This window comes from Kribbella sp. NPDC054772 (genome assembly GCF_053611945.1).
This window is the reverse complement of record NZ_JBSHBJ010000002.1, coordinates 104805-162475: the sequence shown is the minus strand read 5'-3', so window position 1 is coordinate 162475 and position 57671 is coordinate 104805. Positions and strand designations below refer to the sequence as shown.

Genomic DNA, 57671 nt, shown 5'->3' with positions numbered 1-57671 from the left:
CTCGATCTGACTCAGCCACAGGGTGTGCGGACAGAAGAACGGGTAGTGCCCGCCCGACCGCGGCGCAGGCCGCGCTGGGCGCGGCCTGCCGGCGGACGGGATTAGGGATCACTACCCGTTCTTCGGTACACACCTACGTGTGTCAGGGGGTCGGGGCGGCACCGTTCTCCCGGCCGGCCCCGGGCTGCGGGACCAGCAGGAACTCGACACCGCCCTTGTCGTCGACCGCCGCGTCCAGGATCTTGTCGTCGAGGGCGTTCGCGGCGTTCTGCTCCAGGAAGACCCGGGCACCCGCCTCCTCGACGACCTGGTCACCCGGCTGCGGAGCCTCGGTCGTGGTCACCGCCAGTGCCGGATCCGCCGGGTTCTCCTGCGAGATCCGCACACCGGCTCCCTCCGGCGCGCCCTCGACCCCAGTGATGCTCTTGATCACCAGCGTCGCGTTCTCAGTCAGGGTCAGCACAGCCACTCCATCCGTCGGTTGTCACTTGAGCCCGTCCCGTGCCCTCCCCGAAAAATCACAAACCCCTCTAGGAGCCCCCACCAACCAATTTTCCGCACCGGTTCCGGTTGCTGGGCATCCACGGTCACGCGCCGTCGGTAAACCGGTGTGCGGAGTGGTGGGGGGATGGTGTGGGATCGGGGTATGGCGATTGAGATGGGTACTGCGGGGGTCGGGGAGCTCGGGGATGTTGTGGAGGTGTTGCGGGACTGGACGCGGGAAGGGGTGCCGCTGCAGTTGCATCCGGGGGATCTCGGGTGGTTCTGGCGGTTCGGGATCGAGAAGACGGCGGCCGCGACGCGGATCTGGCGGCGGGACGGGGAGATCGTCGCGATCGGGATGCTCGACGAGCCGGACTGGGTGCGGATGTCGATCGCGCCGGACGCGCAGCGCGACGAGGAGCTCGCGCAGCGGATCGTCGCCGACGTGTCCGACCCGGCGGCCGGTGTCCTGCTCGACGGCAAGGTGTTCGTCGAGACGCCGATGGGAGCGCTCGTCCAGGACCTGCTGTTCAAGGACGGCTGGAACGCGGACCAGCCGTGGATCCCGGTCTGCCGCGACCTCGCCGACCCGGTCCCGGACCCGGGAGTCCGGATCGACGTGATCGGGGCCGAGGAGGCGCACGAGCGGGTCGGCGTACAGCTGGCGTCGTTCGACGGGTCGACCTTCACCAACGAGCGCTGGTTCGCGATGGCGGGCGGTCTGCCGTACGACGACGCACAGTGCCTGGTCCTGCGGAACGACATCGGCGAGTCGGTCGCCGCGGCGACGGTCTGGTCGGCCGGCGCGGGCAAGCCCGGGTACATCGAGCCGATGGGCGTGCACCGGCTGCACCGCGGGCGTGGCTACGGTACGGCGATCGTGCTTGCCTGCGCGCGGGCGATGCGGGAGCTCGGCGCGTCCAGCATCTACACCGTCACGCCGGCGTTCAACGTCGGCGCGGTCGCGACGTACCAGGCCGCCGGCCTCGAGCCGCAGGACGAGATCCGCTCCCAGTACCGCGACGCCTGACCAGGACGCCGGGCCGCGAAAGATCAGACCGCGGCGTCGTCCGCGGCCCGGAGCACCCGGCGGATGTTGCCGCCGGCAAGCTTCGCGAGTTCCTCGTCGCTCCAGCCGCGGTCGGCCAGCGCCGTGAACAGCACCGGGTACGACGCCACGTCCGGCAGCTCCACCGGGAAGTCCGGGCAGCCGTCGTAGTCGCCACCCACACCGATGTGATCGACGCCGGCCACCTCGCGGACGTGCTCGACGTGCTCCACCACGTCCGCGAGCGTGACGGCCGGCTCGGGTACGCCGTACATCGCCTGCACCTGCTCGCGGTGCTCGCGGTGCTCCAGCCCGTGTTCCTTCGCGAGCGCATGCATTCCGTCGACCCAGTCGACGTACCGCTGGGAGACGAAGTACGGGACGAAGGTGACCATGCAGACGCCGTCGTTGCGGGCCAGCGTCTCGAGGACGTCGTCGGGCGCGTTCCGCGGTACGTCGCAGACCGCGCGCGCCGACGAGTGGCTGAAGATCACCGGTGCGCTCGTCACCCGCAGCGCGTGCCGCATGGTGTCCGCCGAGACGTGCGAGAGGTCGACGAGCATGCCGATCCGGTTCATCTCCCGGACGACGTCCTCGCCGAACTCGCTGAGCCCGCCGAGCACCGGCTCGTCGGTCGCCGAGTCGGCCCAGGACACGTTGTTGTTGTGCGTGAGCGTCATGTATCGGACGCCGAGGCTGCGCATCACCCGCAACACGCCGAGCGACTCACCGATCGAGTGGCCGCCCTCCATGCCCATCAGCGACGCGATCCGGCCGGCCTTGAGCGCCGCGTCCACATCGTCGGCCGAGTCCGCGAGCTGCAGTTCGGACGGGAACCGCTCGACGAACCGCCGGACGAAGTCGAGCTGCTCGAAGGTACGCCGTACCGCATGCTCGTCCTGCGGCACCCAAAGGGACCAGAACTGGGCACCGACGTGGCCGGCGCGCAGCCGCGGCAGGTCGGTGTTCAGCTGCGGCACCGGCCCGGCGAGATCGTGGGCGTCCAGGTCGTACCCACACAGCTCGTAGAACGCAATCGGCAGGTCGTTGTGCCCGTCCACAACCGGTTGCTCGGTCAGCACCGCCTCGACCCGCGCCTCACTCGTCGTCATCCCGCCATCCTGTCAGGCCTGTTGGTAGCTCGCCCGCGGGGTCGTGAACGTGTCAACAACCCGCCGCAGTACCTCGAGTACGCCGAGCCCGGGCAACTCGTCGTACCCGATCGCGGTCCCGGCCTGGACGATCAGGTGCTCCGCTACGGTCGGCCAGAAGCCGAAGCCCTCGCCGGTGGTCTCCTCGGTGTCGGGGTCGCGGGTGCTGAAAGCGGTCCGGATCGAGCCGGGCTCCGGGGTCAGGAACAAGCCGTCGGCGTCGGCGTCACGGACCAGCGCGCCGAGGTTGCCGGCGTCGACCGGACCCGGCCAGCTGTCGGCCCAGGCCGCCGCGTCCGCGGAGAGCGCGAACCGCCATTTGTGCCTCCGTTCGGCGAACTCCTGCTGAGCCAGGTCCCGGCGTCGCCGGTTCTCGGCGTAGTAGGCGTTCAGGTCCACTGCGACCTCCCGTGGTCGGGGCACTCGTCGTCATCGGAGACAATAGGCCGGTGAACATCGACGAGTTGACCTTCGACGCGGCCGGTCTGATCCCGGCAGTGGTGCAGCAGTACGACACGCGCGAGGTCCTGATGGTGGGCTGGATGAACGCCGAGGCGGTACGCCGTACCGCGGACACCGGGCGCAGTACCTTCTGGTCGCGCAGCCGGCAGGAGTACTGGGTCAAGGGCGAGACCAGCGGCCATCGTCAGCACGTCAAGCAGATCCTCGTCGACTGCGACGCGGACACCCTCCTGGTGCTCGTCGACCAGGAAGGGCCGGCCTGCCACACCGGCACCCGCAGCTGCTTCGAGCACGGTGAGATCGAGGTGGCGGCGTGACGGTTCCGGAGCTGGAGACCTTCCGCGAGTACGCCAAGGATCGCCGGGTCATCCCCGTCACCCGGCGGCTGATGGCCGACGCGGAGACGCCGATCGGTGTGTACGGCAAGCTCGCCGCCGAGCGCGAGGGCACGTTCCTGCTGGAGTCGGCCGAGAACGGCGGCGTCTGGTCGCGGTACTCGTTCATCGGCGTCCGCTCCGCCGCGACGCTGACCGAGCGCGACGGCGAGGCGATCTGGACCGGCAACCCGCCGGTCGGGCTGCCGCAGACCGGTGACCCGCTGCAGGCACTCCGCGAGACGCTCGAGATCCTGCACACGCCGCGCCTCCCGGACCTGCCTCCGCTGACCGGCGGCATGGTCGGCTTCCTCGGGTACGACGCCGTTCGCCGCCTGGAGCGGTTGCCGGACACAACCACCGACGACCTCGGCCTGCCCGAACTGACGTTCCTGTTCGCCACCGACCTGGCCGCGCTCGACCACGAGACCGGCGAGATCTGGCTGATCGCGAACGCGGTCAACTGGGACGACTCCGACGACCGCGTCGACGAGGCCTACGCGGACGCCGTACGCCGGCTCGACGCGATGGAGCGCGACCTCGCGCAACCCACCCCGTCGTACGTCGTGCAGGCGGACCGTCAGGCCGAGCCGGACCCGCATCGCCAGCGCTCCAGCGTGGAGTACCGGGAGGCGGTCGAGCACGCCAAGGAGGAGATCCGGGCCGGCGAGGCGTTCCAGATCGTCGTCTCGCAGCGGTTCGAGCTGCCGACCACCGCGTCGGCCCTGGACATCTACCGGGTACTGCGCCGCTCGAACCCGAGCCCGTACATGTACCTCGTCCGCCTGGACGGGTTCGACATCGTCGGCTCCAGCCCGGAAGCGCTGGTGAAGGTCACCGACAACAAGGTGATCCTGCACCCGATCGCCGGCACCCGCCGCCGCGGCGCGACGCCGGAGGAGGACCACGCGCTGGAGGAGGAGTTGCGCGCGGACGTGAAGGAGCGCGCCGAGCACCTGATGCTGGTCGACCTCGGCCGCAACGACGTCGGCAAGGTCTGCGCGCCGGGCACGGTCGAGGTCGTCGACTTCATGGACGTCCGCCGCTACAGCCACGTGATGCACCTGGAGTCCACGGTGACCGGCCGGCTGGCCGCCGGGCGGACCGCGTTCGACGCGCTCGCCGCGGCGTTCCCGGCCGGCACGTTGTCCGGGGCCCCGAAACCGCGCGCGATGGAGATCATCGACAAGCTCGAGGTCACCCGCCGCGGCGTGTACGGCGGTGTCGTCGGCTACCTCGACTTCGCGGGTGACGCCGACACCGCGATCGCGATCCGGACCGCGGTGCTGCGCGGCGGGACGGCGTACGTACAGGCGGGTGCGGGCATCGTCGCCGACTCCGACCCGGCGTCGGAGGACGCCGAGTGCCGGACCAAGGCGGCCGCGGTGCTGAACGCGATCGCCGTCGCGGGAACGTTCAAGGACGTCTGATGCTCAAACCGCAGCGGTTGGTCGACGTCCTCACCGTGCTGGCGCTCGCGCTGCTCGGGTTGTCGGCGTACCTGACCTGGGTCACGGTCGACCCGGGCAACGGCCGGCTGCCGGTGCACTTCAACGGCTACACGATCACCAAGGCCCCGGTGACGCTGGCGCTCGCGTCGGTGGTGGCCGTGGTCGTGATGAAACTCGCCGGTACGGCGCTGCGCCGCGTGCTGGGCGCCCTCGTACTGGTGATGGGTGTGGTCGCGGTCGTGGTCGCGCTGACGGTGCGGCCGAGCAGCGAGGAACTGAGCCGGTTGCGGCCGGAGATCAGTGATGTGCTCGCCGACCAGGTGACGCAGACCGGTGGACCGGCGCCGTGGTTCGCGCTGGGCGGCGGTATCGCCCTGGTCGCGGCGGGTCTGATCGCGATCCTGACGGCGCAACGCTGGCGCCGCGCGACCCAGCGTTACGAGCGTGATCCGGCTGCCTCACCAGCCGATCAGTGGAAGGCGATCGACGCCGGGGAGGACCCGACTCTCTGATCGCGGCGGGCTACCGCCACAATAGGACCGGGACGACGAGGAGGAGTGGCGCGTACTATGGACAATTCTGTGTCCTCTCTAGGGGCCAATCAAACAACAGCCCGGATCGAGGAGGAAGCACCTCACGATCTGCACGGCAACAGCCCGGCGGCTTGGACCGCGGTGGCGATCGTGCTGGTCGCGTTCACGCTCGGCGCCATCGCGATGGTGCTCGGCCCGAACTGGGTGCTGTTCTGGATCTCTGTCGGCATCGCGGTGCTGGGTGCGCTGGCCGGCAAGGTGCTGCAGTTGCTGGGCTTCGGGGTTCCGAGCGACGGCGACCACTGAGGGGCGGACGGACATGACTGTGCTTGACGACATCCTCGCCGGGGTCCGTGCGGACCTCGCGGAGCGCCAGGCGCGGGTCAGCCTGGACGACCTGAAGCTGGAGGCCCAGCGCAAGCCGGACGCCAAGGACCCGATGCCGGTGTTCCGCGGCGACGGGATCGCGGTGATCGCCGAGGTGAAGCGGTCCAGCCCGTCGAAGGGCGAGCTGGCCGAGATCACCGACCCGGCCGCGCTGGCCGGGGAGTACGAGCTGGGCGGTGCGGCGGCGATTTCGGTGCTGACCGAAGAGCGCCGGTTCAACGGCAGCCTGGACGACCTGCGCGCGGTCCGCGGCCGCGTCGACGTGCCGGTGCTGCGCAAGGACTTCATCGTCTCGTCGTACCAGCTCTGGGAGGCGCGCGCGGCCGGTGCCGACATGGTGCTGCTGATCGCCGCGGCGCTGGAGCAGGAGGCGCTGGTCTCGCTGATCGAGCGGGCCCAGTCGATCGGCCTGTGCCCGCTGGTCGAGGTGCACGACGAGGAGGAGACCCGGCGTGCGGTGGACGCCGGCGCTCAGCTGATCGGTGTGAACAACCGGAACCTGAAGACCCTCGAGGTCGACCGGGACACCTTCGCGCGGGTGGCGCCGACGATCCCGACCGAGCTGGTCCGGGTGGCGGAGTCGGGTGTCCGCGGGCCGCATGATGTAATCGAGTTCGCGCGCGCCGGGGCCGATGTCGTCCTCGTCGGTGAGACCCTGGTGACCGGCCGCGATCCTCGCGCCTCGGTCGCCGACCTCGTCGCCGCCGGATCGCATCCCGCCATCCAGCAGCGCCACTAGTAATCCTCGGCCGGTCCAAACGGCTCGGGGCAGAAACTCTCCCGTGCCGTCTGGGCCGGGTTTGGAAGGTTTTGTCGGATGACTACTGTGCTGCCCGACCAGTTCGGGCACTTCGGCCGTTTCGGCGGCAGGTTCATGCCGGAGGCGCTGATCGCGCCGCTCGACGAACTGACCCAGGCCTGGCGGGACGCCATGGCCGACGCCGAGTTCACCGACGAGTTCGAGCGGATGCTGCGCGAGTACATCGGCGCCCCGAGCCTGCTGTACGACGCGACCCGGCTGTCCGACGTGGCCGGCGCGCGGATCCTGCTGAAGCGCGAGGACCTGAACCACACCGGCGCGCACAAGATCCGGAACGCGATCGGCCAGGCGCTGCTCACCAAGCGGATGGGCAAGCCGCGGGTGATCGCCGAGACCGGCGCCGGCCAGCACGGCGTCGCGACCGCGACCGCCTGCGCGTACCTCGGCCTCGAGTGCGTCGTCTACATGGGCGAGGTCGACACCGAGCGCCAGGCGCTGAACGTGGCCCGGATGCGGCTGCTCGGCGCCGAGGTGATCTCGGTCAAGACCGGCAGCCGGACTCTGAAGGACGCGATCAACGAAGCGCTCCGCGACTGGGTCGCCAGCGTGGACAAGACGCACTACATCCTCGGTACGGCGGCCGGTTCGCACCCGTTCCCGGCGATGGTGCGCGACTTCGTCCGCGGGATCGGCGACGAGGCCCGCGAGCAGTCCCTCGAACTGCTCGGCACACTGCCGGACGCCGCGGTCGCGTCGGTCGGCGGCGGGTCGAACGCGATCGGTCTGTTCACCGCATTCATCCCCGACGAAGCCGTGTTGCTGTACGGCATCGAGCCGGGCGGCGACGGGTTCGAGACCGGCCGGCACGCCGCCACGATCACTGCCGGTCAGGTCGGCGTACTGCACGGTGCGCGGTCGTTCCTGTTGCAGGACGAGGACGGGCAGACGATCGAGTCGCACTCGATCTCGGCCGGGCTGGACTACCCGGGCGTCGGTCCGGAGCACGCGTGGCTGGCGGAGACCGGGCGAGCGTCGTACCGGCCGATCACCGACGCCGAGGCGATGGAAGCGTTCCGGCTGCTGTCGAGAACCGAGGGCATCATCCCCGCGATCGAGTCCGCGCACGCGGTCGCCGGCGCGCTCGACATCGCCAAGGAACTGGGGCCTGAGGCAACTATCCTGGTGAACCTGTCCGGTCGCGGGGACAAGGACATGGACACGGCCGCCAGCTGGTTCGGCCTGGGTGAGAAGGGGGCCGGCGATGAGTGAACTCGTTGCCCTGGGCAAGGCCGGCGCGGCGATCCGGAAGGCGACCGACGAGGGCCGCGGTGCCCTGGTCGGGTACCTGCCGGCCGGATACCCGACGTACGACGGTGGCGTGGACGGGATCAAGGCGCTCGTCGACGGCGGCGTCGACGTGATCGAGATCGGCCTGCCGTACAGCGACCCGGTGATGGACGGTGTCACCATCCAGCGCGCCACCGAGATCGCGCGGGCCGGCGGCCTGCGGACCCGCGACGTGCTCAGCACGGTCGAGAAGGTCGCGGCGTACTCCGACGTCCCGGTGCTCGTGATGACGTACTGGAACCCGGTCGAGCGGTACGGCGTGGACCGTTTCGCGGCGGACTTCGCCGGGGTCGGGGGAGCGGGGCTGATCACGCCCGACCTGATCCCGGACGAGGGCGCGGAGTGGATCGCGGCCGCGGACAAACACGACCTGGACAAGGTGTTCCTGGTCTCGCCGTCGTCGACCGACGAGCGGATCGCGATGACGACAGCGGCCTGCCGCGGGTTCGTCTACGCGACCGCTGTGATGGGTGTCACCGGCGCCCGGGACAAGCCGTCGGACCTCGCGGCGCCGCTGGTCGCCCGGGTGAAGGCGGCGACGGGCGTGCCGGTCGGCGTCGGCCTCGGCATCTCGAACGGTGACCAGGCGGCCGGCGTGGTGGCGTTCGCGGACGCGGCGATCGTTGGCGCGGCCCTCGTCAAGGCCCTTACCGACGGTGGCCCGGCCGGGGTTCGCACACTGACCGAGGACCTGGCCGCGGGCGTCCGCCGGGAACCTCGCGCCACCGTCGAGCGTTAGTACCGCCGTGAGTCGAACCAGGAACGCGGTGCTCCTGCTGACCGCGGTGGCTCTGCTCGCCCTCGCGGGCTGCAGTGGCAAGGACGAGAAACCCGACAACCCCGGCGGCGCGATCATCCGCAGCAGCCAGGACCCGAACGGGTTGCGCGGCGCGACGCTGGACCGGCCGTACTCGATGCCCGCGGCAACCCTGACGGACACGAACGGGAATCCGTTCAACCTGGTGACGTCGACGAAGAAGCCGGTCACGCTGGTGTTCTTCGGTTACACGAACTGCCCCGACGTGTGCCCGACGGTGATGGCCGACGTGGCGTCCGCGCTGACCAAGCTCGACAAGTCGGTGCAGGACCAGATCCAGATGCTGTTCATCACCACGGATCCGGCGCGTGACACCGGTCCGGTGATCCGCAAGTACCTGGACCGCTTCGACCCGGCGTTCACCGGGCTGACCGGATCGCTGACGTCGATCAAGGACGTCGCCAAGGCGGTCGGCGTACCGGTGGAAGGGATGCAGAAACTCCCCTCCGGTGGGTACGAGGTCGGTCACGGAGCGCAGGTGATCGGGTTCGGGAAGAACGACAAGGCGACCATCATCTGGTTGTCGAACGCTGCGATCGGTGATCTGTCCCACGACTTCGGGAAGTTGGTCGAGGCGAACCAGTGAAGCGTCGCTCCTGGTTCGGATGGGTCTCGCTCGGAGCGCGGCTGCTGCTCGGCGGTGTGATGCTGGTCGCCGGCGCGCTCAAGGTGACCGATCCGGAGACGGCCGCGCAGGCGGTCCGTGCGTACGAACTGCTCCCGTCGGCGCTGGTGCAGCCGGTCGGCTGGGGCCTGCCGTTCCTGGAGATCGCGATCGGGTTGCTGTTGATCGTCGGCTTCGGTGTCCGCGCCGCGGCCGCGGCCGCAGGTGTTTTCCTGATCGTGTTCATCGCCGCGGTCTCGTCCGCCTGGGCTCGCGGCCTGTCGATCGACTGCGGCTGCTTCGGCGGCGGCGGTCAGGTCGCGCGCGGCCAGACGCAGTACCTGCAGGAGATCGTCCGCGATCTCGGTCTGCTGGCGCTGGCCGGATGGCTGTGGTTGTTCCCGGCGAGCAAGTTCGCCGTCGTATCCGAAGCACAAGGAGTCGCCGCGTCGTGAGCAAGACCAATGCCCCCGGGAATCCGCTGCTGCAGCAGCCGAAGCGCCGGATCTCACCCGGGATCGTCGTGGTGATCGTCCTGGTCCTGGCGCTCGCCGCCGGGGTCGGCGTCCAGTACTACCGCGGTCACTCCAAGGTCGAGGTGAGCTCGCTCGGCCGCCCCGAGCCGGCGGTGATCACCGGCCCGGGTACGGACGGCAAGGGCGTCACGGTCGGCAAGGCCGGCGCCAAGGTGAACATCGACCTGTACCTCGACTTCCGCTGCCCGCACTGCGCGGAGTTCGAGGAGGCGAGCGGCGCCACCGTCGACAAGCTCGTCCAGGACGGTACGGCGACGCTGACGTACTGGCCGTTGCAGTTCGTGAACCCGGACGCCTCGCCGCGGCTGGCGAACGCGTTCGCCGCGGCCGCCGCGAACGGCAAGGCGCTGAGCTTCGCCGACGAGATGTACGGCGACTTCTCGAAGTCCTGGACCACCGACCAGCTGATCGAGCTCGGCAAGCAGCTCGGCGTCGGCGACCAGAAGTTCCAGCAGGCGTTGCAGGACAACACCTACGCGGGCTGGCTGGAGTCGGTGAGCAAGGCGTCCGACGACCGGGGTGTGACCGGGACGCCGACCGTCTACGTCAACGGCAAGCAGCTGGCCGCCGACCAACTGACCGCGGAGGGCCTGCAGAAGGCCGTCGACGCGGTCGCAAGCTGAGGCCCCATCGTGACCGTGCGTTCCTGGCCGTGTTCTGGCGGGTCGAGTAGCGTTCCCATTTGCCATGTCTAGTCTGATTCCCGCCGTGATGGTTCCGGCGTTCATCCCTAGTCCGAGCCAGGGCGTCTGGCACCTCTTCGGTCTGCCGATCCGCGCCTACGCGCTGTGCATCCTGGCCGGTATCTTCGCCGGGTACTGGCTCGGCCGCCGGCGCTGGGTGGCGCGCGGCGGCTCCGCGCCGGTGCTCGCCGACATCATGTTCTGGGCGATCCCGTTCGGACTGGTCGGTGCCCGGATCTACCACGTGGTGACCGACGCCGAGCTGTACTTCGGCGCGGGCAAGCACCCGATCGACGCGCTGAAGATCTGGCACGGCGGCCTCGGTATCTGGGGTGCGGTCGGCTTCGGTGCGCTCGGCGCCTGGATCGCCTGCCGGCGCGCCAAGGTGCCGTTCCTGGCGGTCGCGGACGCGATGGCGCCCGGGATCGCACTGGCGCAGATCTTCGGCCGGTTCGGGAACTACTTCAACCAGGAGCTGTTCGGCCGCCCGACCACGAAGCCGTGGGGCCTGGAGATCGCGCCGGGGCACCGCCCGGACGGGTACGCCGACTTCGCGACCTTCCAGCCGACGTTCCTCTACGAAGCGGTCTGGAACCTCGGTGTGGTCGCGCTGATCCTGATCGTCGACCGCCGGTTCAAACTCGGCCACGGACGGGCGTTCTTCCTGTACGTCGCGGCGTACACCGCCGGTCGTGCCTGGATCGAGAACCTGCGGATCGACACCGTGAACCACTTCTTCGGCCTGCGCCTGAACGTGTGGACCGCGATCATCCTCTTCGTGATCGCCGTCATCGCCTTCGCCATCAGCGCCTGGAAACGCCCCGGCCAGGAGGACATCTCCACCGGCGCCGCGGCCGGAACAACGCCGACCCCGGAGACGGCCGACGCCGCCGAGCCCAAAGAGTCCGCCGAGTCCGCAGAGCCGGAGCCGGCCGCGGATTCCGAGCAGGCGGACGACTCAGGCAAGGTAGATGCGGGTACTACCAACGGATCTGCGAAGACCGAACCGAATGACGGGGCACGTGACTGAGACGCCTGCTGTTTCGCCTGAGCATCACGGTGATCACACCCACCGTGATGTGAACGGCGGTTGGCTGCGGCCGGCGGTATTCGGCGCGATGGACGGGCTGGTCTCGAACTTCGCGCTGATCGCCGGCATGGACGGCGGCACCAGTTCGGGCTCGAAGTTCATCGTGCTGGCCGGCCTCGCGGGCCTGGCCGCCGGTGCGTTCTCGATGGCGGCGGGCGAGTACACCTCGGTCGCCTCGCAGCGGGAACTGGCGCACGCCGAGATCGAGGTGGAGCGCAAGGAGATCAAGCGGCACCCGGTCGACGAGGAGATCGAGCTCGCCGAGACCTACCGCGCGAAGGGCCTCGACCCGGACCTGGCCAGCAAGGTCGCCAAGCAGTTCCACGCCGACCCCGACCAGGCCCTCGAGGAGCACGTCCGCGAGGAGCTCGGCATCGACCCGGACGACCTACCGAACCCGGTGGTCGCGGCCGCGTCCTCGTTCGTCTGCTTCGCCGTCGGTGCCTTCATCCCGCTGGCGCCGTACCTCCTGGGCGCGAGTAACGTCCTGCCCTCGCTGATCCTGTCGCTGACGGCCCTGTTCGTCTGCGGCGCCGTCGTCTCCCGCGTCACCACCCGCTCCTGGTGGTACTCCGGCCTTCGCCAACTCCTCCTCGGCGCCGCAGCCGCCGGCCTGACCTACTTTGTCGGCACGTTGGTCGGCCCGGGGATCGGTTGACTCTGGGGGAACAGGCCGCTGTAGGCGTTGAGTGCGGGCTGGCCGCCGAGGTGGGCGTAGAGGACGGTTGAGTCCTTGGGGATGTCGCCGTTGCGGATCAGGTCGATCAGGCCGGCCATCGACTTTCCCTCGTACACGGGGTCGATGATCATGCCCTCGAGCTGACCCGTCAGGCGGATCGCGTCCAGCGTGGACTGCACGGGGATGCCGTACTCGTCGCCGGCCCAGCCCTCGAGGACGGTGATCTCGTCGGCACGCAGGTCCCGGCCGAGGCCGATCAGGTCGGCGGTGCCGCGGGCGATGCGTTCGACCTGGTCGCGGGTCTCCTGGAGCTTGGCGCTGGCGTCGATGCCGATCACCCGCCGCGGCCGGTCCTGCCCGGCGAAACCGGCGATCATCCCGGCGTGCGTCGACCCGGTCACCGAGCAGACGACGATGGTGTCGAAGAACACCCCGAGTTCACGCTCCTGCTGCTCGACCTCGTACGCCCAGTTCGCGAAACCGAGTCCGCCGAGCCGATGGTCCGAGGCGCCGGCCGGGATCGCGTACGGCGTACCGCCCCGGGCCTCGACGTCCGCGAGGGCCTGCTTCCAGCTGTCCTTGAACCCGATCCCGAACCCGGACGGGTCAAGCCGCACCTCGGCGCCCATGATCCGGCTGAGCAGGATGTTCCCGACCCGGTCGTTGAGCGCGTCCGGCCAGTTCACCCAGTTCTCCTGGACGAGGACGGCCTTCAGCCCGGCCTTGGCCGCCACCGCTGCCACCTGCCGCGTGTGGTTCGACTGGTACCCGCCGATCGACACCAGCGTGTCGGCTCCGCTCGCGAGCGCGTCCGGCAGCAGGTACTCCAGCTTCCGCGTCTTGTTCCCGCCGTACGCGAGCCCGGAGTTGCAGTCCTCCCGCTTCGCCCAGATCTTCGCGCCACCGAGATAGGCGCTCAGCCGCTCCAACGGATGCACCGGGCTAGGCCCGAACAACAACGGATACCGCGGAAAGTCGGTCAACCCCATGGCTACCATCCTCCAGATGCTCGCTCACCTGGGAACCAGGCTATGCGGCCTTCTACGGGGCGTGGTTGACGGCTTCTTCGACGAGCGGGGACAGGTCGGCCAGCCGTTGGACGTGATCGTCGGGGTCGGGTTGGGCGAGGGCCCACGCGGCGCGGGCGACGAGGGTGATGGCGGCGGTCAGGACGGCGCCGCGGCGTACCTGGGTTGCCGGCCAGGCGGACGAACTGCCGGCTTGATACGCGGCCACGAGCTCGTCGGCGGGTGACCGGCTGGACTGCAGGAGGTAGCCCAGATCGAAGCCCAGCGGGCCGATGCCGAACTGATCCCAGTCTGCCGCGATCACGTCGTCTCCCTCGCGCCGGAGCAGGTTGAGCGGGTGCGCGTCACCGTGGACGAGCTGCTGCGGGAGCCGATCGAGCTCCGCCAGTACCTCCTCCCGCCGGGTCCACAGCAGGCCGCATGACCGCCGTACGTCGGGTGTCAGCTCGTCCGCCGTAGCACAAGCCGCCCACCCACCATGTACGGCGTCGTCCGCGAGCCGATCGCGCAGGATCTGCCGCGAGAACCAACTGGCCGGCTCGACGTGATTGATCCCGAACCGACCGAGCGCAGCGGCTGCCTCCACGGGCGTCACCGGACTCGGCGCGACCGCTTCGAACCACAGCGTGATGCCGTCCGGATCGCTCTCCGCCTTGAGGAACCGCGGCGCGCGCAGACCGGTCGTCAACTCGAGGAGTCCGGAGCTCGCGAGGTCGGCCTGGCGGCGCCAGTACGCGTACCGGCTCGGCCGCTCGTCGCCGGGGATGAGCCGCTTGACGACCTGCCGGTCCGGCGTCCGCCACACCCCGCCGTGGGTGATCTCGGTACCGGCGGCCAGCAGCGTCCAGTCCCGCTCAGGTTCCCATCGCATCGCGCAGGTCTACCACCAGCCCGGCTCATCACCCCGCGATCTGCGCTGCCTCGTCCACCACGGCCGACAGCCGGGCCAGTCGAGCGAGATGTTCGCCACCGTCCGGCTGTGAGAGCGCCCACGCGGCCCGAGACACCCCCGTGTACGCCGCCACGAGTGCAGCGCCGCGTCGTACATCCCCTCCATGCGCCGCGACGAGATCGTCCAGCGGTACGTCGACCGCGAGGAGCAGGTAGGCGAGATCGAAGCCGACCGGACCGAGGCCGAACTGCTCCCAGTCGATCGCGACCACATCGTCCTCGTCGCGGCCGAGCAGATTCACCGGATGGGCGTCCCCGTGTGTCGGGACGCGGGGGAGCGCATCGAGTACTGCGAGTGCGCTGTCGCGGCGCTTCCACAGCTCCTCGATCGCCGGCGTCGCGAGCCCTGAGCGGGACAGCGACGACCACCCGCCGCGCCGCTCCACGGTCGCCAGGCGGTCCCGGAGTACGTCCCGTGCACCCCAGGCAGGCTCGGGCACGGAACACGCTGCGAACCGCCCCAGAGCCCCAGCCAGCGCCTCCGGAGACCAGTCGGCCGGAGCCACGTAGGCCGTCCGCAGCGTGATCCCTTCCACATCACGCTCGACCCCGAGGCACTCCGCCGTACGGAGCCCTGACGTCCCGGCCACGATGCCGGAAGACGCGACCAGCGCCTGACGCTCCCAGTACGCGTGATGGCGCTGGTCCTCGACGCCGGGGACGAGTCGCTTGACCACGTGGCCGTCCGGCGTTCGCCACACGCCGCCGGTGGCCTGGCCGGTGCCTGAGGTGAGCGCTTGCCAGTCGGGGGAGGGGTGCCAGGGCATGCCACCGGCCTATCAGCTTCAGGTGGGTCTCAGCAGGTGAATTTCAAGTGGCGTGGGTGGTTGCGGAGCCGGTCTGCTGGGAAGATAGGAGGCTAGTAGTGAGCGCTTGCTTACTGTGGGTCATCAAGGCGTTTCGCGGTGGACAGAAAGTCCAGCTGGCGGGCGTCATGAGGTAGTCTCGGGACTCCCGGCTTGGGCCAGTGTTGTCCCGCGGCCAGTTGTGTTGACCGTAGGACGACGGGAGCTCCTGAATGTTTGGTCGCCCCCCCATCGGGAAGCTGCAGAGGCCGAGCGAGGGTCTCTACGACGGATTGCACGAGCACGACGCGTGTGGTGTTGCTTTCGTCGCGACCCTGACCGGTGAACCCAGCCACGACATCGTGGCCAAGGCATTGACCGCCCTGCGGAACCTGGAACATCGCGGTGCCTCCGGCGCCGAACCGGATTCCGGCGACGGCGCGGGCATCCTGATCCAGGTGCCGGACGCCTTCTATCGCAAGGTGTGCGAGTTCGAGCTGCCGGCGGCGCACAGTTACGCGACCGGTATCGCGTTCCTGCCCGCCGATCCCGACGACGCCGCCAAGGCGGTCGCCCGGATCGAGGAGATCGCGGCCGAGGAAGAGCTGACGGTCGTCGGTTGGCGGGACATCCCGACCACGCCCGACCTGCTCGGTTCGACCGCGCGCTCGGTGATGCCGACGTTCAAGCAGCTCTTCGTGTCGGCCAAGGCCGGCCGGGTGCTCGGCCTCGCGCTGGAGCGGATGGCCTTCCGGCTGCGCAAGCGCGCCGAGAAGGAGACCGAGACCTACTTCCCGTCGCTGTCGGGCCGGACCATCACCTACAAGGGGATGCTCACCACCGACCAGCTGGACAAGTTCTTCCCCGAGCTGACCGACCCGGACCTCGCCTCGGCGATCGGTGTCGTGCACTCGCGGTTCTCGACAAACACGTTCCCGTCCTGGCCGCTGGCCCACCCGTACCGGTACATCGCCCACAACGGTGAGATCAACACCGTCCAGGGCAACCGGAACTGGATGCGCGCCCGCGAGGCCCTGCTGGCCAGCGACCTGATCCCGGGTGACCTCGAGCAGCTCTATCCGATCTGTACGCCGGGAGCCTCGGACTCGGCCTCCTTCGACGAGGTCCTCGAGCTCCTGCACCTCGGTGGCCGCTCGCTGCCGCACGCGATGCTGATGATGATCCCGGAGGCGTGGGAGAACGCCGCCACGATGGATCCGCAGCGGCGCGCGTTCTACGAGTTCCACTCGACGCTGATGGAGCCGTGGGACGGCCCGGCATCGGTGGTCTTCTCCGACGGCACCAAGGTCGGCGCGGTGCTGGACCGCAACGGTCTGCGCCCCTCGCGGTACTGGGTGACCGAGGACGGCCTCGTCGTACTGGCGTCCGAGGCCGGCGTCCTCGACATCGACCCCGCGACGGTGACCGAGAAGGGTCGCCTCGAGCCCGGCCGGATCTTCCTGGTCGACGTCGACGCGCACCGGATCATCACCGACGCCGAGGTGAAGAACGCGCTCGCCACCGAGCAGCCGTACGACGAGTGGCTGCACGCCGGCCTGATCCGGTTCGAGGACCTGCACGAGCGTGAGCACGTCGTCCACAGCCACGCGTCGGTGACGCGGCGCCAGCAGGTCTTCGGGTACACCGAGGAGGAGCTGCGCGTCATCCTCACCCCGATGGCGAAGTCCGGCGCCGAGCCGATCGGCTCGATGGGTACGGACACGCCGATCGCGGTGCTGAGCGAGCGGCCGCGGCTGCTGTTCGACTACTTCGCGCAGCTGTTCGCCCAGGTGACGAACCCGCCGCTGGACGCGATCCGCGAGGAGCTGGTGACCTCGCTGTCGTCCAGCCTCGGCCCGGAGTCGAACCTGCTCGGTCCGAGCCCGGCGTCCTGCCGGCAGGTGGTGCTCCCGTTCCCGGTGATCACCAACGACGAGCTGGCCAAGCTCCGGCACATCAACCTCGACGGCGACATGCCCGGCCTGGCCACCACGGTCCTGCGCGGCGTGTACGACGTGGAGGGCGGCGGCGAGTCGCTCAAGGCGCGGCTCGACGAGCTGTGCGCCGAGGCGAGCGCCGCGATCAACGACGGCGCCCGCATCCTGGTGCTGTCCGACCGGCACTCCAACGCCGACCACGCGCCGATCCCGTCGCTGCTGCTCACCGCCGCGGTGCACCACCACCTGGTCCGGGAGAAGACCCGTACCCAGGTCGGCCTGGTCGTCGAGGCCGGTGACGTCCGCGAGGTCCACCACGTCGCGCTCCTGATGGGGTACGGCGCCGCGGCGATCAACCCGTACCTGGCCCTGGAGTCCGTCGAGGACCTGTGCCGCCAGGGGACCTACCTGCCGGGCGTGGAGCCGGAGCAGGCGGTCCGCAACGTGGTGAAGTCGCTCGGCAAGGGCGTCCTCAAGGTGATGTCGAAGATGGGTGTGTCGACGGTCGCGTCGTACACGGGTGCCCAGATCTTCGAGGCGAACGGGCTGGCTCCCGAGCTGGTCGAGCGCTACTTCACCGGTACGTCGTCCAAGCTCGGCGGGGTCGGCCTGGACACGGTCGCCGAGGAGGTCCGTCGCCGGCACCTGCGGGCGTACCCGGCGGACGGCATCCTGCCGGCGCACCGCAAGCTCGAGATCGGTGGCGAGTACCAGTGGCGCCGCGAGGGCGAGCCGCACCTGTTCGACCCGGACACGGTGTTCCGCCTGCAGCACAGCACCCGGACCGGGCGCTACGACATCTTCAAGCAGTACACGTCGAAGGTCGACGAGCAGTCCGAGCGGCTGATGACGCTGCGCGGCCTGTTCGCCTTCAAGAAACCAGACAGTAAGTCGGATCGCGCGCCGATCTCCATCGACGAGGTCGAGCCGGTCAGTGCGATCGTCAAGCGGTTCTCCACCGGTGCGATGAGCTACGGCTCGATCAGCATGGAGGCGCACCAGACGCTGGCGATCGCGATGAACCAGCTCGGCGGCAAGTCGAACACCGGTGAGGGCGGCGAGGACGCCGACCGGCTGTACGACCCGGCCCGGCGGAGCTCGATCAAGCAGGTCGCGTCCGGTCGCTTCGGCGTCACCGCGGAGTACCTGACGAACTCCGACGACATCCAGATCAAGATGGCGCAGGGCGCGAAGCCCGGCGAGGGCGGGCAGCTGCCCGGCCCGAAGGTGTACCCGTGGGTGGCGAGCACCCGGCACTCGACGCCCGGCGTCGGCCTGATCTCGCCGCCGCCGCACCACGACATCTACTCGATCGAGGACCTGGCGCAGCTGATCCACGACCTGAAGAACGCGAACCCGCAGGCGCGGGTGCACGTGAAGCTGGTCTCCGAGGTCGGCGTCGGCACGATCGCCGCGGGTGTCTCCAAGGCGCACGCGGACGTCGTCCTGATCTCCGGTCACGACGGTGGTACGGGTGCGGCACCGCTGACCTCGCTGAAGCACGCGGGCGGTCCCTGGGAGCTCGGCCTGGCCGAGACCCAGCAGACCCTGCTGCTGAACGGGTTGCGGGACCGGATCGTCGTACAGACCGACGGTCAGCTGAAGACCGGGCGGGACGTCGTCATCGCGGCGCTGCTCGGCGCCGAGGAGTACGGCTTCGCCACCGCTCCGCTGGTGGTGTCGGGCTGCATCATGATGCGGGTCTGCCACCTGGACACCTGCCCGGTCGGCGTCGCCACCCAGAACCCGGTCCTGCGGTCGCGGTTCTCGGGCAAGCCGGAGTTCGTGGTGAACTTCTTCGAGTTCATCGCCGAGGAGGTTCGCGAGTACCTGGCGGAGCTCGGCTTCCGGACCTTGGACGAGGCCATCGGGCACGCCGAAGTACTGGACATCGAGCGCGCGGTCGACCACTGGAAGGCCGACGGGCTCGACCTGTCGCCGATCCTGCACGTGCCGGCGCTGCCCGAGGGCGCGTCCCGGCACCAGACCGTCGAGCAGAACCACGGCCTCGACAAGGCGCTCGACAACGAGCTGATCCGGATCTGTGCTCCGGCACTGGAGAACGGCGAGCCGGTACGGGCGCAGCTCGCGATCCGGAACGTCAACCGGACCGTCGGCACGATGCTCGGTCACGAGATCACCAAGCGGTACCGCGCGGCCGGCCTGGCCGACGGCACCATCGACCTGACCTTCACCGGGTCGGCCGGCAACTCGTTCGCCGCCTTCGTCCCGCGCGGGGTCACCCTGCGGCTCGAGGGTGACGCCAACGACTACGTCGGCAAGGGTCTGTCCGGTGGTCGCGTGGTCATCCGCCCGGACCGGCAGGCCCGGTTCGCCGCCGCCGACCAGATCATCGCCGGCAACGTGATCGCGTACGGCGCGACGTCCGGCGAACTGTTCATCAGCGGCGGTGCCGGCCAGCGGTTCTGCGTCCGGAACTCCGGCGCGACCGCGGTCGTCGAAGCGGTCGGCGACCACGCCTGCGAGTACATGACCGGTGGGCGCGTCGTCGTACTCGGCGCCGTCGGCCGGAACTTCGCGGCGGGCATGTCGGGCGGCGTGGCCCACGTGCTCGACCTGGACCGTTCGCTGGTGAACACGGAGCTGGTCGACCTGCTCCCGCTCACGGAGGACGAGTCCGACCTGTTGCAGGACCTGGTGCAGCGGCACCACGAGGAGACCGGCTCGGAGCGGGCGGCCAAGCTGCTCGTCGACTGGCCGGCCGCCGCGGCCCGGTTCACCACGGTGATGCCCCGCGACTACGCCCGGGTGCTGGCGGCCAAGGCGGCCGCCGAGCGCGACGGCCTGGACGAGGACGCCACCACGCGAGCGATGATGGAGGCCATCTGATGGCTGACCCCAAGGGATTCCTGACCACCGGGCGGGAGGTCGCCGACCGGCGGCCGGTCGCCGAGCGGGTACAGGACTGGAAAGAGGTCTACCCCGGCGGGCCCGGCAAGGCGCTGCTGCCGATCATCACGAAGCAGGCCGGCCGCTGTATGGACTGCGGCATCCCGTTCTGCCACAACGGCTGCCCGCTGGGCAACCTGATCCCGGAGTGGAACGACCTGGTCTGGCGGGACGACTGGTCGAGTGCGATCGAGCGGTTGCACGCGACCAACAACTTCCCGGAGTTCACCGGCCGGCTCTGCCCGGCGCCCTGTGAGACCGCGTGCGTGCTCGGGATCAACCAGGACCCGGTGACGATCAAGAACGTCGAGGTCGCGATCATCGACAAGGCCTGGGAGACCGGAGACGTCAAGCCGCAGCCGCCGGAATGGCTGACCGGTAAGACGATCGCGGTCGTCGGCTCCGGCCCGGCCGGCCTGGCCGCCGCGCAGCAGCTCACCCGCGCCGGTCACACGGTCGCGGTCTACGAGCGCGCCGATGCTCCGGGCGGCCTGCTGCGGTACGGCATCCCCGAGTTCAAGATGGAAAAGGAACAGGTCGACCGCCGGATCCAGCAGATGAAGGAAGAGGGCACGGTCTTCCGCTCCGGCGTCAACGTCGGCGTGGACGTCACCGGCACCCAACTCAAGCAGCGGTACGACGCGGTGGTGATCGCGACCGGGTCGACGGCGGCCCGCGACCTGCCGGTGCCGGGCCGTGAGTACGGCGGCATCCACCAGGCGATGGAGTACCTGCCGCAGTCCAACCGGGTGGCGCTCGGCCAGACCGTCGAGGACCAGATCGTTGCCACCGACAAGGACGTGGTGATCATCGGCGGCGGCGACACCGGCGCCGACTGCCTCGGTACGGCGCATCGCCAGGGTGCACGCTCGGTGACCCAGCTGGAGATCATGCCGCGGCCCGGCGACGACCGCCCGGGGCACCAGCCGTGGCCGACGTACCCGATGATCTACCGGGTCGCGTCCGCCCACGAGGAGGGCGGCGAGCGGGTGTACGCCGTCTCCACGGTGAACTTCGAGGCCGATGCCGACGGCAACGTCGCGGGGCTGAACCTGGTCGAGGTCGAGTTCAAGGACGGCAAGTTCAACCCCGTCGAGGGGTCCGAGCGGACCATCCCGGCGCAGCTGGTGCTGCTCGCGATGGGCTTCGTCGGCCCGGAGCGCGAGGGCTTCCTCGAGCAGCTCGGCGTCGAGCTCGACGAGCGCGGCAACGTGAAGCGCGACAAGCAGTACCAGACCACGGTCGACGGGGTGTTCGCCTGCGGCGACGCCGGTCGCGGTCAGTCGCTGATCGTCTGGGCGATCGCCGAGGGCCGGTCCTGCGCCGGCGGCGTCGACACCCACCTGACCGGTTCGTCGACCCTGCCCACTCCCATCCCCCCGACCGCCCGCCCGCTGGCGGTCTGACGACATCGACCTTGAGCACCCACCAACCGAAATTCCCGACCCGGGATGGTTGGTCGGTGCTCAAGGTGGTGTCGCTCGGTAGGTTGGAGCGGTGGATACGCGCCTGGTGACCAAGGCTCGGCTCCGTGCGATGGCACCGTGGGCCGGGCTCAGCCTGCTCTTCGTCCTGACCTCGGCCCTGGTCGGGCTGCTCGGATTCGTGAACGACTCCGAGCGGGTCACGATCGGCGCGCACGCGGCGACCGTGTCCCCGACGTTCGACGGGCACGCGACGCTCGACCTGGGCGCGGTGCTGCCGCGATTGCGGATTCCGGCGCAGACGCCGGCCGGTATCGGCGTCAACATCGACGTCCAGGAGACCGACGCGAGCAACCTCACGGAACTGCTCACCCGCGACACCCTGATCGCTTCCCAGCCCGACGGTGAGATCGCGCGGATCAAGCAGGTCATCCAGGAGATGGCGGTCGACAACGCGGTCGCCGGCGCCGGTACCGGACTCCTGGTCGTGGTGCTGGTCGCGACGCTCTGGACCGCCATCGGCGCCCGGCGCCGCCGCGAGCTCTGGCACCTGGTGCACCGGCACGAGCGGCGGTTCGAGCACCGGGCGATCGTGGTGCTGGTGGCGATGCTGATCACGATCGCCTCGATCTACGGACCCGGGCGGATGCGCCAGGCCGACGTACCACCGACGCAGTGGCAGCCGTTGTCCAAGTTGCTCCCCGAGCTGTCGTTCGACGATCGACTGAAGACGGTGGAGGTGGCGTCCGGGTTCTCCACCACCGGCGGCGTCGGCGTGATCCGGACGCTGGTCGAGACGTACCGCAAGTCGACCGAGCTGTACGGCCAGCTCAAGGACCGGGTGGCCGACGTCGCGCCGCAGATCCACGAGCCGGGCAAGGACGAGAAGGTCGCGCTGCTGGTCTCGGACCGGCACGACAACATCGGGATCGACGGCTTCGCGGCCGCCGTGGGGAAGGCCGGCGGCGCGAAGATCCTGATCGACGCCGGCGACGACACCTCGTCCGGCCAGAGCTGGGAAGCGTTCAGCATCAACTCGCTGAAGCAGCACTTCAAGGACTTCAAGGTGGTCTCGGTGGCCGGCAACCACGACGCCGGCGGGCACGTCGAGGAGTTCATGCGCAAGGCCGGGTTCACCGTGCTGGACAGCAAACCGGTCGAGGTCGAGGGGATCCGCTTCTTCGGCGACAGCGACCCGACGCGGACCGGGCTCGGCAGCGCGGACAGTCCGGGGGACGAGACGATCGAGCACCAGTCGAAGCGGCTCGCGGACATCGCCTGCGACCAGCCCGACAACAAACGGATCGCGACGATGGTGGTGCACGACCCGTCGTCGTACGCCGACACCGCCGAGCGCGGGTGCGCGAGCTTGCTGGTGTCCGGTCATCTGCACCGCCAGGTCGGGCCCGAGCACAAGGTGGTCGACGGGCGCGCGGTCACGACGTACACGAACGGGACGACCGGGGGAGCGGCGTACGCCTTCGCGCTGGGCTACACGTTGCGCAAACCCGGCGAGGTCACCCTGCTCACCTACCTGAAAGGCGAGCCGGTCGGCCTCCAGACGGTCACCGCGCAGCCCGGTGGCGAGGTCACCGTCGGGGCCTACACCCCCTTGTCTTCTTGACGATTCAGGCACTGCGGTCGCTTGCCATCTACTGTTAACCGTCCAGTAATGGGGGCGGACCAGCAGGCCCAGTGGTTTGCAGGAGTAGGGTTGTGTGACGTGCGTCGCGCAAAGATCGTTTGTACGCTCGGCCCGGCTACGGCCGCCCCGGAGCGCATCACGGAACTCGTCCAAGCAGGTATGGACGTCGCAAGGCTCAACCTGAGTCACGGCGCCCATGCCGAGCATGAGCGCATCTACCAGCGGATCCGTACCGCCGCGGCGGAGACCGGGAGCAATGTCGGCATCCTGGTCGACCTGCAGGGCCCGAAGATCCGGCTGGCGGAGTTCGCCGAAGGCAAGGCAACACTGACCTACGGCGAGCGCTTCACGATCACCACCCGGGAGGTGCCTGGTGACCAGACCATCTGCGGGACGACGTACGACGGCCTGCCGGGGGACGTGAACCCGGGTGACCAGCTGCTGATCGACGACGGCCGGATCGCGCTCGTCGCCGAAGAGGTCACCGAGACCGACGTGATCTGCCGCGTCACCGTCGGCGGCCCGGTCTCCAACCACAAGGGCATCAACCTGCCCGGTGTCGCGGTCAGCGTGCCGGCGATGTCGGAGAAGGACGCCGAGGACCTGCGCTGGGCGCTGCACCTGCCGGCCGACATGATCGCGCTGTCGTTCGTGCGCGACGCCGCCGACATCCAGCTGGTGCACAAGATCATGGACGAGGAGGGTCTGCGGATCCCCGTCGTCGCAAAGATCGAGAAGCCGCAGGCGGTCGCCAACCTCGACGAGATCATCGAGGCCTTCGACGGGTTCATGGTGGCCCGCGGCGACCTCGGCGTGGAGCTCCCGCTCGAGGAGGTCCCGCTGGTCCAGAAGCTGATCATCGACCAGGCCCGGCTGAACGCGAAGCCGGTGATCGTCGCCACCCAGATGCTCGAGTCGATGATCTCCGCGCCGCGGCCGACCCGCGCCGAGGCCTCAGACGTCGCGAACGCCGTCCTCGACGGTGCCGACGCGGTCATGCTGTCCGGTGAGACCAGCGTCGGCCGGTTCCCGATCGAGACCGTCAAGACGATGGCCCGGATCGTGGAGTCGACCGAGGAGCACGGCCTCAGCCGGGTCCAGTCGATCGAGTGGGAGCCGAAGACCAAGGGCGGCGTGATCGCCCGCGCGGCCGCCGACGTGGCCGAGCGGCTGGACGCGAAGTACCTGATCGCGTTCACCCAGTCTGGCGACACCGCGCTCCGGCTCGCCCGCTACCGCACCGAGGTCCCGCTGCTCGCGTTCACCCCGGTCCCGTCGGTCAGCTCCTGGCTGAGCGTGGTGTGGGGGATCGAGACGCACATCGTCCCGACCGTCGACCACACCGACGAGATGGTCCGCCAGGTCGACCAGCGCCTCCTCGAACTCGGCAAGCTCCAGAAGGGCGACCTGGTCGTCATCGTCGCCGGCTCCCCGCCGAGCATCCCCGGCTCCACCAACGCCCTCCGAGTCCACCGCATGGGCGACGCCATCGAAGGCATAGCCCCCGCCTACCGCAGCCCCAACCCGTAACCACAAACAACTGAACCCGAGGCGGACGGTCCGCGGACCGTCCGCCTCGCGCAGGTTCAGCCCTTGGGCCCGATGAAGGCGTCGAGCCTGCGGACTCCTTCGCGGCGGGCTACGGAGAGTGCGTTCGGCCGCGGCATCCGCCAGGGGATGCCGAGCAGATCGAGCGCCCACTGACACAGGCCCATGATGTCGGCGGACGCATTGGAGAACTGGTACCGCGGATACTCGTACCGCTTCGTCTGACCGCCGACCCTGCGCGTCGCCCAGTTGGCAACCCGGCAACCGTCCGAGTTGAACAGCCCACGCAGGAACATCCCGGGGCACTCGGCAACAATCGTTCGCTGCCAGTCCACCAAGGCGATGAGCCGCCGGTGCTTCGGCCCGGGTCCGTGCTGCGGAAAGAGACAAGGCCAGTGCTTCCAGTACGAAACGACCGAGGTGTAGCCGACCGCCTGGACCCGGTGCACCGGCCGACTCGAATGAACGGCGGTCATGACGCCGGCGGCCTCGTCGATCAGCCGCGGATACGCGTCGTCGCAGGCGATCCGAAGCGCGTAGACACCCCGCCTGTGTTCGGACAGACAGCCGTCGCCCAGATATAACCCGAGCAGATGCGAGTACGACGGGGCAGGCGGCGTCTCGTCAGCGCAGATCGGACAGTCGTTCGGACGCGGCGGGCACCGGTCGCCATCGCGCCAGTCACGCAGGGTGGATCGACTCACCCCGAGACGCTTGCTGATCGAGTTGAGACTCTCGCCCGCAGCGATCGCCGCGAGTGCGATCGCCCGCACGCGTTCGTCGTACATGAACGAAGTTTCGCGGGCGCCGCCGACACTTTCTGTGCCCTGGGTGGGATTCGAACCCACACTGGACGCTGTTTGAGAGCGCGGCCTCTGCCGTTGGGCTACCAGGGCATTCCGACGTCGAAGATCCTAGCCCATGGAGCTGCTCGACTCACAAAATGTCGGTGGGTGGCGACAGCCTGGTCCTGTGGGCCACTTCAGATCGAAGGAGACGGTTCACTCCGCGTTGCGGATGTCGGATGACGGGGTTCCCGATCGGGTGAATGCCGAGATCCACGGCGTGGCTCTCCAGACGATCCGTACCTGGCGACGGCGGTATCAGGTTGAGGGCCGCGTCCGCGGCGACAGCGGGATGCCATGTCCGCGGTGCGACGGGGCGGAGCTGGATGAGGCGGCGTACGCCCTGCTGCTCGGCTGGTATCTCGGGGACGGATCGATCGCTCGGGCGCGGCGGGATGTCTTCACGCTGCAGATCGCCAACGACGCACGGTACACGCAGCTCAACCAGGAGATCGCCGCGACCATCAAGCGTGTCAAGGCGAACGCGAGCCCCTGCCTGCGGAAGGGCCGTGGAGTAATCCTGGTCGAGGCGCGGTGGAAGCACTGGCCGTGTGTGTTTCCGCAGCACGGGCCTGGGCGGAAGCATCTGCGGAAGATCGAGTTGGCGGACTGGCAGCTGGCGATCGTTGCCAAGTTCCCCCAACAGCTGCTGCGTGGGCTCTTCCACTCGGACGGGTGCCGGTTCGTGAACTGGGCCAGCAAGCCGGGCCGGGAGAAGCGGTACTACTACGTGCGGTACCAGTTCTCGAATGAGTCGGATGACATCCGCAGGATCCTCACGGACGCGCTGGACCTGCTCGGGATCGCCTGGAAGCAGCCGCGGCGGAATGTGATCGCAGTCAGTCGCAAGGAAGCTGTCGGCGCGCTGGAATCGTTCGTGGGACCGAAGAGCTGATCCGATGTCGATAAGGTGTCGGTGTGACTGCTAAGCGTGTGGTGATCGCTGAGGACGAGGCGTTGATCCGGATGGATCTGGCCGAGATGCTCGCGGAAGAGGGGTATGACGTCGTCGGGCAGGCCGGCGACGGCGAGGAAGCGATTCGGCTGGCGATCGAGCAGCGGCCGGACCTGGTGATCCTCGACGTGAAGATGCCGAAGCTGGACGGGCTGAGTGCCGCCGAGAAGATCGCGGGGGAGCGGATCGCGCCGGTGCTGATGCTGACCGCGTTCTCGCAGCGGGAGCTGGTCGAGCGGGCCCGGGACGCCGGCGCCATGGCGTACCTGGTGAAACCGTTCTCCAAGGCCGACCTGCTGCCCGCGATCGAGATCGCCGCGTCCCGGTACGTCGAGCTCGCGGAGCTGGAGCGTGAGGTCGCGGACCTGGCGGACCGGCTGGAGACCCGCAAGCTGGTCGACCGGGCGAAGTCGATCCTGCAGACGAAGTTCGGGCTGTCCGAACCGGACTCGTTCCGGTGGATCCAGAAAACCGCCATGGATAAAAGAGTTTCGATGCGCCAGGTCGCGCAGTTGGTGGTTGACGAGGCGGGCAGTAGCGACTGAATCACTCTCTGCTCACCACGGCTGAGCGGGCGTACAGCAACCAAGTGAACCCATGCTGCTTACCGCTGTAACGACCTCACAACACACGTTCCGTGACATCGCTTGAAGGACTGCCCGAGGTCTAACCTGCGGGTGCTCGCGGCAAACGCGAGAGTCCGGGGATTTGCCGGACTATCCAGACATGGGAGGAACAGTGCACCAGCGTTCCGTAGTACGGGTCGGCGCGTCGCTGATCGTTGCGTCGTTGGCCCTGACTGCCTGCGGTTCACGCAGTGGCAACGACTCCGGGGGGAGCTCCGGAGGGTCGACGAAGACTGCCAAGATCGGCGTCATCGCACCGCTGTCCGGAGACTTGTCGGCCCTGGGTCTGGGTATCCAGCACTCCGTCGAGCTGGCCGTGAAGCAGGCCAACGACTCCAACGCGATCCCGGGCTGGAAGCTCGAGGTCGTGCCGAAGGACGACGAGGGGAAGCCGGACCCCGGTAAGAATGGCGCCACCGCGCTGGCCGGCGACAAGGACGTCATCGGCGTCGTCGGCACGCTGAACACCAGCGTCAGCCAGCAGGTCCAGCCGGTGCTCGCCTCGGCGAAGATCGTCCAGGTCTCGCCGGCCAACACCGGCCCGGGCCTGACCCAGGGCGCCAACTGGCAGACCGACCCGAAGCGGCCGTACCCGACGTACTTCCGCACCTGCACCACCGACGCGGTGCAGGGTCCGTTCGCGGCCCGGTACCTCTACGAGACGGCGAAGATCACCAAGGTCGCCACGATCCACGACAAGAAGGCCTACGGTCAGGGCCTGGTCGGCACCTTCACCGAGGAGTTCAAGAAGCTGGGTGGTCAGGTCGTCGCGGCCCAGACCATCAACCCGGACGACTCGAACTACCAGGCCGTGATCTCGTCGATCAAGCCGTCCGGCCCGCAGGCGGTCTACTACGGCGGTGAGTACCCGCAGGCCGGTCCGCTCTCGCAGCAGATGAAGGCCGCCGGTCTGAACGTCCCGCTGATGGGCGGCGACGGCATCTACGACCCGAAGTACATCACCCTGGCCGGTAAGACCAGCGACAACGACCTGGCCACCTCGGTCGGTGCGCCGGTCGACACTCTGGAGTCGGCGAAGAAGTTCGTCTCCGACTACAACGCGGCGGGCTACAAGGACCCGTACGCGGCGTACGGCGGCTACTCGTTCGACGCGGCCAACGCGATCATCAACGCGCTGAAGGTCTCGCTGAAGGACGCGAAGGACGTCGAGTCGGCGCGCCAGGCGACGGTCGATGCCATGAGCAAGGTTTCGTTCGACGGCGTGACCGGCAAGGTCGCCTTCGACCAGTACGGCGACACCACCTCGAAGGTGCTCACCGTCTACAAGGTTGCCGGCGGCAAGTGGGCCACCGTCGAGACCAAGGCGTTCGAGACCAAGTAAGCAAAGTCGACCTCATGTCTCGGGGGTGGGAGCGATCCTCCCACCCCCGTGGCGTGTCATAACTGAGGCAGATGGGAGGTCGACGTGGACCAGTTCTTCCAGCAGCTCGTCAACGGGCTGACCTTGGGCTCGCTGTATGCCCTGATCGCGGTGGGTTACACCGTCGTCTACGGCATCGTGCAGCTCATCAACTTCGCCCACGGCGAGGTCTTCATGATCGGTGCGTTCGGCGCACTGACGACGTACCTGTTGTTCTTCGACGGCAAGACCAACCTGTGGATCCTGCCGATCATGATCATCGGCGCGATCATCGCCTCGGTCGGCACGGCCGTGGCGATGGAACGTGTCGCGTACCGTCCCCTGCGGAACGCGCCACGACTCGCGCCGCTGATCACTGCGATCGGCATCTCGGTCTTCCTGCAGGAGTTCGTCCGGCTGTTCTACGAACGGCCGGGCTGGACGCTGTTCGCCTTCGCCGGTATGGCGATCGGCCTTGGCTACTGGGTCGGCGCGACGGTGTCCAAAGCACCCCTGGATCACCCGGTGACCAAGTGGTACGACCGAGCCCCGCTGCTCGGCGCCGTGCTCGGCGCGGTCGGTCTCTGGGTGGTGGTGCGGCTGGTCAACAACGACGTCAGCGTCGTGCTGGCAGTCGGCGTGCTGATCGTCGGCGCAGCTGTCGGTACGGGGATCGGCTGGCTGGCTGGTCTGGCGGTACGGCGGCAGGCGCGCACCGAGATCAACATCCGGGCGATCGTGGCGGCGGCGGCCACCGCGTCAGCCGGGGCGGTGCTGGGCTGGATCCTGTTCGAGAAGCTGATCAGCAGCATCACCTGGCCGAGTGCGAAGCAGCGCATCCCGTTCCCGCAGATCGATGTGGTGACCGGCACCGCCTTCGACGTCGGCGGGGTGACGATCCAGCGGTCGGCGATCTTCACCATGGCAGCGCTGGCGATCTGCTCCGCCCTGCTGTGGTACTTCATCAACCGGACCCGTCTCGGCCGCGGCATGCAGGCCGTCTCGCAGGACCCGGACACGGCCCGGCTGATGGGTATCAACGTGGACCGGATCATCGTGGTCGCGTTCGCGCTCGGTGCGGTGCTGGCGGCGATCGCCGGCGTCTCGCAGGGCCTGCAGAACAACAACATCGAGTTCCGGATGGGCTTCCTGGCCGGTCTGAAGGCGTTCACCGCGGCGGTGCTCGGTGGCATCGGCAACGTCTTCGGCGCTGTCGTCGGCGGCCTCGTCCTCGGCGTCATCGAGGCGATGGCCACGCAGTACATCCCAGGTCAGTTCGGCGGCAGTACCTGGAAGGACGTCTGGGCCTTCGTGATCCTGATTCTGGTACTGGTGTTCAGGCCCCAGGGCCTGCTCGGCGCGCGGGTGGTGGACCGGGCATGAAGGATCTGAAGACACCTCCGGCGGAGCCGGAAACCGCGGCTGAACCGCACGCCAACCCGATCGCCTGGCCGCTGGGCCTGGCCGGCGTGGCGCTCGTCATCGTCGGCTCGTTCCTGTCGTGGAGTTACGACAGCACGATCCTCGGCGACCTGTCGATCAACTTCTACCCGGGTGGCCTGCAGATCCTGGCGATCATCATGGCCCTGTTCGCGCTGGTCCTACTGCTGGTCGAGAAGGGCCCGCTGACCAGGGTGGGCGCGTGGCTGGACGCGACCGCCGGACTGCGGGCGCTCGGCGTGACGCTCACGCTCTACATGCTGCTGGTCCTGATCGCCATCTCGGCCGATTCCGGCGGCCTGATCAACGTGAACCCCGGCGGGTACGTCACGTTGGTCGGTGCCGTGCTGATCCTGGTCAGCTCGCGGATGCTGCCGCTGCGGCAGTTGCGCGACATGAGCGAGGCGAAGCTGCCGGCCTGGGTCGAGATCCTCGCGATCGCGGTGCTGATGGGCTCGGTGCTGTTCGTCGCGGCGTACGCGCTCGGGTTGGAGGACGCGTGGTCGTTCATCCTCTGCCTGGTCTTCGTCGCCGCCATGGCGGTCGCGCTGTTCCGGACCGGTGCGCTGACCTGGGTCGGCCACGTCTCGCAGCGGCAGCGAAAGGTGCTCACGCTGTCGGCGTTCTTGGTGGCCTTCCTGTTCCCGTTCACGCAGGGCGGTTCGGACGCGAACATGTCGATCGCCACCCAGGTGCTGGTCTTCGCGGCCACCGCGATGGGCCTGAACATCGTCGTCGGTCTGGCGGGTCTGCTCGACCTCGGCTACATCGCCTTCCTCGGGTCCGGCGCGTACGTGGCGGCCACGATGTCGACCTCGGCGTTCGCCACCGTCGGCTGGAAGCCGCCGTTCCTGGTGGTGATGCTGATCGGCGCCGGTGTGGCGGCAACCTTGGGTCTGATCATCGGTACGCCGACTCTGCGGGTCTCCGGTGACTACCTGGCCATCGTCACCCTGGGCTTCGGTGAGATCTTCCGGTTCTCGATGTTCAACCTGGACGGCAACAACGGCCCGAACCTGACCAACGGCCCGAACGGTGTCCCCGGCATCCCGGACCTGGAGATCGGCGGCTTCAACTTCGGCGACGTGCACACGGTCGCCGGGATCGAGCTCGGCCGGTTCTCGAACTACTACTTCCTGCTGCTGGTCCTGACCGGCTTCGTCATCCTGGTCTTCTCCCGGCTGAACAACAGCCGGATCGGCCGGGGCTGGGTGGCGATCCGGGAGGACGAGAAGGCGGCCGAGGCGATGGGCGTGAACACGTTCGGCCTTAAGCTGCTCGCGTTCGCGATCGGCGCCTTCCTGGCCGGCCTGGCCGGCACCATCAAGGCCCACCAGGACGGCGCGGTCAGCCCGGACCAGTACATCTTCCTGGAGTCGGCGTTCCTGCTCGCCGCGATCGTGCTCGGTGGTATGGGCACCATCGCCGGTGTGTTGCTGGGGGCAACGATCCTGAAGCTGCTGCCGGAGAAGCTGCGGTTCTTCTCGGAGTACCGGCTGCTGTTGTTCGGCCTGCTGCTGGTGCTGATGATGCGGTTCCGGCCGGAGGGCCTGGTTGCGAACCGACGCCGCCAGCTGGAGTTCCACGAGGAGGACGAGGTGTTGGCGGTCGAGATCGACGAGGAGCACCTGTTGGTCGAGGAGGCGACATGACCGTCACCGAAACGAACCGGGCACCGGCCCGGCCGGGCGGCGCCGCGGTGCTGGAGGCCACTGGCGTGACCATGCGGTTCGGTGGTCTGCTGGCGGTCAACGATGTGAACCTGACCGTTCACGAAGGCGAGATCGTCGGCCTGATCGGCCCGAACGGGGCCGGCAAGACGACCTTCTTCAACTGCCTCACGGGCCTCTACAAGCCGACCAGCGGTCAGGTCCGGTTCGCCGGTGCTCCACGGAAGCCGCCCCGGGCGCCGAAGCGGCGCAAGGACGGCACGGTCGGCGTGGAGGCGGTACCGGTGCAGCCGCTCGCCGCGCTGACGCCGTTGCCGCCGAAGCCACGGGCGGTGGTGCGCGCCGGGATGGCCCGGACGTTCCAGAACATCCGGCTGTTCGCCAACATGACCGCGCTCGAGAACGTGATGGTCGGCCGGTACTGCCGGACCAGTTCCGGCGCACTCACCTCGGTCTTGCGCGGACCGAAGTTCCGTCGCGAGGAAGCGGCCAGTCGGGCCCGGGGCCAGGAACTGCTCGAGTTCGTCGGTCTCGGCCGGTCGACCGAGCACCTGGCCCGGAACATGCCGTACGGCGACCAGCGCCGGCTCGAGATCGCGCGGGCGCTGGCCACCGACCCGAAGCTCATCCTGCTGGACGAGCCGACGGCCGGTATGAACCCGCAGGAGACCCGGCAGGCGATGGACCTGATCTTCAAGATCCGGGACTCGGGGCTGTCGGTCGTGGTGATCGAGCACGACATGCGGTTCATCTTCAACCTGTGCGACCGGGTGCTGTGCCTGGTCCAGGGCCAGGCCCTGATCGAGGGCACCCCGGAGGAGGTGCAGTCCGACCCGCGGGTGATCGAGGCCTACATCGGCACCGGCGAGGACGACGTCGAGGTCGAGGACGCCCACGTCCAGGACACCACCGTCGCCGACGAGGAGGGCCGCCCGTGAGTGCCATGCTCGAGGTCAAGGACCTGGAAGTTGCCTACGGCAAGATCGTTGCGGTGAAGAAGATCAGCTTCAGCGTCGAGCAGGGGCAGGTGGTGTCGCTGATCGGCACCAACGGCGCCGGCAAGACCACCACGCTGAAGACGATCTCCGGTCTGCTCCGGCCGACCGGCGGTGAGATCTGGTTCCAGGGTGAGCGGATCGACCACGTGGCGGCGCACGACATCGTCACCCGGGGTCTGGCGCACTCGCCCGAGGGGCGACGGATCTTCCCGCGGCTGTCGGTCGAGGAGAACCTGATGCTGGGTGCGTTCACGCGTCGCGATCCCGCGGGCGTGCGGACCGACCTGCAGTCGGCGTACGACTTGTTCCCGATCCTGGGGGAGCGGCGCAAGCAGCCGGCCGGGACGTTCTCCGGTGGTGAGCAGCAGATGCTGGCGATGGGCCGGGCGATGATGAGCCGGCCGAAGCTGCTGATGCTGGACGAGCCGTCGATGGGTCTGTCGCCGATCATGATGAAGCGGATCATGTCGACGGTGACCGAGCTGCAGAAGCAGGGGACGACGATCCTGCTGGTCGAGCAGAACGCCCAGGCGGCGCTGAAGCGCGCCGACTTCGGGTACGTGCTCGAGGTCGGGAAGATCGTGCTGTCCGGCACCGGCCGGGACCTGCTGGTCAACGACGAGGTCCGCAAGGCCTACCTCGGCGAGGACTGAGATCTCACACGCAGTGCTGCTGGTTCAGTTGCGGATGACAACGAGCAACTGAACCAGCAGCGGCGCGACGATCAGCGCCGGCAGCAGGTCGGCGACGGCGACCTGCTTGAGCTTCAGCAGCCGCAGCGCGACACCGATCAGCATGACGCCGCCGGTGGCGCCGAGCGCAGTCACATGCGCATCCGGCAGTACGTCGCCCAGCAGCGCGCCGACCGCGGTCATCGAACCCTGGACCACCAGCACCACCAGCGCCGACGCGGCGACTCCCCAGCCGAACGACGCGGCGAACGCGATCGACGTGAACCCGTCCAGGACCGCCTTCAGGTACAGCTGGTCCGCTCCGCGCCCGAGGCCGTCGGAGAGCGAGCCGAGGAACGTCAGCGGCCCGACGCAGAACACCATCGACGCCGAGACGAAGCCCTCGACGAACGTGCTCCGCCCCTCGCCGCGGTCGAACCGGCGCTGCATCCAGCCGCCGAAACCCTCCAGCCGTTCCTCGATCCGCAGCAGCGAGCCGATGATCCCGCCGATCAGCATCGCGCCGAGCACGATCAGGATCGGCGCGCTGTCGCCGACCGCGGCGCTCAGCGCCCGGTCGCTCACGGTGAGGGCCGACGAGATCGCGATCAGCAGCGTGACCAGGCCGATCGCGTCGGTGACCAGGTCCCTGGTGCGGTGACTGAGGCGGTGCCCGACGAGTACGCCGAGTACCGAGCCGACGAGCACCGTCGCGACGTTCACGACGGTGCCGATTCCGATGAACACCCTGGTCCCTCCGACAGCTGCGGTCAGCTTTGCATGTGACCCCCGACGGCCTACTGTTGCGCGAGGACGAGCGTATCGGCCCGTCTGTTCACCTCGGGGGTGGACCTGAGCGGGAGGGTCGCTGTGGTGGCAGCCGTCGAGGTGCGGGACGCCCAGCCGGGGGATGCCGGCGCCCTGGTCGCTTTGTGGAGTGAGCTGACCACCGCAGGATTGCCGTCCCGGCTCCCCGCCCCGCCGTCGGAAGCGGTCGCGGAGGTTGCCATCAGCAAACACCTCGGCGATCCGCTCGGCCGGCTGCTGGTCGGCGAGCTGGACGGCCAGGTGCACGCGATGGCGTACCTGCGACGGACGGCGGTCAGCCCGCTGCACGAGGACACCACGGTCACGGTCGAGTACCTGCACGTCAGCGAGACCGCTCGGCGGCACGGCCTGGGCAAGGCGCTGATCGCGGAGGCGGTCGCGTGGGCCGAGCACGAGAACTGCGCTCATCTGGCCGTCGTCGCGCCCGCGAGCGCCCGCGAGGCGAACCGATTTCTGGCCCGTCTCGGTCTCGGGCAGGCCGGCGTACTGCGGTATGCGAACACGCACACGGTGCGTCGCCGACTGGCGTCCGAGCAGCCGCCGAACCTGTTGGCCCTGCTCTCGTCGCGACGTTCCGCCGTGGCCCGGCGCGCGCAGCTCGGCGCGGTCAGCTCCCCGGCGGAGCCTGAATCAGCTGGCAAGTGATCCGCGCGGTGCAGACCCGCTTGTCCCGCTCGTCGGTGACGACCACCTCGTACGACGTCGTGGTCCGGCCGAGGTAGATCGGGGTCGCCACGCCGGTCACCACGCCCTCGCGGACCGCGCGGTGGTGGGTGGCGTTGATGTCGACACCGACCGCGACCTTCCCGTACGTCGCCGCGTGCAGCGCGGACCCGATCGAGCCCAGGCTCTCCGCCAGCACGCAGGACGCGCCACCGTGGAGCAGACCGTAAGGCTGGGTGTTGCCCTTGACCGGCATCGTTGCTACGACCCGCTCCGGCGCGGCTTCGCTGACAACGATTCCCATGACCTGGAGGAGCGTCCCCTCCATGCTCATGCCGGGGCCGAGGTTCGATTCATCAGTCACGGGAGCAGAGTACGCGGCTGTGACAGAACTGTCGGTGGGAACCACTAGAGTCGGGTTGTGGCTCCAGAAACGGATACGACGACGATGACAGCTCCGTCCACAGGGGACACCGCGGCCCCGGGCACCGGGCGGCCGCGGATCCTGCTGCTGGACGGGCACTCGCTGGCCTACCGGGCGTTCTACGCGCTCCCGGTGGAGAACTTCTCCACTACGACCGGTCAGCACACCAACGCGGTGTACGGGTTCACCTCGATGCTGATCAACATGCTCCGCGACGAGCAGCCCACCCACATCTGTGTCGCGTTCGACGTCTCCCGCAAGACCTTCCGCACCGAGCAGTACGCGGAGTACAAGGCCGGCCGGTCGAAGTCGCCGGACGAGTTCAGCGGGCAGATCTCGCTGGTCAAGGAGGTCCTGGAGGCGCTCCGGATCCCGACCACTGAGATCGACGGCTGGGAGGCCGACGACATCATCGCGACGCTCGCGACCCAGGCCGACGAGCAGGGTTTCGAGGTGCTGATCAGCAGCGGTGACCGGGACTCGTTCCAGCTGATCAACGAGAACGTCACGGTGCTCTACCCGAAGCGCGGCGTGTCCGAGATCGCCCGGATGGACCCGGCCGCGATCGAGGAGAAGTACGGCGTCGGCCCGCGGCTGTATCCGGACCTCGCGGCGCTGGTGGGGGAGCAGAGCGACAACCTGCCGGGCGTTCCCGGGGTCGGTCCGAAGACGGCGGCGAAGTGGCTGAACCAGTTCGGCTCGCTGAACGACGTGGTCGACCGGGTGAACGAGATCAAGGGCAAGGCCGGCGAGTCGCTGCGTGAGCACCTCGCCGACGTGATCCGGAACCGGCAGATCAACGAGCTTGTCCGCGACCTGAGCTTGGATGTCACGGTCGACGACCTGGCCCGCACGCCGTGGGACCGGGACAAGGTGCACACGCTGTTCGACAGCCTCGAGTTCCGGGTGCTGCGGGAGCGGCTGGTCGCCGAGCACGAGGAAGTCGACGCGACCGTCGACCACGGCTTCGACCTGGACGGCACGCAGTTGAAGCCGGGCGAGGTGGCGGCCTGGCTCAAGGAGCATGTGAGCGGCGACGAGCGGGTCGGCGTGGCGGTGCAGGGCAGCTGGGGCGGCGGCACCGGTCAGATCACCGGGCTGGCGCTGGCGAAGACGTCCGGCGCGGCGGCCTGGTTCGACCCGACCACGATGACCCCCGACGACGAGTCGGCCTGGCAGGCCTGGCTCGCCGACGAGAAGCACCCGAAGGCGCTGCACGACGCGAAGGGTCCGCTGCTCGGCTTCCTGGAGCGCGGCTGGACCCTCGGCGGCCTCAGCTCCGACACCCAGCTCAGCGCGTACCTGGTTCGTCCGGACCAGCGTGCCTACGACCTCGCCGACCTGACCGTGCGGTACCTCAAGCGCGAGCTGCGCAACGAGGAGGCGGACAACGGCCAGCTCAGCTTCGACGACGTCGAGGGCGGCCCGGCCGCCGACCACACGATGCTGCGCGCCCGTGCGATCGCCGATCTCGCCGACACCCTGGACGCCGAGCTCGAGAAGCAGGCCGGTACGGCGCTGCTCGCGGATGTCGAGCTGCCGCTGATCCAGGTGATCGCCTCGATGGAGCGCGACGGGATCGCGGTCGACCGGCCGTACCTGCAGGAGCTCGAGGAGCGGTTCGCGACCGGCGTGCGCGAGGCGGCCACCGCGGCGTACGAGGTGATCGGGAAGGAGATCAACCTCGGGTCGCCGAAGCAGCTGCAGGTGGTGCTGTTCGACGAGTTGCAGATGCCGAAGACCAAGCGGACCAAGACCGGTTACACCACGGACGCGGACTCGCTGCAGGCGCTGTTCGAGAAGACCGAGCACCCGTTCCTGGCGTACCTGCTGGCGCACCGGGACGCGACCCGGTTGCGGCAGACGGTGGAAGGGCTGCTGAAGACGATCAGCCCGAAGGACGGCCGGATCCACACCACGTTCAACCAGACGATCGCGGCGACCGGCCGGCTGAGCTCCACCGAGCCGAACCTGCAGAACATCCCGATCCGCACCGAGGAGGGCCGCCGGATCCGGCAGGCGTTCGTGGTCGGCGAGGGCAACGAGTCGCTGATGTCGGCGGACTACAGCCAGATCGAGATGCGGATCATGGCGCACGTGTCGAAGGACGAGGGTCTGATCGCCGCGTTCAACTCCGGGATGGACTTCCACTCGGTGACCGCGTCCCGGGTGTTCTCGGTCGAGCCGTCCGACGTGACCCAGGAGCAGCGCGCCAAGATCAAGGCGATGAACTACGGGCTCGCCTACGGCCTCTCGGCGTACGGGCTGAGTCAGCAGCTGAAGATCGGCGTCGACGAGGCCAAGGGCCTGATGGACGAGTACTTCGAGGGCTTCGGCGGGGTCCGGGACTACCTGCGGTCGATCGTCATCGACGCCGGGAAGACGGGTTACACCGAGACGATCCTGGGCCGCCGGCGCTACCTACCGGACCTGACCAGCGACAACCGGCAGCGGCGCGAGATGGCCGAGCGGATGGCGCTGAACGCCCCGATCCAGGGCTCGGCCGCCGACGTGATCAAGATGGCGATGCTCAAGGTCGACAGTTCGCTGCGCGGCTCCGGCCTGAAGTCCCGGATGCTGCTCCAGGTCCACGACGAACTCGTCTTCGAGATCGCGCCCGGCGAGCGGGAGGCGCTGGAGGAGCTGGTCCGCCACGACATGGGCCACGCGGTCGACATGGCCGTCCCGCTGGACGTCTCGGTCGGCGTGGGCCGCACCTGGCACGAGGCCGCTCACTAGCACCGTGGAGCCGATCCGGCCGTTTCGCTGGGACCTGATCCGGCCGGACCACCTCGGCTCGCTACTCGACGACGTCGAGGTGTGGGAGCTGTTCTTCCTCGAGGACCTGGTCCGCTGTGCGGCCCGGGTCCTCGGCCAATGCGGCAACGGCGAGCTGTACTTCGTCGGCCGCTCGGTCGACAGCCTGTTCGACCTCTTGAGCGGCGCGCTGGCGGACACCGCGTGGAGCTCACGGCTGCACCCGCTGCCGCTGTCGTTGTTCGGCATGGACGGGCGGGCCGTCACCGGCGCGGAGCTCTGCCAGCTTCGCACCAACCTGGCTGCTGCCGGTCTCGCGCCGTCCGACCTGATGCGCGGCCGGCCGACAGTCTTCGTCGACCTGGTGTCACAGGGTTCGACCTTCGAGAACCTGTACGCCGTCCTCCGCCGGTGGATCGAGGACGAGCACGCGCAGTGGGACGTGATCCGGCGACTGCTCCGGTTCGTCGGGATCACGCCACGCACGAAGACCAGCCCGAACACGTGGCGCTGGCAGCAGCACGCCGACTTCGCGGGCGAGTTGCCGGCGTCGGCGATTCGGAACGTGTCGCTGGACGGGCGCCTGTGGTCGTACTTCGGTGACTACCAGTACAAGACGGCCGCCTCGTTCCGGCGTACCAGGTGGTCGGATCCGGAGGTCGCGGATCCTCGGCGTGACGAGAAGACACGGATGGCGCTCGCGGAGGCGGTGCGGGTGGTCGCGGCGGGAAAGTCCGCCAAGGTACGGCGGCAACTCGCGGAGCTGCTGACGAAGGAGCCGGCGATCCGCGAGGGCTGGCTCCGGGAGCTGCAGGTCAGTCTTCGGGCGTGATGTAGACCGGCGTCGGGTCGGGGGAGAGGGCGTGCTTGATGCAGGTGTGCTCCCGGTCCGTCAGCTCGGGTAGGTCGTTCAGCGGCCACCAGCGGACGTCGAGGGACTCGTCGTCGTTGACCCTGGGCTCGCCACTGAGCGGCCGGCAGCGGAAGCAGATGTCGAGGAACTGGACCTGGTCGCCGTTCGGGTAGCTGGCGGGCGGGAGTGACTCGAAGCTGACCAGGCGGTCGATGGCTGCCTCGACGGCGGTCTCCTCCTGGATCTCGCGGATCAGGCCGACCGCCGGCTGCTCCCCGGGCTCGAGGATCCCGGCCACCAGGGACCAGCGCCCGTTGTCCGCGCGCTGTACCAGCAGCACCTCGTCCGCGTCGTTCAGCACCACCGCGGTGAGGCCGGTGAGCCAGAGCAGGTCGTGCCCGATCTTCTCGCGCAGGTCGAGGATGAACTTCGGGGTCGGCATACGCCCGACCCTACCGGCGCCGGAGCGATCAATGCTGTCAGTGGATTGCCTGCGCTCCGATCACGGACAGCAGCTGCAGCTTCTCGTAGCTCTCGCTGCCGGGATGGGCGGTGTAGACGAGCAAGCGGTGTGACTGCCCCGGATCCAGCAACGACTGGCAGTTCAGCTCCAGCGCGCCGACCTCGGGATGGACGAAGCGCTTCACGTCGTTCGGACGGACGCCGACCTCGCGGTCGTCCCACACTCGCCGGAACTCCTCGCTCTGCTCCAGGAGGAGCCGGGCGTACTCCGCTCCGCGGGACTCCGGCCCGCGGAGCGTGACGACCTGCCGCAAGCCAGAGCAGAACATGCGCGTCAGGAACGGGTGGTCCTGCGGGGCGTAGAGCTGTCGCGTGCTCGTGTCGGTGAACCATCGGTACCCGATGCTGCGGGCCGGGCCGGTGTAGCTGGTCGTGTCTCCGGTGAGCGCGACGCCGAGCGTGGTCTGCCGCAGCGTCTCGCCGAGCTCGGTGACGATCTCCGCCGGGGTGTCGTCGAGGCGGTCGAGGATGCGGAGCAGGCCGGGACTGATGTGCTCACTCGTCGTTCCGCGGGTCGGCGGGTTGTGCCCGGCCAGCCGGAACAGGTGATCGCGTTCGTCGAGCGAGAGGTGGAGCCCCTGCGCGATCGAGGCGATCATCTGCTCGGACGGCTGAGGTCCGCGTTCCCGCTCGAGGCGCGAGTAGTAGTCGGTCGACATGTGGCACAGCACGGCCACCTCCTCGCGCCGCAGCCCGCTCGTTCGGCGGCGCTGTCCGCGCGGCAGGCCGACGTCCTCCGGCTGCAGCAGCTCGCGACGGCGGCGCAGGAACTCCGCCAGCCCGGTGCGATCGATCACGACGCCTCTCCTCCTCGGGGTGCTGCCTCGTTTCTACCGTTTGCGGGCCGCTAGCCACGGACTGCCGATCCCCCCGTGATGTGACGAGCCTGGGATCGGGAGGCCGTGGTTACCGCTTCGCTGCCGACCGAGGATCGGTACTGGGCGCTACTTGGACCACCACGAGAAGGAGCAGAACCAATGCGACGTACGCCGATCGACATCAGCGTTCCCGACCTGTCGGGGAAGCGCGCCGTGGTCACCGGCGCGAGCGACGGGATGGGGCTCGGGATGGCAACACGGCTGGCCGCGGCCGGGGCGGAGGTGGTCCTGCCCGTCCGCAACCCGCGCAAGGGCGAGGCCGCGATCGCCGCGATCCGGCGAACGGTGCCGGAGGCGAGCGTGTCGCTGCGCAGCCTCGACCTGTCGTCGCTGGAGTCCGTGGCGGCCCTCGGCGAACGTCTGCGCGACGAGGGACAGCCGGTCCACCTGCTGATCAACAACGCGGGCGTGATGACACCACCGAACCGGCAGGCCACGGCCGACGGGTTCGAGCTGCAGTTCGGCACCAACCACCTGGGTCACTTCGCGCTCGCGCCCCGAGCTCGGCCGTAGCCAGGACACGCCGCAGGTTCGTTTGATCCGGGCACTCTCGGCCCGCGGCATCCTGATCGGCACGGTCGATAGCGCCAAGCTCCCGGCCTTGATGGCCGCGACCGGAGCAGGCACCTTCTACGGGCCAGGCGGCCTGGGTCAGCTCGGCGGAGGTCCGGCAGAGCAGCGCCTGTACCCACCGCTCCGCAGCCGCGCGGACGCCGAGCACATCTGGCGCATCTCCGAAGAGCTCACGAAGACCACCCTCCCCACAGCTTGACCCGTCCAGCGCTTGCAAGAAACGTACGGGTGAAACGTTCAGCGGTAAACGCTTTCATGCAAGATCCGGACAGTGGTCGGCCGATTTCGGTCGGTGACCGCCGACCTCTTCCGTAGCGTCCTGATCTATGTCATCCTCCCGGGCAAAGATCCGAGATCCTATCGGATATCCCCTATCAGCATCGGGAGGCGGGATGCGGGAAGACCTGAGGACCACTCCGGTGAGACGACGGGCAGTCGTCGCCGGAGCGCTCGGGATCGCGGCAGCGGGCGGCAGTGGCCTGCTGAGTGGTTGCAGCTCCGGCGCGGCCGCGACCGGTGCCGCCGCGGACAGCCTGAGTGCGCCGCCCACCGAGCTCGGCCGGGAGCGCACCGGCATCAACTACCCGCCCGGGTACGTCGGCCCGCGGGCCCGCGAGCGCCGCGCGGTCGTGACCGAACCGGCCACGTTCACCATCGTCGTACCGCAGAGCCTGACGGTCGGCGATTGGGCGAAGAACGAGTTCACGCGCTGGATGGAGCAGCAGACCGGTATCCGGATCCAGTGGCGCCAGGTGGCCGGCAAGGGCAATGACGCCGAGACGATGACGAAGGTCAACGCGATGATCGCCGCGGGCGACGTACCGGACGCGTTCCTCGGGATCACGTTCACCCGCTCGCAGCTCTACCTGTACGGCGCGCAGAACCTGTTCGTGGACCTGAACCCGTACCTGGACAAGTACGCGCCGAACCTGCAGCACGCGATGAAGGACTACCCCGAGGCGCGCAAGCTGATGGTGTCGCCGGACAAGGGCATCTACAGCTTCCCGGACATCAACGACTGCTACCACTGCCGCGCGTCGAACGGCCGCGCGCTGCTGAACACCGAGTGGTTGCGCAAGGTCGGTCTGGACATGCCGACGACGACCGACGAGTTCCGTGAGGCGCTGACCGCGTTCAAGAAGGCCGATCTCGCGGGCAACGGCAAGACCATCCCGTTCGGCGGCTACAAGGACGCGCCGCTGGACACCTACTTCATGAACGCGTTCGTCTACAACCCGGGCGACCCGTGGCTGGTCGTCGACGACGGCAAGGTCGGCGTCTCGTACCTGAAGGACGAGTGGCGCGAAGGCCTGAAGTACCTGCACGGCCTGTACCAGGACGGCCTGCTGGCGAAGGACATCTTCACCGCGAACGAGGACCAGATCAAGCGGTACGGCGACAACCCGGGCGGCCCGATCCTCGGTGGCGCCCGCGTCTACTACTGGGGCTCGTGCATGACGCTGGACCTGTCCGACCCGAACGCCCGCTGGCGGCAGTACCGCACGATGGAGCCGCTCAAGGGACCGGAAGGCGTGCAGGTCGCGCCGTGGGACTACCTGAAGGTCGGCCTCGAGGTGTCGACCCTCGTCGTCACCCGCAAGTGCAAGCGCCCGGACCTGCTGGTCCGCTGGGCCGACTACCAGATGGACCTCGAGGTCGTGCTCCGCTCGTACGCCGGTCCGGACATCCGCTGGTCCGCGAAGGGTGACAAGGGCATCAACGGCAAGCAGTCGATCTACGGGTACGACTCCTGGAACACCGACGCCACCAAGGGCAAGACCTGGGACCAGTTCGGCGTGATGTACCGCTCGGGCGACTTCCGGCTGGCCGAGCGGGTGAACCCGACGAAGCCGACGTTCGAGTCGCCGCTGTACGAGCAGAGCCGGGACTACCTGTTCCCGCACAAGCAGCCGATGGAGCAGCAGTTCCCGCCGGTCACGCTGGAGGCCGACCAAGCCGCGCAGGACGCCGAGATCGGCCTGAACCTCAAGGGTGAGGTGACCACGTCACTGGCGAAGTTCGTCACCGGGAAGCTCGACCCGAACGACGACGGCCAGTGGAACGACTACAAGGACCGCATCAACCGGATCGGACTGAAGCCCTACCTGGAGATCCAGCAAGCCGCCTACGAGACCTACCAGGGGTGATCTGATGGCCACCGCAACCGCCACACCGGGTGGCGCGCCCGCTCCGGTGAAGGAAACCCGGTCCGACCGGATCGTGTCGATCTGCAACTACACCGCCCTCGGCCTGTTCACGCTGGCCGTCCTCTACCCGTTGGTCTATGTCCTGAGCGCGTCGCTGAGCGACCCGAAGAACGTTGTCTCGGGCAAGGTCTGGCTCTGGCCGGTGGGCTGGAGCACCGAGGCGTTCAAGGCGATCTTCGACTACGACTCGATCGTCAGCGGTTTCAGCAACTCGGTGATCTACGCGATCGGTGGTGCGCTGATCGCCACCGCGCTGACCCTGCTCGCGGCGTACCCGTTGTCCCGGAAAGGGCTGCCGGGCAAGGGCCTGATCATGGGGCTGTTCGTGTTCACGATGATGTTCAGCGGCGGGCTGATCCCGACGTACCTGGTGGTGGACCGGCTCGGGCTGATGAACACCCGGTGGGCGATCATCCTGCCGGGCGCGCTCGCGGTCTGGAACATGATCATCACCCGGACGTTCTTCCAGTCGACGATCCCCGAGGAACTCAACGAGGCCGCGAAGGTCGACGGCTGCACCGACTTCGGGTTCTTCTGGCGGATCGTGCTGCCGCTGAGCAAGCCGATCATCGCGGTGAACCTGCTGTTCTACGCGGTCGCCCAGTGGAACTCCTGGTTCAGCGCGCTGATCTACCTGACCAACGAGCACCTGTTCCCGCTGCAGATGGTGCTCCGCCAGATCCTGATCCAGAACCAGTTCGACCCGTCCCAGGTCCGCGACACCGCCGAGCTGATCCGGATGAAGGAACTGCAGGAGCAGCTGAAGTACTCGCTGATCGTGATCGCCACCATTCCGCCACTGCTGATCTACCCCTTCGTGCAGAAGCACTTCGTCAAGGGGGCCATGGTCGGCTCACTGAAGGGCTGACGCGCAATGGCTACAGACACCTTGGTACGTCGTACTCCCGCGCACAGCTCGACGCGGCAGAAGAAGGAGGCGCTCGGGCTCGGGGCGCGGATGCGGCGGCACTGGCAGCTGTACGTGATGCTCGCGCTGCCGTTGATCTGGCTGGCGCTGTTCGCCTACTGGCCGATGTACGGCGCGATCATCGCGTTCAAGGACTACAACGTGATCGACGGCATCTTCGGCAGCCGGTGGGTCGGCTTCAAGCACTTCGAGCGGTTCGTCGAGTCGTACCAGTTCGGGCGACTGCTGAAGAACACGCTGATCCTCTACACCTACGAGTTGCTGGCGACGTTCTGGCCGCCGATCCTGCTGGCGCTCGGCCTGAACATGGCGCGCCGGCGCTGGTTCCGGCGGTCGGTGCAGCTGATCACCTACGCGCCGCACTTCATCTCGACGGTGGTCGTGGTCGGCCTGATCGTGGTGATCGTCGACCCGAACAGCGGCGTACTGAACCAGGTCCTCGGGCACTTCGGGATCGGGCCGATCGACGTCCTGAGCGACCCGAGCTACTTCCGGCACCTGTACGTCTGGTCAGGCGCGTGGCAGACGATGGGGTTCTCGGCGATCATCTACCTCGCCGCGCTCACCAGCGTCTCGCCGGAGCTGCACGAGGCGGCGATCGTCGACGGCGCGTCCCGGCTGCGACGGATCTGGCACATCGACCTGCCGGCGATCCGGCCGGTCGCGGTGATCCTGCTGATCCTGAGCATCGGGTCGATCATGTCCGGCGGGTTCGAGAAGGTCCTGCTGCTGCAGAACACGCTCAACCTGCAGACGTCGGAAGTCATCGACACCTACGTCTACAAGCTGGGCTTCGCGTCGCAGGTGCCGCAGTTCAGCTACGCCGCGGCGATCGGGCTGTTCCGGTCGGTGATCGGTCTCGCGCTGCTGGTGATGGCGAACACGATCGCGCGGCGCTTCTCGAAGTCCAGCCTGTGGTGAGCTAGCTCGATTGGCGGTGCAGGCCGGTCGCCAGGCCGGCCGCGAGCACGAGGGCGCAGGTGCTGGTCATACCGGCCAGCACCTTCACCCCGTTCAGACCGGTGGCGGCGCCGGTGCCGAGCACGATCACGGCGGCCACCACGAGAACGACCAGCCCGATCCAGATGGCGAGCGCCGTGCGCTTCTCCTGCTGCGCGATCGCGGCGTACACGACCAGCTGGAGTACGGCGTACGCGGAACCGGCGACCGCGAACAGCCAGGTGTAGGGACCGAGTGGCGCGTACTTCTCCTTGCCGCCGATCACCTCGACGACCAGGCCGGGCAGGATCAGCGTCCCGGCCACGGCGCAGGCTCCCAGGCCCGCGACGGCGAAGATCGCGCGGCGCAGCCGGCCGGTGTCGCCGGGGGAGTTGGCGAGCGACGGGAACACCAGGACGATCACGAACTGCGGCAGGAACAGGCAGGCCTTGGCGATGATCAGACCCGCCGCGTAGTACCCGCTGTCCTTCTCGTCGAGCAGAGCGCGCGCGATGAGTACGTCGGCGTTGGCGAGCGCGAAGAAGGCGAGCAGGGTGTGCGTGCCGTGCACGGTCTCCCGCAGTACCTCCCGGATCTCCTTGTGGGTCGCGCCGGTCGATCCGCGCAGGAAGAACTGACCCAGCAGAGCCGGTACGGCGGCACCGACAGCGAGACCCGCCATGGCCCAGTCGAGCGACGGGTGCACGACCAGCGCGCCCCCTCCGAGCACCAGACGGCCGATGCCGCTCGCGGTGTAGACCGCGGCGAGCTCGGTCCAGCGCTGGCTGCCCTGGAGAACGCCGAGCTGCGAACCCATCAGCGTCAGGCCGCCGAGCGTCGGGGCGAGCAGCACGATCGCGACGAAGGAGTCGATGTTCAGCAGCCACATCAACAGCGGGGTGATGACGATGCTGAGCAGCGTCAGACCGAGTGCGGACCGGCGGCCCGCGCGCAGCGTCGCGTCGGCGAGCTCCTTGGCGCCCTCACCGGTGTGAGTGGCGAGCTGACGGGCGCCCGTGGCCTGCAGACCGAGTGACGCGACGTTGCCGATCAGCAGTAGGCCAAGCAGCGCCGTTATCGCTCCGAACTGCTCCGGCATCAGCCGGCGGGACGCGATCAGCGTGAATCCGTAGGCGGCGATGTTCATGATCGCCATCGCGACGGCGACGACCGTGGCACTGCGCAGGAAGGAGGTGCGTGGAGCCTGCGGTTGCGGCGTCGGGGTGGTACCAGAAGTCATACTGCCGCTGCCTCGGATCGTTCGATGACGTTGCCGGACCTCACGGTACGGCAACGATGCCGTCGGGGACCTGCCGGATCCGTTAGTGTCCCGCCGGTGAGGAGGCTGAAAGCGGGTAGTTCGGAGCAAGTGGTCTGGCGGGCACGACTGGTGCTCGGATGCTTGGCTCTGATCGCGCTCTGCTTCCAGCAGTCACCCGGCAAAGTTCTCCCGGACAGCAGGCTCGAGCTGACTGCCGGCCCGCGCGGCGTCCTGTCTCGCGCTCTGCATCTGTGGGACCCACACACCGCATTCGGGCAGTTGCAAACCGACGCCTACGGCTATCTGTTCCCCATAGGTCCCTTCCACTGGCTGCTCGACACACTGTCCGTGCCGGACTGGGTCACACAGCGCCTCTGGTGGTCACTGGTCGTCTGCGTCGCCTTCCTCGGCATGTGGAAGCTCTGCAACGTCCTGCAGTACGGCGTCCAGTGGACGCGCCTCGTCGCTGCCCTGCTCTACGCCCTCGTGCCGCGGACGTTCGGTGAGCTCCCGATCGAGGTGTGGCCGATGGCGATGGCTCCGTGGGTGCTGATGCCTCTGGTCTCATCACGGGTCCGGTCCGGCTGGTGGCGCGCCAGTTGGTCCGCTGTGGCGTTCGCACTGATCGGTGGAGCCAATCCGGTCGCGAGCGCTGCGACTCTCGTCGTACCGGCGGTCTGGCTGGTGCGGCAGCGCAAGCTGAGGCTCGGGCTGGGCTGGCTCGGCTTCGTCGTCGCGGCGTCGATCTGGTGGCTCGTCCCACTCGCGCTGCTGATCCGGTACGGCGCTGCGCCTGAAGCACCGCGGTGGGTACCGGTCGCCGGCGTGGTCGTCGGGATGCCGCTGGCGTTTGTCGTCGCGCACTACCTACGGCGGCTGGCCACTGTGTCGGTCTCACGAGGACTTCACCGCCGCGTCGTACCTGTCCTGGTCACCTGTGTGGCAGTGGCTGCGGCCGTGCCAGTCGTGTTCATGCGGCAGGACGCAGCGATGGCAGCGATTCCGAAGCACTGGGACGAGGCAGCGGCCTGGCTGGACGCGCAGTCCGCTCCCGGCAGTGTCCTGCTGCTGTCGACGGCGACCGAACCGCTCGCCGCGCTCGTCGACCGACCGATGGCTGGGCTCACGGATGACGTCAAGAGCCGCGTCGACTCCGGTGTGGGCGACCAGACGCTGCGGCAGGAGCTCACGCGCAACGGGGTCCGCTACGTCGTGGTGCGCAACGACGTCGCGGACGGCACGCCGGCGTTGGCGATCCACGAGAGCCTGGCCGACGCAGGCATCGCGCGGGTCGCGTACTTCGGTCCGGCCGGCCAGACCCGCCTGCCGTACCCGAGTGTCGAGATCTACGACGTCGGTGCGACGTCAGCGGGGCGGCTGATCCCGCAGTCGCGGCTCGTGGCAGTCGGAGGCACGGCTGACGACGTACCGACCGTGGTGACCGCGCTCGGTGGTGACGGGGGAGCGGTACTGCGCGCGGACGCGGACGGCAAGCTCGATGGGCTGCCGCAGATCGCGACCGACCCTCCCGACCAGGCGGGCGGCAAGCAGCCGAGCGCAGTGGTGCTGTCGAACCGGGGGATCGGGCGGTCCAGTTGCCTGCACGTGGGTACGCGCGCGGTGTGCGATCCGGACCAGGCCAAGGTCTCGGACGAGCCGAACGGCCTGTCCCGGAGCGTGGAGCTGCCGCAAGCCGCGTCGTACCAGGTCCGTGGGACGGCGTTGCCGCAGGACGGCGAGACGCTGGAACGGCTGCTCGCCGTACCCGGAGCGATCACCGCCACCGCGTCCTCGCGGGCCGTCAGCGCACCGGAGGGGCGGCCCGGCGCGGCCGTCGACCGTGACCCGGGGACGAGCTGGACGGCGAGTCCGGACGACCCGACGCCGAGCCTGACGCTGCAGTTGCCGACGGCAAGGGAGGTGCACGGGCTGCGGTTCGGGTCCGACGCGTACCTGAACGGCTCCCGGCCGGCCGAGGTCAGCCTGCGCTTCGACGGCGGCTCCCCGGTCCGGCTCACGGTCGGTGCCGACGGGTCCGTGCAGTTCACCGCCCGTCCCGCGCGGACGATCCAGATCGACTTCACCGCGACGAAACCGCTGCAGGACACCCGGCGCAGCCCGGTCGGTGTGACCGAGATCGAGGTGCTCGGTGCGGACGAACTGCGCAAGGCCGTCGACCCGAACCGCCGCGTGCCGTCGTACTGCGGAAACGGGCCGGCTGTCCGCGTGGACGGCGTACAGGCTCGCACCGAGGTCGCGGCGACGATGCGGGAGCTGCTGCAGCGACGACCGGTGTCGTTCAGCCTGTGTGCTCCGGCGCCGGCCCTCCCGCTGCGGTCCGGGCATCACAAGGTGGAGGTGCTGGCCAACGGCGGACTGGTGCCGACCGAGACCACACTGGCGAAGGCAGGGTTCGGCGACGTGTCGGTGACACCGGTGCAGGGCGTGGACGTCTGGCGTCCGAGCCCGACCGCGCTGACGGCCGAGGTGCCGGGTGCGGCCGAGCAGTCCGTGCTGACGATCGCGCAGAACTACAGCGACGGCTGGGAGGCGTACGACGGCAGCGGGCGGAAGCTCACGCCGATCCGCGTCGGCGGGTGGCAGCAGGGCTGGATCCTGCCGGCCGGTCCGGAGCAGGCGGTCACGGCCGGCTTCATGCCCGACCGGACTTACCGGGCCGGACTGCTGCTCGGGTTCGTCGCGCTGCTGTCGGTCTTGGCGACGGCGGTGTTCTTCCGTCGCATGCCGAAACGCACCACTGGCCGCTCGAAGAAGCGGTAGCTGACCGCTGCGAGCACTACCGAAAGCAGCAGCGTCAGAGGTAGCTGGAGCGCGAACGGTTCTTTGAGCAGTCCTAGTACGACGAACTGGTACGCGACAACGCCGTACGAGAGTCGGGCAGCGATCTGCGCCGGGCGACTGCCGAGGAGACGGACTGTGCCTGCCGTCGGCGTCAGGATCGGGAAGAGCACGCAGGCGACGATGACCGTGTAGAGCAGGTTCTTGATGAGTGCCTGCGCCGGTGTGGCGATGGAGTGGTCGTACGGTCCGGCAATCGGGGTCGCGGCGACCAGGAGGAGCGCGGCGGCGATTCCCCAGAGCGTTCCGGGGACTCTGGTCAGTGCGTCGAGTGTGGACGGTCCGAGCCGACCTGTGGCGCGGGCCACCTGCCAGAGTGCCAGCCCCATACCGACCGCGAACCAGCCGAGGTACCCGGGCAGCCACAGGCCGGCATCCGGCTGATCGGTCGCCGTGACCGCGGCCATCCAGACCGGACCGATGACCGTGAGGCCAAGCAGGACCAGGAGCCGCCATTGGACGCTCCGGCGCGTGGGCCGCTCGTACCCGGTCAGCAGCCTGCCCAGACCGGGCAGGAGCAGATAGAAGAGGAACGGCGTCAGCACAGCCCACTTGAGGTACGTCGTCGCGGGGTGCTCGACGAACACCAGCGACAGCACCACGGTGATGAGCAACGCGGGCAGGATGCGCAGCGCGCGCCCACGGAGGTACGGCAACGTCAGCGGCGGCTCGGTGCTGGAGAACCACGCCAGCACGTGAGGGCGGTAGAGCAGGAACCCGGACACCGCACAGAAGATCGCCCAACCGACATCCAACCGCGACACCACGCCCGCGAAGGGTGCGTGCGTCTGCAGCCCGACCTGCGACACGATCACCGCCAGCGCGGCGATCACACGCAGCCCGTCCACTGCCGGGAACCGGGTCATCCGCCCGCTCCCTTGTGAGCGGTCCAGATCGCCGTACCGGGAACGAACTGCCCGCGTTCGGGACCCCAGCCGCCCCAGATCAGCTCGTGTCCGGCCGGCCACTCCGGCTCGAGCAGGTCGTCGACGACGAACCCGGCGCCGGTGAGCTCACGGATCCAGTCGCCGGTGGTGCGGTGGTGCTCGGCGTACACCGGCGTACCGGAGGCGTCGACCTCGACGTACGGCGTCCGGTCGAAATACGAGTGGGTGATCCGCAGGCCGGCCGGTGACGGGTCGTCGGGCATCGTCCAGCGGAACGGGTGGGTCACCGAGAAGACGAGTAGGCCCGCTGGTTTCAGTACGCGTGCGATCTCGCGGAACGCCGTACCCACGTCGGCGACGAAGGGGAGGGCGCCGAAGGACGAGCAGGCGATGTCGAAGGTGGAGTCGCGGTAGGGGAGTGCGACGGCGTCTGCGGCGACCGTGCGGACCGGGGTGCCGGTGCGCTCGTCCAGGGTCTTGGCGATGCGGAGCTGCTCGACCGAGATGTCGAAAGCAGTCACGTTCGCGCCCTGCGTCACCAGCCAGCGGGCGCACTGGGCCGCACCACAGCCGACCTCGAGGATGCGCTTGCCGCGGACAGGTCCCAGGAGCTGCGCCGACTCCTCGTCGACGCCCTCGGGCGACCAGATGAACCTGTCGTCACCGAGGAACTCACCGTGCTCCGCCAAGTACTCATGAGCCACCGCGTCCCAGTACGTACGACTGGCCCGCGAGGTCTCCACCTCGGTCAGCTCAACCCGTACCGGCTCATTCACGCGCCACACTCTAGTGTCGGGGCCATGAGCGACTTCGCAGCCAGTGCCGTTCCGTTGACGGGTGGGTACGGCGGGCAGACGTTCGCGGTCAGCGCGGGCGGTGAGGACGCCGTACTGAAGTTCTATGTGAAGGACCCGGAGCGGGCCGTTGTCGACGCTGCACTGCTCCAGCTGGTCCGCGGGCTGCTGCCCGTGCCACAGGTGCTGGAGCTGAAGCGGGAGGGGTCGTACGAGGACCCGCCGTACCTGCTGACCGAGCGGCTGCCCGGGGTGAACCTGCAGGTCTTCCTGGAGACAGCGACAGCGGAGCAACGCCGTACGGTCGGTACGCAGCTGGGGGAGTTGCTGGCGCGGCTGAGCGGTATGCCATTCCTCCAGGCCGGCATGTTCCGAGGCAGTGAGCTCAGCGTGGAGCCGTTCGGACTCGGCGACCTGACGGAGTACGTCGCAGGACTGAACCTGAACCTGGGCGACGGCTTCACCACCGTCATCGCCGAGGCAGAGGACCTCCTGGACGGCGGCGTCGACCGCGTCTGCCTCGTGCACAGCGACTTCAACCCGAAGAACCTGCTGGTCGACCCCGGTACGGCGCGGATCACCGGCCTGATCGACTGGGAGTTCAGCCACGCCGGATCGCCGTACGCCGACCTGGGCAACCTGCTGCGGTTCAACGAGGACCCGGTGCTCGCCCGGGCTGTGCTGGACCCGCTCCGTGGGCTGGGCCTGGGAGAACCGCTCGTGGACCTCGGCCGGGCGGCCGATCTGTGGGCGCTGCTGGACCTGGCCGAGCGGGCCGCGGAGCACGAGGTCGCGGCCGCGGCGCACCGCCTGGCCTCCCGGATGGCGGACACCAGGACACTCGCCGGCGGCCGTCCTGGCGTGGACGTCGTACATTGAGATCAGTGGTACGTCGAGAAGCACTCGGCGGGCGTCCGGGAGGTACCGGGTGCCCCAGGTTGTGCTGTCTCCGTCAAGCCCGGTATTCTGTGAGATGCGCTATGGGCCCGCGCGACCTCGGACCGAGCAGGCTCGTGACTCGCAGCAGTCGGTGGTGAATCTGTCGTCTTCAGGCAATCCCGCGGTTTGGTGCGATCCAAAGGAACATGGCGCGACCGCACGACACCACCAGTCCACGGAGCAACCCACCACATGACGGCCAGCATCGAGGCTCCCCTCGACCCCGCAGTTCGCAGCACCCCGCAGGTAGCGGTCAATGACATCGGGTCGGAGGAAGACTTCCTCGCGGCGATCGATCAGACCATCAAGTACTTCAACGACGGCGACATCGTCGAGGGCACCATCGTCAAGGTCGACCGGGACGAGGTCCTGCTCGACATCGGTTACAAGACCGAAGGCGTGATCCCCTCCCGCGAGCTGTCGATCAAGCACGACGTCGACCCGAACGAGGTCGTCAACGTCGGCGACCACGTCGAGGCCCTGGTTCTCCAGAAGGAGGACAAAGAAGGCCGCCTGATCCTCTCGAAGAAGCGCGCCCAGTACGAGAAGGCCTGGGGCACGATCGAGAAGATCAAGGAAGAGGACGGCGTCGTCACCGGTACCGTCATCGAGGTCGTCAAGGGTGGACTCATCCTGGACATCGGCCTCCGCGGCTTCCTCCCGGCCTCGCTCGTCGAGATGCGCCGGGTCCGCGACCTCCAGCCGTACGTCGGCCAGGAGATCGAGGCGAAGATCATCGAGCTGGACAAGAACCGCAACAACGTGGTCCTGTCCCGCCGTGCCTGGCTGGAGCAGACCCAGTCCGAGGTGCGGATGAACTTCCTGACCCAGCTGCAGAAGGGTCAGATCCGCAAGGGCGTCGTCTCCTCGATCGTCAACTTCGGTGCGTTCGTGGACCTCGGCGGCGTCGACGGTCTGGTGCACGTCTCGGAGCTGTCCTGGAAGCACATCGACCACCCGACCGAGGTCGTCGAGGTCGGCCAGGAGGTCACCGTCGAGGTGCTGGACGTCGACATGGACCGCGAGCGTGTCTCGCTGTCCCTGAAGGCGACCCAGGAAGACCCGTGGCAGCAGTTCGCCCGGACCCACCAGATGGGCCAGATCGTGCCCGGCAAGGTCACCAAGCTGGTTCCGTTCGGTGCGTTCGTCCGCGTGGAGGAGGGCATCGAGGGTCTGGTGCACATCTCCGAGCTGGCCGAGCGGCACGTCGAGATCCCGGAGCAGGTCGTCCAGGTCAACGACGACGTCATGGTCAAGATCATCGACATCGACCTCGAGCGCCGGCGGATCTCGCTGTCGCTCAAGCAGGCGAACGAGGGTGTGGACCCGGTCTCGGACGACTTCGACCCGACGCTCTACGGCATGACGGCGACGTACGACGACCAGGGCAACTACATCTACCCGGAGGGCTTCGACCCGGAGACGGGCGAGTGGCTCGAGGGCTTCGACGCGCAGCGTGAGGAGTGGGAGCGGCAGTACGCCGAGGCCCACACGCGCTGGGAGGCCCACAAGAAGCAGATCGAGGAGGCCAAGACGGCCGACGTGGAGGCCGGCGAGGCTTCGACGTACTCCTCGGCTGCTGCCCCGAAGGACGACGCTCCCGTCGAGGGTGCGCTCGCTTCCGACGAGGCGCTGCAGGCGCTCCGCGAGAAGCTGACCGGCCAGGGCTGATCAGTTCGACCCTTCGAGACCCCCGCATCCGGTTCCGGGTGCGGGGGTCTCGCACGTCTGACCGGCCCTTCTCTCCCCCTGGCCCTCCATGGTTCGGGACGGTGGCTCATCGGCCGCCCGGAGCGGGTCGATAGGGTGCAGGCGTGCTGAGAGTGGGACTGACTGGGGGCATCGGTGCCGGGAAGAGTGCGGTGTCGTCGCGCCTTGCCGCGCGAGGGGCCGTGGTGATCGACTCCGACGTACTCGCGCGTGAAGTGGTCGCGCGGGGGACCGACGGGCTGGCCGAGGTGGTGACCGCGTTCGGGCCCGGCGTACTGACGGCCGACGGTGACCTTGACCGGCCGGTTCTGGGGCAGATCGTGTTCGGCGACGAGCCCGCGCGGCGGAAGCTCGAGGCGATCATTCATCCCCGGGTCCGCGCCCGGGCGGCCGAGATCGAGGCAGGTGCCGCGCCGGACGCGATCGTCGTCCACGACATCCCGTTGCTGGTGGAGACCGGTCAGGCGGGCACGTTCGACCTGGTTCTCGTGGTCGACGTACCGGTCGAGGTCCAGGTGGAGCGGCTCACCGCCCAGCGCGGCATGGCTGACGAGGAAGCGAAGCGACGGATCGCCAGCCAGGCCTCCCGGGACGACCGGCTCGCGGCCGCGGACGTCGTCGTTGACAACTCCGGCAGCCTGGTCGACCTGGACCGCCGTCTGGACGAGGTGTGGGCCACACTCGCGGACCGTCAAGGCCACGGTCCGGACACGAAAAGGTGACCCTTGCGCGGTAAATGATGATTCCGGGACCGGCTGTTAGAGAATCTGTCCCGGTTCGGCCCGGTGCGACCCTGCGCGTCCCGGCCGGCCACCGACGGCGCGCCCCGCGCCGGTCCGGACGTCCGAGGTTGGGAGGATGGCGTGGTCTGTCCGCGCTGCAGCTCTGACGTCCCCGAGGTATCGCACTTCTGCCACCACTGTGGCAACGACATGCGGACCGGGGATGCCGAGCGCAAGAAGGCGTACGCCGCCAGGCCAGATGAGCCGGTGGCGTCGTTCAAACTGGTTTCGACGATCATGCCCCAGGGGTCCGGCAAGCAGCCGTACACCTACAAGGTCGCGCTGGGCCTGGCCCTGCTGCTGACCGTCCTGACCGCCGCGCTTGGCGCGCTGCCGGTCGCCATCATGATCGCGGCCTTCGCCATCCCGATCGTCTACATCATCTATCTGTACGACGTGAACCTCTGGGAGGACGAGCCGGTCCCGGTCGTCGCCGCGGCGTTCGTGCTGACCGGCGTACTGGCGGCTGTCTTCACCTGGTTGTGGAAGGACAAGCTGGCGCTCTCGCTGGACACGATCGGCGGAAACAGCGCCGGTCCGTCCGTGCGGGACCTGCTGATCCTGCTGTTGCTGGTGCCGGTGGTGTCGGAGCTGATCCGGCAGATCGGCCCGCTCTACCTGGCCTCGCGGCCGCGGTACGACGACCTGATGGACGGCTTCACCTTCGGTGTGGTCGCCGGTGTCGGGTACGCCTGCTTCGAGACGCTCGTGCTGCACTGGGGCTGGATCAGCGGCGGCTTCGCCGGTCCGGGCAGCAGTGCCGGCACGTGGATCTCGATCGTGCTGCTGCACGGCTTCATCAAGCCGCTCGTGTACGGCTCGGCCACCGGTCTGGCCGGCGCGGAGTTCTCCGGCCTCGGCGAGGGGTACGACGGGTTCACGCCGCGCTGGGTCGCCGCTCTGATCCAGGCGATGGTGGTGAACGCGCTGTTCCAGGGTGGTGTCTACCTGCTCGGTTTCGTCGGCGGTCATGGCTCGACGATCGGCTCGGTCCTCGGTGTCGTCTGGGGTCTAGCGCTGCTCGGCGCACTGATCATCCGGGTCCGGACCGTGCTCCATACGGGTCTGCTCGAGGCGGCGCTGGAGTCGGCCGCGCGCGGTGGCTCCAACCACGCGTCCGGCGACCTGGCGTTCTGCTCGCGCTGTGAGATGCCGCTGCTCCCGCAGTCCGACTTCTGCTCCGCCTGTGGCAACTCGGTCCGTTCGGTACCGAAGTCCGCTCGCGGGGTGGCGGCACCGATCGGCGCCAGTGGGTACGAAGCGACGACTGGGGAGACGCAGGCATGAGCAACCAGCAGCCGCCGTACGGCGGCCAAGGCGGACAGCAGCCGTACGGCGGTCAGCCGGGGCAGTCCGCTCCGCAGGGTCGGCCAGGCCAGCAGCCGCCGGGTCAGCAGCCGCAGGGTCAGCCTGGCTACGGGCAGCAGCCCCAGGGCCAGCCCGGGTACGGCCAGCAGCCTGGGTACGGGCAGCAGCCGCAGGGCCAGCCTGGGTATGGCCAGCAGCCGCAGCACGGCCAGCCGGGTTACGGGCAGCAGCCGGGGCAGGGCCAGTACCCGCAGCAGGGCCAGACCTTCCCGGGTCAGCAGCAGTACCAGCAGCAGCAACAGGGCTACCCCGGCCAGCAGCAGTACCAGCAGGGGTATCAGGGCCAGCAGCAACAGTACGGCGGTCAGCAGCCGTGGGGCGGCCAGCAGGGTGGTCAGCGGGCGCAGCGTAAGAGCGGCCCGAACAAGACCCTGCTGCTCGCCGGCGGTGGCTTCGTGGTCGTCGCGGTGATCGGCGTCATCCTGGCGTTCGTCTTCGGTGGCGACGACAAGAAGGCCGACCCGAGCCCGACCCCGACGACGCAGCCGACAGGGCAGCCGACCACGAAGCCGACGACCGGCCAGAGCACCGAGCCGTCGAGCGGTGACGAGGGCATCGAGGTCGCCGAGGGCGTCTACGTGAAGCCGCAGCCGGGGTACATCCGGAAGAGCCTGGACGGGTTCAACGGTGTCTACCTGCTGAAGCAGGGCGAGGCGTACTTCATGGTGAACGCCTGGAAGGCCGAGGACGGCGAGACCACCGACACGGTGCTGCCGAAGCTGCTGAAGGCCGAGACCAAGGACCTGTCCTCGGTGAAGACCGGCGATCCGAAGGTGACCAAGCCGGGGCCGGACGACAAGACGCCGGTCAAGGTCGTCACCACCCAGAACTTCGACGCGGTCTCGACCAGCCAGAACGGCAGTATGCCGGTGGTCGGCTTCGTCGGCGTGGTCGAGCGGAACGACGGCGTGATCACGATCATCCGGGTGTACGGGCGCAAGGACAAGGTGGCGTCGATCCGGACGGACTCCGACGCGATGCTGCTGTCGGTGGTCAAGAGTCAGTGAGCGGCAAGCGCGACAAGGGCGGCGCCAACCCCTGGGTGAACGAACCCGGGCCGGAGGTGGAGGCCGACGAGCCGGAGAACCAGCTCCCGCCGTCGCCGTGGAACCTCGAGGTCCAGCCGCCGCCGTCGCCGTGGGGCGACCAGGCGTCCGGACCTGGCCCCGGACCCGGTCCGGGGCCAGGTCCCGGTTCCGGTCCGGGGTCCGGGCCTGCGACCGAGACGTCGTCGGCCTGGGGTGACAAGGTCGGGCCGCCGTCGCTGCGGCGGCCCGCGCCCGAGAAGAAGAAGTTCCAGATCCCGCCGCTGATGATCCCGATCGGTGCCGGCGTGATCGTGGTCGTGCTGGTCGCGGTCGCGCTGGTGCTGCTGTCCGGCGGCGACAAGAAGGCGGACCCGTCTCCGTCGCCGAGCACGACCGGTACGCCGACCGCCCCGAAGTCGTCGTACCAGCCGCCGCCGAACGCGCTCCCGGTCGGGTTCGGGGTTTCGCTGGTGCCGCTGCAGGGCTGGACCGTGGTCACCAAGGAGACCCAGGGCAAGCAGGTCGCGACCTACCCGCCGAACGACAACATCAACGCGCGGGCGTTCTTCTGGGTGCGCCAGAAGCAGAACGTCACCGCGAACGCGTACCTGCTCGGGATCGTCGAGGGCGAGACCGAGGAAGAGGTCGCGCAACTCGGCAACGTACGGAACCTGCCGTGCCCCAAGGACGTCTTGGTGGAGTGCGTCGCGATCGACTACACGTCCACGGTCAAGGAGAAGGGCGAGGACGTGAAGGTCAAGGGCTCGGTCGAGGTGTACCGGCGCAAGGACAACGTGGTCACCGCGCTGGACTTCCGGACCCGGGTCGACTTCGCACCGAAGGCCGAGGCGGACGCCGCGATCATGAAGAAGTCCGTGCTCGACAGCCTGTGACGGATCCCCAGAACTACCGCGAGGAACAGCCATGAGTCAGCAGTACGGCACCCAGCCGGGCCCGCCGCCCGCGCCCGCCGCCCCCCGTGGCCCGGGCGGCCCCGGTGGTCCTGGTGGTCCCGGTGCCTGGGGCCCCGGGCCGACGCGCCCGAACCGGCCGCAGAAGTCCAACCGGACGGCGTGGATCCTGATGGCCGGTGCGATCGTCGCGGCGTTGCTGGTGGCGACCGGAGTGGTGCTGCTCGTCAACGGCGGCGGGGACGACAAGCCGGCGTCGCAGCAGACGCCGAACCCGGTCGGCACCATGTACACGCCGTCGGGGGGCGCGCCCCCCCCGCACGCACACAGCCGCGGCCGCACCGAGGCGCGCGGGGGGGCGG

The 57671-nt window shown here is 68.8% G+C and carries 54 protein-coding genes, 1 tRNA gene and 1 pseudogene (1 of these 56 only partly in view); 41 read left to right on the top strand and 15 right to left on the bottom strand.

The annotated features are described in order from the left end of the window. Positions 1-10 carry the 3' end of an ABC transporter ATP-binding protein gene (locus tag ACWGID_RS03670; RefSeq protein ID WP_452194083.1) on the top strand. It extends 1787 nt beyond the left edge of the window, so only the last 10 of its 1797 coding nucleotides appear in the window; the start codon falls outside the window, past its left edge; its stop codon occupies positions 8-10. Positions 11-142: 132 nt separating this feature from the next. Here ACWGID_RS03670 and ACWGID_RS03665 read toward each other — a convergent pair whose 3' ends face one another. Beyond that, positions 143-463 carry a Fe-S cluster assembly protein HesB gene (locus ACWGID_RS03665; RefSeq protein ID WP_387773337.1) on the bottom strand — a complete coding sequence of 107 codons (321 nt, stop codon included), beginning with the start codon at positions 461-463 and terminating at the stop codon, positions 143-145. Between the two features lie 183 nt (positions 464-646). On the opposite strand from ACWGID_RS03665, the gene ACWGID_RS03660 reads away from it, so the two are divergent. Then, positions 647-1513 (top strand): GNAT family N-acetyltransferase, encoded by an 867-nt coding sequence (locus ACWGID_RS03660; protein WP_452194081.1) that lies wholly within the window; start codon positions 647-649, stop codon positions 1511-1513. A gap of 23 nt (positions 1514-1536) precedes the next feature. Here ACWGID_RS03660 and ACWGID_RS03655 read toward each other — a convergent pair whose 3' ends face one another. Further along, positions 1537-2643 (bottom strand): dipeptidase, encoded by a 1107-nt coding sequence (locus tag ACWGID_RS03655; protein WP_452194079.1) that lies wholly within the window; start codon positions 2641-2643, stop codon positions 1537-1539. Between the two features lie 12 nt (positions 2644-2655). Next, positions 2656-3081 (bottom strand): hypothetical protein, encoded by a 426-nt coding sequence (locus ACWGID_RS03650; protein WP_452194077.1) that lies wholly within the window; start codon positions 3079-3081, stop codon positions 2656-2658. Positions 3082-3131: 50 nt separating this feature from the next. On the opposite strand from ACWGID_RS03650, the gene hisI reads away from it, so the two are divergent. The 12 genes from hisI to ACWGID_RS03590 all read left to right on the top strand — a co-directional run bounded on the left by hisI (position 3132) and on the right by ACWGID_RS03590 (position 12384). After that, positions 3132-3461, top strand: coding sequence for a phosphoribosyl-AMP cyclohydrolase (gene hisI / locus ACWGID_RS03645; RefSeq protein ID WP_452194075.1), 330 nt, complete (start codon positions 3132-3134; stop codon positions 3459-3461). Beyond that, entirely contained in the window at positions 3458-4948 is a 1491-nt protein-coding gene (locus tag ACWGID_RS03640; RefSeq protein ID WP_452194074.1) for an anthranilate synthase component I, read from the top strand. Before hisI ends, ACWGID_RS03640 begins: the two co-directional genes overlap by 4 nt. Beyond that, the gene (locus ACWGID_RS03635; protein WP_452194073.1) at positions 4948-5481 is read left to right on the top strand and encodes a Trp biosynthesis-associated membrane protein; all 534 of its coding nucleotides are present in this window, start codon (positions 4948-4950) and stop codon (positions 5479-5481) included. The genes ACWGID_RS03640 and ACWGID_RS03635 overlap by 1 nt, the downstream gene beginning before the upstream one ends. Before the next feature lie 57 nt (positions 5482-5538). Beyond that, positions 5539-5808 (top strand): HGxxPAAW family protein, encoded by a 270-nt coding sequence (locus tag ACWGID_RS03630; protein WP_452194071.1) that lies wholly within the window; start codon positions 5539-5541, stop codon positions 5806-5808. 13 nt (positions 5809-5821) lie between these two features. After that, positions 5822-6628, top strand: coding sequence for an indole-3-glycerol phosphate synthase TrpC (trpC, locus tag ACWGID_RS03625; protein ID WP_452194069.1), 807 nt, complete (start codon positions 5822-5824; stop codon positions 6626-6628). Between the two features lie 78 nt (positions 6629-6706). Then, complete coding sequence (gene trpB / locus ACWGID_RS03620; RefSeq protein ID WP_452194067.1) at positions 6707-7918, top strand: tryptophan synthase subunit beta; 1212 nt, start codon at positions 6707-6709, stop codon at positions 7916-7918. Further along, entirely contained in the window at positions 7911-8735 is an 825-nt protein-coding gene (gene trpA, locus ACWGID_RS03615; RefSeq protein WP_452194065.1) for a tryptophan synthase subunit alpha, read from the top strand. The genes trpB and trpA overlap by 8 nt, the downstream gene beginning before the upstream one ends. A gap of 7 nt (positions 8736-8742) precedes the next feature. Further along, positions 8743-9399 carry an SCO family protein gene (locus tag ACWGID_RS03610; protein ID WP_452194063.1) on the top strand — a complete coding sequence of 219 codons (657 nt, stop codon included), beginning with the start codon at positions 8743-8745 and terminating at the stop codon, positions 9397-9399. Continuing rightward, positions 9396-9872, top strand: coding sequence for a MauE/DoxX family redox-associated membrane protein (locus ACWGID_RS03605; protein WP_452194061.1), 477 nt, complete (start codon positions 9396-9398; stop codon positions 9870-9872). Before ACWGID_RS03610 ends, ACWGID_RS03605 begins: the two co-directional genes overlap by 4 nt. Next, positions 9869-10576: a DsbA family protein gene (locus ACWGID_RS03600; protein WP_452194059.1), complete on the top strand. Its 708-nt coding sequence runs from the start codon at positions 9869-9871 to the stop codon at positions 10574-10576. The genes ACWGID_RS03605 and ACWGID_RS03600 overlap by 4 nt, the downstream gene beginning before the upstream one ends. 64 nt (positions 10577-10640) lie before the next feature. Then, positions 10641-11666, top strand: coding sequence for a prolipoprotein diacylglyceryl transferase (gene lgt, locus ACWGID_RS03595; RefSeq protein ID WP_452194057.1), 1026 nt, complete (start codon positions 10641-10643; stop codon positions 11664-11666). Beyond that, on the top strand, positions 11659-12384 hold the full coding sequence (locus tag ACWGID_RS03590; protein WP_452194055.1) for a VIT1/CCC1 transporter family protein: 726 nt from the start codon (positions 11659-11661) through the stop codon (positions 12382-12384). The genes lgt and ACWGID_RS03590 overlap by 8 nt, the downstream gene beginning before the upstream one ends. Here ACWGID_RS03590 and ACWGID_RS03585 read toward each other — a convergent pair. The 3 genes from ACWGID_RS03585 to ACWGID_RS03575 are packed head-to-tail and all read right to left on the bottom strand — an operon-like array spanning position 12345 to position 15151. Beyond that, positions 12345-13394, bottom strand: coding sequence for a 1-aminocyclopropane-1-carboxylate deaminase (locus ACWGID_RS03585; protein ID WP_452194054.1), 1050 nt, complete (start codon positions 13392-13394; stop codon positions 12345-12347). The genes ACWGID_RS03590 and ACWGID_RS03585 overlap by 40 nt on opposite strands. Positions 13395-13446: 52 nt before the next feature. Next, complete coding sequence (locus tag ACWGID_RS03580) at positions 13447-14304, bottom strand: phosphotransferase family protein (RefSeq protein WP_452194053.1); 858 nt, start codon at positions 14302-14304, stop codon at positions 13447-13449. 28 nt (positions 14305-14332) lie between these two features. Beyond that, positions 14333-15151 carry a phosphotransferase gene (locus ACWGID_RS03575; RefSeq protein WP_452194051.1) on the bottom strand — a complete coding sequence of 273 codons (819 nt, stop codon included), beginning with the start codon at positions 15149-15151 and terminating at the stop codon, positions 14333-14335. Between the two features lie 251 nt (positions 15152-15402). Here ACWGID_RS03575 and gltB point away from each other — a divergent pair, with 251 nt between their 5' ends. The 4 genes from gltB (at position 15403) to pyk (ending at position 24615) form a co-directional block, all read left to right on the top strand. Then, entirely contained in the window at positions 15403-19956 is a 4554-nt protein-coding gene (gltB, locus tag ACWGID_RS03570) for a glutamate synthase large subunit (protein WP_452194050.1), read from the top strand. Beyond that, positions 19956-21422: a glutamate synthase subunit beta gene (locus ACWGID_RS03565; RefSeq protein WP_452194048.1), complete on the top strand. Its 1467-nt coding sequence runs from the start codon at positions 19956-19958 to the stop codon at positions 21420-21422. Before gltB ends, ACWGID_RS03565 begins: the two co-directional genes overlap by 1 nt. Positions 21423-21513: 91 nt before the next feature. Next, positions 21514-23064 carry a metallophosphoesterase family protein gene (locus ACWGID_RS03560; protein ID WP_452194047.1) on the top strand — a complete coding sequence of 517 codons (1551 nt, stop codon included), beginning with the start codon at positions 21514-21516 and terminating at the stop codon, positions 23062-23064. A gap of 99 nt (positions 23065-23163) precedes the next feature. Next, positions 23164-24615, top strand: coding sequence for a pyruvate kinase (gene pyk / locus ACWGID_RS03555; protein WP_452194045.1), 1452 nt, complete (start codon positions 23164-23166; stop codon positions 24613-24615). A 56-nt stretch (positions 24616-24671) separates the two neighbouring features. Here the strand turns inward: pyk and ACWGID_RS03550 are convergent, their stop codons facing one another. Together ACWGID_RS03550 and ACWGID_RS03545 are read right to left on the bottom strand one after the other, a co-directional pair. Continuing rightward, the gene (locus ACWGID_RS03550; protein ID WP_452194043.1) at positions 24672-25421 is read right to left on the bottom strand and encodes a helix-turn-helix domain-containing protein; all 750 of its coding nucleotides are present in this window, start codon (positions 25419-25421) and stop codon (positions 24672-24674) included. Between the two features lie 35 nt (positions 25422-25456). Continuing rightward, positions 25457-25529, bottom strand: a tRNA-Leu gene (locus ACWGID_RS03545). Between the two features lie 76 nt (positions 25530-25605). Here ACWGID_RS03545 and ACWGID_RS03540 point away from each other — a divergent pair. From ACWGID_RS03540 to ACWGID_RS03510, 7 genes are all read left to right on the top strand, one after another. Next, complete coding sequence (locus ACWGID_RS03540) at positions 25606-26373, top strand: helix-turn-helix domain-containing protein (RefSeq protein WP_452194041.1); 768 nt, start codon at positions 25606-25608, stop codon at positions 26371-26373. Positions 26374-26396: 23 nt separating this feature from the next. After that, positions 26397-26978 carry an ANTAR domain-containing response regulator gene (locus tag ACWGID_RS03535; RefSeq protein WP_452194039.1) on the top strand — a complete coding sequence of 194 codons (582 nt, stop codon included), beginning with the start codon at positions 26397-26399 and terminating at the stop codon, positions 26976-26978. Between the two features lie 181 nt (positions 26979-27159). Next, entirely contained in the window at positions 27160-28401 is a 1242-nt protein-coding gene (locus tag ACWGID_RS03530) for a branched-chain amino acid ABC transporter substrate-binding protein (protein ID WP_452194037.1), read from the top strand. Between the two features lie 84 nt (positions 28402-28485). Beyond that, complete coding sequence (locus tag ACWGID_RS03525) at positions 28486-29802, top strand: branched-chain amino acid ABC transporter permease (RefSeq protein ID WP_452194035.1); 1317 nt, start codon at positions 28486-28488, stop codon at positions 29800-29802. Further along, positions 29799-31511: a branched-chain amino acid ABC transporter permease gene (locus ACWGID_RS03520; protein ID WP_452194033.1), complete on the top strand. Its 1713-nt coding sequence runs from the start codon at positions 29799-29801 to the stop codon at positions 31509-31511. Before ACWGID_RS03525 ends, ACWGID_RS03520 begins: the two co-directional genes overlap by 4 nt. After that, entirely contained in the window at positions 31508-32467 is a 960-nt protein-coding gene (locus tag ACWGID_RS03515) for an ABC transporter ATP-binding protein (protein ID WP_452194031.1), read from the top strand. The genes ACWGID_RS03520 and ACWGID_RS03515 overlap by 4 nt, the downstream gene beginning before the upstream one ends. Continuing rightward, positions 32464-33180 (top strand): ABC transporter ATP-binding protein, encoded by a 717-nt coding sequence (locus ACWGID_RS03510; protein ID WP_452194030.1) that lies wholly within the window; start codon positions 32464-32466, stop codon positions 33178-33180. The genes ACWGID_RS03515 and ACWGID_RS03510 overlap by 4 nt, the downstream gene beginning before the upstream one ends. A gap of 24 nt (positions 33181-33204) precedes the next feature. Here the strand turns inward: ACWGID_RS03510 and ACWGID_RS03505 are convergent, their stop codons facing one another. Next, on the bottom strand, positions 33205-33945 hold the full coding sequence (locus ACWGID_RS03505) for a DUF554 domain-containing protein (protein ID WP_452194028.1): 741 nt from the start codon (positions 33943-33945) through the stop codon (positions 33205-33207). Positions 33946-34071: 126 nt separating this feature from the next. On the opposite strand from ACWGID_RS03505, the gene ACWGID_RS03500 reads away from it, so the two are divergent. Further along, entirely contained in the window at positions 34072-34671 is a 600-nt protein-coding gene (locus ACWGID_RS03500) for an N-acetyltransferase family protein (protein WP_452194026.1), read from the top strand. Here the strand turns inward: ACWGID_RS03500 and ACWGID_RS03495 are convergent. Further along, positions 34634-35053: a hotdog fold thioesterase gene (locus ACWGID_RS03495; protein WP_452194023.1), complete on the bottom strand. Its 420-nt coding sequence runs from the start codon at positions 35051-35053 to the stop codon at positions 34634-34636. The two genes, ACWGID_RS03500 and ACWGID_RS03495, sit on opposite strands and share 38 nt — an antisense overlap. 84 nt (positions 35054-35137) lie before the next feature. Here ACWGID_RS03495 and polA point away from each other — a divergent pair, with 84 nt between their 5' ends. After that, a complete protein-coding gene (gene polA, locus ACWGID_RS03490; RefSeq protein WP_452194687.1) occupies positions 35138-37852 on the top strand; it encodes a DNA polymerase I in 2715 nt (904 codons plus the stop codon). A gap of 4 nt (positions 37853-37856) precedes the next feature. Further along, the gene (locus ACWGID_RS03485) at positions 37857-38702 is read left to right on the top strand and encodes a hypothetical protein (RefSeq protein WP_452194021.1); all 846 of its coding nucleotides are present in this window, start codon (positions 37857-37859) and stop codon (positions 38700-38702) included. On the opposite strand, the gene ACWGID_RS03480 is transcribed toward ACWGID_RS03485, so the two are convergent. After that, positions 38686-39165, bottom strand: a complete 480-nt coding sequence (locus ACWGID_RS03480; protein WP_452194019.1) for an NUDIX hydrolase — start codon at positions 39163-39165, stop codon at positions 38686-38688. The two genes, ACWGID_RS03485 and ACWGID_RS03480, sit on opposite strands and share 17 nt — an antisense overlap. A gap of 37 nt (positions 39166-39202) precedes the next feature. After that, entirely contained in the window at positions 39203-40042 is an 840-nt protein-coding gene (locus ACWGID_RS03475; RefSeq protein ID WP_452194017.1) for a helix-turn-helix transcriptional regulator, read from the bottom strand. A gap of 180 nt (positions 40043-40222) precedes the next feature. On the opposite strand from ACWGID_RS03475, the gene ACWGID_RS03470 reads away from it, so the two are divergent. The 5 genes from ACWGID_RS03470 (at position 40223) to ACWGID_RS03450 (ending at position 44752) form a co-directional block, all read left to right on the top strand. Continuing rightward, entirely contained in the window at positions 40223-40636 is a 414-nt protein-coding gene (locus ACWGID_RS03470) for an SDR family NAD(P)-dependent oxidoreductase (protein ID WP_452194015.1), read from the top strand. Between the two features lie 22 nt (positions 40637-40658). Further along, the gene (locus ACWGID_RS03465) at positions 40659-40895 is read left to right on the top strand and encodes a hypothetical protein (RefSeq protein WP_452194013.1); all 237 of its coding nucleotides are present in this window, start codon (positions 40659-40661) and stop codon (positions 40893-40895) included. Positions 40896-41115: 220 nt separating this feature from the next. Beyond that, entirely contained in the window at positions 41116-42843 is a 1728-nt protein-coding gene (locus tag ACWGID_RS03460; RefSeq protein WP_452194011.1) for an extracellular solute-binding protein, read from the top strand. A 4-nt stretch (positions 42844-42847) separates the two neighbouring features. Continuing rightward, a complete protein-coding gene (locus ACWGID_RS03455) occupies positions 42848-43771 on the top strand; it encodes a carbohydrate ABC transporter permease (RefSeq protein WP_452194009.1) in 924 nt (307 codons plus the stop codon). A gap of 6 nt (positions 43772-43777) precedes the next feature. Continuing rightward, positions 43778-44752, top strand: a complete 975-nt coding sequence (locus tag ACWGID_RS03450; RefSeq protein ID WP_452194007.1) for an ABC transporter permease — start codon at positions 43778-43780, stop codon at positions 44750-44752. A 1-nt stretch (position 44753) separates the two neighbouring features. Here the strand turns inward: ACWGID_RS03450 and ACWGID_RS03445 are convergent, their stop codons facing one another. Beyond that, a complete protein-coding gene (locus tag ACWGID_RS03445; protein ID WP_452194005.1) occupies positions 44754-46010 on the bottom strand; it encodes a polysaccharide biosynthesis protein in 1257 nt (418 codons plus the stop codon). 96 nt (positions 46011-46106) lie between these two features. Between ACWGID_RS03445 and ACWGID_RS03440 the strand changes: the two genes are divergently transcribed. Next, a complete protein-coding gene (locus ACWGID_RS03440; RefSeq protein WP_452194003.1) occupies positions 46107-48812 on the top strand; it encodes an alpha-(1->3)-arabinofuranosyltransferase domain-containing protein in 2706 nt (901 codons plus the stop codon). On the opposite strand, the gene ACWGID_RS03435 is transcribed toward ACWGID_RS03440, so the two are convergent. Beyond that, positions 48701-49756 (bottom strand): acyltransferase family protein, encoded by a 1056-nt coding sequence (locus ACWGID_RS03435; RefSeq protein WP_452194002.1) that lies wholly within the window; start codon positions 49754-49756, stop codon positions 48701-48703. The genes ACWGID_RS03440 and ACWGID_RS03435 overlap by 112 nt on opposite strands. Continuing rightward, positions 49753-50553, bottom strand: coding sequence for a class I SAM-dependent methyltransferase (locus tag ACWGID_RS03430; protein WP_452194001.1), 801 nt, complete (start codon positions 50551-50553; stop codon positions 49753-49755). The genes ACWGID_RS03435 and ACWGID_RS03430 overlap by 4 nt, the downstream gene beginning before the upstream one ends. Before the next feature lie 24 nt (positions 50554-50577). On the opposite strand from ACWGID_RS03430, the gene ACWGID_RS03425 reads away from it, so the two are divergent. From ACWGID_RS03425 to ACWGID_RS03395, 7 genes and pseudogenes are all read left to right on the top strand, one after another. Beyond that, on the top strand, positions 50578-51450 hold the full coding sequence (locus tag ACWGID_RS03425; protein WP_452193999.1) for a phosphotransferase family protein: 873 nt from the start codon (positions 50578-50580) through the stop codon (positions 51448-51450). 252 nt (positions 51451-51702) lie between these two features. Next, a complete protein-coding gene (gene rpsA, locus ACWGID_RS03420; RefSeq protein ID WP_452193998.1) occupies positions 51703-53181 on the top strand; it encodes a 30S ribosomal protein S1 in 1479 nt (492 codons plus the stop codon). 143 nt (positions 53182-53324) lie between these two features. Continuing rightward, positions 53325-53942, top strand: a complete 618-nt coding sequence (gene coaE, locus ACWGID_RS03415) for a dephospho-CoA kinase (protein ID WP_452193997.1) — start codon at positions 53325-53327, stop codon at positions 53940-53942. Between the two features lie 210 nt (positions 53943-54152). Then, on the top strand, positions 54153-55289 hold the full coding sequence (locus tag ACWGID_RS03410) for a PrsW family glutamic-type intramembrane protease (protein ID WP_452193996.1): 1137 nt from the start codon (positions 54153-54155) through the stop codon (positions 55287-55289). After that, a complete protein-coding gene (locus tag ACWGID_RS03405) occupies positions 55286-56377 on the top strand; it encodes a hypothetical protein (RefSeq protein ID WP_452193994.1) in 1092 nt (363 codons plus the stop codon). The genes ACWGID_RS03410 and ACWGID_RS03405 overlap by 4 nt, the downstream gene beginning before the upstream one ends. Continuing rightward, positions 56374-57291, top strand: a complete 918-nt coding sequence (locus ACWGID_RS03400) for a hypothetical protein (protein ID WP_452193992.1) — start codon at positions 56374-56376, stop codon at positions 57289-57291. The genes ACWGID_RS03405 and ACWGID_RS03400 overlap by 4 nt, the downstream gene beginning before the upstream one ends. Before the next feature lie 31 nt (positions 57292-57322). Further along, positions 57323-57671: pseudogene (locus ACWGID_RS03395) on the top strand (hypothetical protein); the annotation flags it as partial.

What these genes read in the sequence shown, in the direction of transcription:
- ACWGID_RS03660 (WP_452194081.1), top strand. Translation starts at nt 647, where the DNA reads ATGGCGATTGAGATGGGTACTGCGGGGGTCGGGGAGCTCGGGGATGTT.
- ACWGID_RS03655 (WP_452194079.1), bottom strand. Translation starts at nt 2,643, where the DNA reads ATGACGACGAGTGAGGCGCGGGTCGAGGCGGTGCTGACCGAGCAACCG.
- ACWGID_RS03635 (WP_452194073.1), top strand. Translation starts at nt 4,948, where the DNA reads ATGCTCAAACCGCAGCGGTTGGTCGACGTCCTCACCGTGCTGGCGCTC.
- ACWGID_RS03630 (WP_452194071.1), top strand. Translation starts at nt 5,539, where the DNA reads ATGGACAATTCTGTGTCCTCTCTAGGGGCCAATCAAACAACAGCCCGG.
- trpC (WP_452194069.1), top strand. Translation starts at nt 5,822, where the DNA reads ATGACTGTGCTTGACGACATCCTCGCCGGGGTCCGTGCGGACCTCGCG.
- trpB (WP_452194067.1), top strand. Translation starts at nt 6,707, where the DNA reads ATGACTACTGTGCTGCCCGACCAGTTCGGGCACTTCGGCCGTTTCGGC.
- trpA (WP_452194065.1), top strand. Translation starts at nt 7,911, where the DNA reads ATGAGTGAACTCGTTGCCCTGGGCAAGGCCGGCGCGGCGATCCGGAAG.
- lgt (WP_452194057.1), top strand. Translation starts at nt 10,641, where the DNA reads ATGTCTAGTCTGATTCCCGCCGTGATGGTTCCGGCGTTCATCCCTAGT.
- ACWGID_RS03585 (WP_452194054.1), bottom strand. Translation starts at nt 13,394, where the DNA reads ATGGGGTTGACCGACTTTCCGCGGTATCCGTTGTTGTTCGGGCCTAGC.
- ACWGID_RS03580 (WP_452194053.1), bottom strand. Translation starts at nt 14,304, where the DNA reads ATGCGATGGGAACCTGAGCGGGACTGGACGCTGCTGGCCGCCGGTACC.
- ACWGID_RS03575 (WP_452194051.1), bottom strand. Translation starts at nt 15,151, where the DNA reads ATGCCCTGGCACCCCTCCCCCGACTGGCAAGCGCTCACCTCAGGCACC.
- gltB (WP_452194050.1), top strand. Translation starts at nt 15,403, where the DNA reads ATGTTTGGTCGCCCCCCCATCGGGAAGCTGCAGAGGCCGAGCGAGGGT.
- ACWGID_RS03565 (WP_452194048.1), top strand. Translation starts at nt 19,956, where the DNA reads ATGGCTGACCCCAAGGGATTCCTGACCACCGGGCGGGAGGTCGCCGAC.
- ACWGID_RS03550 (WP_452194043.1), bottom strand. Translation starts at nt 25,421, where the DNA reads ATGTACGACGAACGCGTGCGGGCGATCGCACTCGCGGCGATCGCTGCG.
- ACWGID_RS03530 (WP_452194037.1), top strand. Translation starts at nt 27,160, where the DNA reads ATGGGAGGAACAGTGCACCAGCGTTCCGTAGTACGGGTCGGCGCGTCG.
- ACWGID_RS03520 (WP_452194033.1), top strand. Translation starts at nt 29,799, where the DNA reads ATGAAGGATCTGAAGACACCTCCGGCGGAGCCGGAAACCGCGGCTGAA.
- ACWGID_RS03515 (WP_452194031.1), top strand. Translation starts at nt 31,508, where the DNA reads ATGACCGTCACCGAAACGAACCGGGCACCGGCCCGGCCGGGCGGCGCC.
- polA (WP_452194687.1), top strand. Translation starts at nt 35,138, where the DNA reads ATGACAGCTCCGTCCACAGGGGACACCGCGGCCCCGGGCACCGGGCGG.
- ACWGID_RS03480 (WP_452194019.1), bottom strand. Translation starts at nt 39,165, where the DNA reads ATGCCGACCCCGAAGTTCATCCTCGACCTGCGCGAGAAGATCGGGCAC.
- ACWGID_RS03470 (WP_452194015.1), top strand. Translation starts at nt 40,223, where the DNA reads ATGCGACGTACGCCGATCGACATCAGCGTTCCCGACCTGTCGGGGAAG.
- ACWGID_RS03455 (WP_452194009.1), top strand. Translation starts at nt 42,848, where the DNA reads ATGGCCACCGCAACCGCCACACCGGGTGGCGCGCCCGCTCCGGTGAAG.
- ACWGID_RS03450 (WP_452194007.1), top strand. Translation starts at nt 43,778, where the DNA reads ATGGCTACAGACACCTTGGTACGTCGTACTCCCGCGCACAGCTCGACG.
- ACWGID_RS03445 (WP_452194005.1), bottom strand. Translation starts at nt 46,010, where the DNA reads ATGACTTCTGGTACCACCCCGACGCCGCAACCGCAGGCTCCACGCACC.
- ACWGID_RS03435 (WP_452194002.1), bottom strand. Translation starts at nt 49,756, where the DNA reads ATGACCCGGTTCCCGGCAGTGGACGGGCTGCGTGTGATCGCCGCGCTG.
- ACWGID_RS03425 (WP_452193999.1), top strand. Translation starts at nt 50,578, where the DNA reads ATGAGCGACTTCGCAGCCAGTGCCGTTCCGTTGACGGGTGGGTACGGC.
- rpsA (WP_452193998.1), top strand. Translation starts at nt 51,703, where the DNA reads ATGACGGCCAGCATCGAGGCTCCCCTCGACCCCGCAGTTCGCAGCACC.
- ACWGID_RS03410 (WP_452193996.1), top strand. Translation starts at nt 54,153, where the DNA reads ATGCGGACCGGGGATGCCGAGCGCAAGAAGGCGTACGCCGCCAGGCCA.
- ACWGID_RS03405 (WP_452193994.1), top strand. Translation starts at nt 55,286, where the DNA reads ATGAGCAACCAGCAGCCGCCGTACGGCGGCCAAGGCGGACAGCAGCCG.